Raw genomic sequence first — 57,671 nt, forward strand, 5'->3', positions numbered from 1 at the left:
TTATGTCGCTTTCATTCTCGCAACGCCGTTGCTGGTGCAAATCTACCTCATTTATTACGGATTGCCGATCCTGGTTCCCGCCACCGCCCGGTGGAGCGAACTCGCGCTCGGCATCATTGCGCTCTCGTTGCACAATGCAGCCTATATGAGCGAGATCGTGCGTGGCGGCATTGCATCGGTGCCTCGGGGACAGATCGAGGGCGGCAAGGCGGTCGGCATGTCTTATCCGCAGCGGCTGCGCTACATCGTTCTGCCGCAGGCTTTCGCCAACACGTTGCCGCCACTGCTCGGCCAGACGGCGGTGCTCATCAAGGACACCTCGCTTCTTTCAATCATTGCGGTCTTTGATTTCCTGAGCGCTGGACTTCTGCTCAACAGCGAGAGGGTACGGCCCAACGAAAGCTTCCTTACCATCGCTGCCGGCTACCTGGCGATCTACGTCGTGATGCTCGCCTTGTCCTCGGTGGTCAAGCGCTGGCTTGCCGGTCCGGCATGGAACGCGGGGGCATAGCGATGCAACACTATCTCGATGTCTTCATCGCGATCCTGCCGTTTCTCTGGACGGGTTTCGTCCAGACTTTCTGGGTATCGCTGGTGGCCATCGCCGCCGGCTCCGTGCTCGGCTTTTTGATCGGTGTCGTGCGTAGCCAGCGCATACCATTTTTTCATCGGCTGTTCGGTCTTTACATCCACATCCTGCGGGGAACACCGTTTCTGGTGCAGCTCTATGTGTTCTATTTCGTCCTGCCCAACACCGGGATCGAAGCACTCCAATGGAGTTCCGAGATGGCGGCGTTCGTATCGCTCTCGGTCTACACTTCGAGCTATGTCGCCGAGATTATAATGGCGGCGATAGATGCGGTGCCGAAGGGCCAGTGGGAGGCCGCCACCGCGCTCGGTTTCAAGCGCCTTTCGATACTTGCTCTTGTCGTATTGCCACAGGCTCTGAAGCTCGCGGTTCCGCCGATGAGCGGCGTCTACGTCAACATTATCAAGAACACCGCCATATTGTCGGTCATCGGAATTTCTGAACTGACGCGCCAGGGTGAAATCTCGATCATGCGCTTCCCGCGTGACGTGCTTTTCATCTATGGCGTCATCGCGCTGGTCTATTTCGTCTACTGCTATCCGGTCCTGCGCTTCACGCGCTGGGCCGAGCGTAAGGTCGGCGGCACGCGTGTCGTCAACCTCGATTGAGCACTGCGCAAAAGCCGAAAACTCATGACCTCCTACATCGATACATATTACAAGCGAACGCTAACTTCGGATGTGGTCTATCCCGGTTTGTCGGGCATACACGATGCGCAGATATGCATCGTCGGTGGCGGACTTGCCGGACTGACGGCCGGCCTCGAACTCGGCCGCCGCGGCCGGAAGGTGACCGTGCTCGAAGCGCGACAGGTTGGCTGGGGCGCGTCCGGCCGTAACGGCGGCTTCGTATCGCCGGGCTGGGCAGCCCGGGCAGGCCAGGTCCTGGAGCGGGTCGGACCCGATCATGCCAGGATGTTGTTCCGCCTGTCGATGGAGGGCGTCGCCATGGTCGAGGACGCAATCCGCGATCTCGACATATCAGACGCGAACGTCACGCAGGGGATCCTGCGCGTGTCACGCTTTGAAAACACCAGGGCGCTCGAGCAGCAGCGCGACGAGCAGGAGGCAGAGTTCGGGCGCCATCTGCGGTTGCTGACGCGCGAAGAAGTGCGAGGCCTGCTGCTCTCGAAAAAGTATCATCAGGCATTGTTCGACGAGGCGTCATTCCATTTTCACCCGCTGAATTACGCGCGCGCTCTGGCGCGTGAGATAGTCAGGCTGGGCGGCTCCGTCCACGAAGACGCTCCGGTGCTGCAAGCCGATCTCGAAGGAGCGCAAAAGAGGTTGCGCACCCCTTCGGGCGAGGTGCGGGCCGAGACCGTCGTGTTCGCCGGTGGCGGCTATACCGACAATGTGATACCGGCCTTGCGCCGCTCTTTTCTGCCGATCGCCACTTATGTCGTGCTGAGCGAACTGGCGCCAGACCTTATCGCCAAGGCGATCCGGACCGAGGCAGGCATCAGCGACGGGCGCCGGGCAGGCGACTACTATCGGGTGGTGGGTGGCCGGCTCCTGTGGGGCGGCCGCATCACCACCCGCACGACCGATCCCCGCGACATTGCCGCTCTGATCCGCCGCGAGATCGTCGCAACTTTTCCGCAACTGGAAACTCTCAAAATCGAGACGGCGTGGTCTGGACTTATGGCGTACGCCCGGCATTTGATGCCTTTGATCGGGCCCTTGGCGCCGAATGTCTGGTCTTGCACGGGATTCGGAGGTCATGGTCTCAACACGACGGCGATCGGCGCAAGGGTGGTGGCGGAGGCGATTGCGGGGGAAAGCGATCGCTATCGCCTGTTCGCGCCTTTCGGCTTTGTCTGGAATGGTGGACCGTTCGGCACAGCGGCCGCACAGCTGACCTATTGGGCCTACCAGGGCATGGATTTCCTTCGTGAGCGCCGTTCGGCGCGGGCCAGTTAATCCGGATCGCTTTGCAGCACTGCCCAGAAGGGCGCGGCGGCGGTGGTTAGAAACGAGCCGGCGAATAAGGCGCCGGGTCGATATGGGGCTGGCTGCCGGTGACGAGCTCTGCGAGCAAGCGTCCGGTCGAGCCGCCGCCGATCATGCCAGTATGCCCATGGCCGGTGGCAATGTACAAAGAGCGATGTCTCTCGGCCTGGCCGATGGCGGGCACGCTGTCGGGCAGGGACGGGCGGTAGCCCATCCACATCGTCGGTTCCCCACCCTTGAGATCAGGGAAAAGCGCTCGGGCGTGACTGAGCAGGATCTCCGAGCGCCGCTCATCGGGTGCCGCCTCGAGGCCGGCGATCTCGACAGTACCGGCGAGCCGCAAGCCGTGTTCCATTGGCGACAGCGCGAAGCCGCGGTTCTTCATCTGCAGGGGCATTGGCAATTCGATCGAGGGTGAAGGCAACATCAGGTGGTAGCCGCGCTCGGTCTCCAAGGGCAGGGTGGCGCCAAGCGGCTCAAGCAGCCGGTTCGACCAAGCGCCGGCGGCGACAACCACCTTGTCGGCCGAGCGGTTGGCGGTGTTCGTGATTAACGTATAGCCGCCACCCTCGCGAGGGATGATCTTGAGCACGCGCTCACTGGCAAACGACCCGCCAGCCTGGCGCACCCTGTCGGCAATAGCCGTGACCAGCCGATGCGGGTTGATGGTATGGGCGTTGTTTGGATAGAGCAGGCCGCGCTTCGCGATGGGTGAAATGCCCGGCAGCAGGCGCTCGAGATCGCGTCGCGACAAAGGTTCGGTGACAACGCCTTGCCGTCTGTTGATCTCAGCCGTGATCCGGTCCGAGAGACCGGTCCCCTCGCTCTCCCAAATCTGGATCCCGCCCACTTCACGCACGAGAGCTTCGAAAGTGTCATTGCCGATCAGATCGCGGTAGCAGGCAAGATTGCTCTCATGGAGCTTCCACAGGGCGTCGGCCGCGATGTTGACGCGGTCCATTCTGCCGGCGCGTATCCATCGCAACAGCCAGGGTGCGGCCTTCAGCGCGTAGCTCGGCCTCAGCACAAGCGGTCCGAGCGGATTTAGCAACCAGCCCGGCACCTGGCGCAACATTCCCGGTATGGCTACCGGGACATTGCAATCATGCCTCACCATACCAGCGTTGCCGAACGATGTCGCGCTGCCGGGAGGCAGTGGATCAACCACAGTCACATTCAGACCGGCCCGGGCCAGATAAAGCGCCGAACTGACGCCGACAATGCCGGCGCCGATGACAATCACGTTCCCATCCGGACCCGGCATGGCGACCCTTATCCAATTCAGCTATTGCAAGCACACAGACATTCGCCCGGTGCCAGCGCCAGGACAATCGCCAGCGGCCGACAGCTCCTTGCACCAGGCATCGGTCCGGCAGTCCGGTCAGGCCGGCGCCGTCTCGCGCACGAAGTGCGTGGGCGACACCGCGTTCATAGGCAGATGGAGCGGGACGAAATCAACACTGCGTAGGGCGCTGGGGATTTCGTCCGACATCGGTTCGCGTCCGACCGGACGTTGCGCCGGATCGGCGACGGGAACCGTCGACAGCAGCTTGCGCGTGTAGGGATGCTGAGGATTGCCGAAGACTGATCGGCGGTCGCCGATTTCGACGATCTCGCCCAGATACATGACGGCGACGCGATGCGCGATGCGTTCGACCACGGCCATGTCGTGGCTTATGAACAAAATGGCGATGCCCATTTCGCGCTGCAGGTCCATCAACAGATTGATGACCTGTGCCTGGATCGTGACGTCGAGCGAGGCGACCGCCTCATCTGCGATCAGCAGGCGCGGCTCCAGCGCCAGTGCCCTGGCGATACAGATGCGCTGACGTTGGCCGCCAGAAAAGGCATGCGGATATCGTTCGAGATGTTCGCGCGGCAGATGCACTTTGGCCAGCAGATCCGCTGTCCGCTCGCGCAAGGCACTTCCTCGCGCGATGCGATGGACGCGCATGGGATCCGCCAGCGCCTGGCCGATCGTCATGCGCGGATTGAGCGAGGAGAAGGGATCCTGGAAGACCATCTGCACCTCGCGTCGGAAGCCCGCCAGAGTCGCTCGTCTGGCGCCGATGATCTCCTTGCCGTCATAGCGGATGGAACCCGACAGCGGTTTGTCCAACTGCATGATGCTGCGCGCCACGGTCGACTTGCCGCATCCCGACTCGCCCACCAAAGCAAGGGTTTCGCCGGGGAAGATATCGAAGGAGACGCCCTCCACCGCATGCACCCGCCCGGTGAGGCCGCCGAAGACGCCGCCCTTGAGATCGAAACGCGTAATCAGGTCGCGCACTTCGACCAAGGGATTCTTGTCGGCTGCTGTGGGGCCGCTCATGCGGCAGTCTCCGGCTGCGGGGTTTCGGCATTGTAGACGACGAGCGGAAATTTCTCCGGCGCGTCCTTGTCGGCCATGCTGCCCAGCCGTGGAACCGCCGAAATCAGAGCTCGTGTGTAGCGGTGCTGGGGATCGGCGAAGATCTGGTTCACGGAGCCCGTTTCGACGATCTCGCCTTTCAGCATGACGCAGACACGGTCGGCGATTTCGGCAACGACGCCCATGTCATGCGTGATGAAAAGCACAGACATGCCGATCTCGCGCTGGAGCGCGCGGACAAGATCCAGGATCTGCGCCTGGATGGTGACGTCGAGCGCGGTGGTCGGTTCGTCAAGGATCATCAGGGAAGGGCGGCACGCCAATGCTATGGCGATCATGACGCGTTGGCGCATGCCCCCGGACAATTGGTGCGGATACTGATCGAGCCGTCGGGCGGCGTCCGGCACGCGTACCAGTTTAAGCACGTTCAGCGCGATCTCGCGCGCCTCGCGTGGCGACTTGCCCTGATGCCGCGTCACCACCTCGGCGATTTGGTCGCCGACGGTGAAGACCGGGTTGAGACTGGACATCGGATCCTGGAATACGATGGAAAACTCGAAACCGCGCAGGCCTTCCATGCGCTTCTCTGACAGCGTCGCCAGATCAACCGCGCCGCCATCCTTGAGCCTCATCAGGATGCGCCCGCCTGTGATCCTGGCTCCATCGTATTCGGTCAGGCGCATGATTGTCATGGCGGTCACGGATTTGCCCGAGCCTGATTCGCCCACCAATGCAACCGTCTCGCCACGCTTGATGTGGAACGACACGCCTTGAACCGCCCGCACAGCGTTCGCGGCCCTTGAGCCGAAGCGGACTTCAAGGTTTTCGACCGATAATATGACGTCGTCGGGCAGGCTCGCAGTGGCGGCGGATCTGGCAGTCAACAAAGCACTCCGGGCCGTTCGTTCTCGATATCCGGCATCGAACGCGGTGAGCCTCCGTGCTGTCAATAGGCCCGGACGCGCTGGCGGCTGGGAACCGTGACGCTAGCGATCCCTCTGGAGGTATCCACACACATAGACTACCGGGCGATTATTGGCGTTTACGCCCAATCACTTGAAACTATGCAAAATTTGCATCTCTCCATCGGATTTCGCATGACGTGACGTGGCGGCCGACAGACTAGCGCATTGCCAGGGCCGGGTCGGCCAAATTACGTCCGCTCGCCTGTTCCGCGGTGCGCGAAAGGTATTTCCAGAGCGCCTCGCCGTCTCGGCTGCGCGTTCCCACGCGCCGGAAAATCCTGATCTCGATTTCGAGCGACATCTGATGTCCGCCGATCTGAATCAATTCGCCTTGCGCGATCGATTTTTGGACGCAGATTTGCGGCAGCCAGACGACGCCTTGTCCGGCAATCGCCATCTGCTTCAAGCCCTCGGCCAGCGAAGACTGGTAGACAATGCTGAGATTGAGTGGACGTCGCCAGCGTGACTGGATGAGCGAAATCAGCTTGCCGAGATAGCCGTCGCTCCAGGAATAGGCGAGGTAGGGGATTCTGGTTCCCTCGGGCGCGTCGACATCGAACAACGGTGTTCCCGCCGAGCTGACGCCGGACACAAGAACGAGGCGATCCCTGCCGATTTGAAGCGATTCGAAGGGGCCGGCCTCCAGTACGGGCGGGCCGTCGGGATGATCGTAGGTGATGACGAAGTCGCACTTGCCAGACGACAGGTGTTCGACGCATTCCAGGAAATCGCCGGTATGCATGCTGGAGCGAACAGGCGCGTTCGGCATGTCGGGATGGCTGATCCACTTGGGGAAAAAATAGATGGCCAGCGTATGAAGCGCGGCGAAAGTGAGAAGCCGTGAGCTGGCGCCAGCCGCATTGCGGCAGTCGGTCCGCAACCGGTAAAGGTCACGGACCATTTCCTGGCAGCGTGGAACGAAAAGATTGCCGGCACTGGTCAGGTGCACCGGATAGGTGCTGCGGTCTATGAGTTCTGCGCCGACCCACTCTTCCAGCGCCTTGATGCGGCGGCTGAAGGCCGGCTGAGAAATGTTTCTCGACGCCGCCGCGGTGGAAAAATTCCGCGTCGCGGCGATTTCAAGGAAATCTTCAAACCACGCCAGCTCCATCATCGGCCTCATGCGCAAATCGCATAACCCATCCTATCTACGCATTGGACAGTGGCGCAACCCTCCTCCTAGCTTTCGTGGCAACGATAAAAAGACCTCGCTCAATTGTGGGAACAGATTCATGAAAATCAAACGTGCCTTAGCATTAGCACTATGCGTCGGCATTGGCGCCATCGCGTCGCCGGTGATGGCAGAAACCAAGAATCCCGGGACCTTCGTGTTCCTGTGGACGGATGATGTTCAGTCCTTCGATCCGGCCTATATCGCAAACACGCCGAGTTCGTACGGTGTCTTGAACGTCTACAGCCGGTTGTTGAACTATAACGGCTCGCAGATTTCCGAATTCGTGCCTTCCCTGTCATCGCAGGTGCCCAGCCTGGAGAATGGGCTCATCAAGCAGAACGCCGACGGTTCTGTCAGCTACACATTCCCGATCCGCAAGGGCGTGTACGCCCACAAGGTCGGCATCAAGGGTGACGACGGCAAGATCACCTGGCAATACTATGACGGCCTGACCAGCGAGCAGAAGGCCAAGATCGAGCCTGGCTATGGCGAGATCTCGGCCGATGACGTTCGCTACTCGCTGCTGCGTGCGATCCTCATGGGGCAGTCCTGGATGTCCAACGCCATCACCGAGGTGATGACAGGAAGCCAGTACACCGACGTCGCCAAATGGGTCGAGGCCGAAGGTAAGGTGTCGGATATCAAGGATGCCAGCCCCGAGGCGCTTCGCAAGGTCTACGACGAGCTCGCCTCGCAGATCACCGTCGAAGGCGATAACGTCACGCTGAAGCTGCCGAAGTCCTTCCCTGCCACGCTTGGCGTGCTGGCGCTGCCGTTCGGCGCATCGATCGTCGACAAGGAATGGGTCGCTTCGGTCGGAGGCTGGGACGGCAATGGCGACACCTGGAAGAAGTACTATCGTCCCGAACTCGGCGACGATCCGCTGTTTGCCGAGGAGAACGGCACTGGTCCGTTCATGCTCGATGAATGGGACCGGACGGATCGCCGCATCACGCTGAAGCGTTTCGACAATTATTTCATGGGTCCGGCTTCGCTGGAGCGGGTCGTCATGCGCACCGTTCCGGAGTGGACAACACGTCGCCTGCAGTTGCTTTCCGGCGACGCGGATTTCGTGACGGCACCGGTGGAATTCCTGGATGAACTCGGCAAGACGGAGGGCGTCAAGGTCGTTGACGGTCTGCCTAAGGTGTTCAGCCGCGGCCTGTATTTCGCCTGGCCGCTGGACGATGCCGACAACGCCGCTATCGGCAGCGGCAAGCTGGATGGCAACGGCATCCCGCCGGACTTCTTCTCCGATATCGATGTGCGCATCGGCTTCAACTACGCACAGAACTACGACGCGCTGATAAAACAGGCGCTGCTCGGCAAGACAGTCCAGGCCCATGGGCCGACGGTGCGCGGAATCATGGGCTATCGCGCGGACTCGCCCATCTACAGCTATGATCCGGCGAAAGCCGCGGAGCACTTCAAAAAGGCCTTCGGCGGCAAGCTCTGGGACACGGGCTTTACCTTTACGGCGTTTGTCCAGGAAGGCACGCCGCAGGGCACGGCGGCTCTCTCCGCGCTGCAGCAGGGACTGCAGCGCATCAACCCGAAGTTCAAGATGAAGATCCAGTCGCTGCCATGGGCGTCGATCTCGGACAAGTTGAACAATCGTGAAAAGCCTGCGTCGCCGCTCACCTATATGGGTTGGGGGCCAGACTATTCGGATCCGGGTGGCCCGCTCGGCGCCGCGACCTACTACCTGTCTCCGACCGGTCTCGTCGGTGGTATGCTGGGCCAAGGCTACCGGGACCTGATGACGGAGAAGTTCAAGCCTCTGCTGGACCAGGCCTGGGCGTCGAGCGACCCGGCGGTGCGGGAACCGATCTACGCCAAGCTGCAGGAAATGTCTTACGACTACGCCACGACGCAATTCCTCTGGGAAGACTTTGGCTACATCGTTACCCGCAGCAACATCGACGGCTACGTCCACAATATGATCCTCTACGGTGCGTGGGACTTCTATCCAGTCACCAAGAAGGCTGACTGAGGCGCTTGAAGTTCGGCCGGGCGGAGCCGCCGCCCGGCTAAACCTTCCCTCATTGTGCGGATGCTCATGTGCTGAACTACGCTTTGCGGCGGCTCCTGATGCTGCCCGTCGTCCTCTTTGCCCTGTCGCTGATGCTTTTCGCGCTGCAGATGTCGCTGTCGCCGACGCAGCGCCTGGCCGCCTACGCACCGTCGCCCGACTTCCTCAAGGGTGGCCAGGACAGCATTCGCAGGATGATCGACCAGTACGGATTGAACGATCCCTTCTATATCCAGTACGGACGTTGGATCGGCAACATTCTGACCGGCAATCTCGGTTGGTCGGAGACGGCGCGCCAGCCCGTCGCCCATGCGCTTGCGTCTCTGCTGCCGGCGACACTGGAACTCGTGGTGCTGGCCTTCATTCCCGGCTTTCTGCTGGCCATATATCTGGGCTCGCGGGCTGGCATCCATCTCAACCGCTGGCCGGATCATCTGATCCGCATCTTCACCATCCTCGGATGGTCCTTTCCCGTCTATGTGTTCGGATTGCTGATGCTGCTGATCTTTTACTCGGCACTGGACTGGTTCCCGCCCGGGCGGCTCAGCCAGTGGGCGCAGTCGGCCGTCACGTCTCCCGGTTTCACCCGCTACACCGGCGCGAACACGATCGACGCGCTGCTCAACGGTAATCTCGCCATCTTCTGGGATTCGCTTCGGCATCTCGCGGCTCCGGTCATCACGCTGACTTATGTCAATCTTGCCAACATGACGCGCGTCATGCGCACCTCGATGCTGGAAACGCTGCGCCAGGATTATGTACGCACCGCGCGTGCAAAGGGCATGCCGAGGCGCGTGGTGGAACTGCATCACGCGCGGCGCAACGCGCTTTTGCCTGTTACGACGATTGCAGGGATGGAGCTTGCCGCCATGATGGGCGGCGTCGTCATTACCGAAACAATCTTCGACTATGCCGGACTGGGTCAGTTCGCGGCCAAGACCGCCGCCAATCTCGACTTTCCCGCCGTGCTCGGCTTCGGGCTCTATTTCGCGGTCGTCCTCGTCGTGCTCAACCTCGCTGTCGATCTGGTCTATCCGCTGCTCGATCCAAGGGTGAAGACGCGATGAGGGCGCTCGGCTATCTGAAGCGTAATCCGATATCGCTGGTCGGCGTGCTCCTGCTGCTGGCTTTCGTTCTGGTTGCCATCTTCGCGCCGGTGCTTGCACCACCGCAAGAGTTCCAGATGTCGGTCTACGACACGCCGCGAGCCGGGTTCCTGGCGACGCCGCAGCCGCCGTCGCCCGAAGCGATCTTCGGGACAACCGAAGGGCAGTATGATATATATTACGCCGTCGTCTGGGGGACTCGTACGGCCTTCAAGATCGGCCTCGGCGTCGTTGCCATCTCGGTTCTGATCGGGACCATCATCGGTTCGCTCGCGGCCTATTATGGCGGCGTCGTGGACGAGGTCCTGATGCGAATCGTCGACGTGTTCATGGCGGTTCCCTTCCTCATCGCGGCAATGGTCCTGACCGCGCTGCTCGGCAAGGGACTCGGACCGATAACCGTCGCGCTGACGACCTTCGGATGGATGGGGTATGCGCGTGTCGTGCGAAGCGAGATCCTGCGCATCCGCGAGATGGATTTCGTCAACGCGGCACGAAGCTACGGCGCCGGCGACTTCCGGCTGATCGTCCTGCACATTCTGCCCAACGCATTCTTTCCTGTGCTCGTGCTGGCCACGATGGCGACGGGTTCAATGGTGCTGACAGCCTCGGCCCTGAGCTTCCTGGGCGTCGGCACCGAGGAGGGATACGCCGACTGGGGGCAGTTCATCGCCTATGCGCGCAACTGGATCGTCGGCCAACCCGGAAATCCTTTCCAGTACTGGTACACGCTCGCTTTCCCCGGCGCCGCGATCTTCCTCTTCGTGCTGGCGTGGAACCTGGTTGGCGACGCGCTGCGCGACATTCTCGATCCACGCCATACCGATTGAAATAAGGGAGTAACCTCCGTGTCTTCGCTTTCCAGCAGCGCCATCGAGCTTTTCGAAGATCTTATCCGCCACGAGGTAGAGGACAAGGCGATCCCGTCGATCTCCTATGCCCTCGTGGACCGGGACGGCCTTCTGGCGCATGGCCATGTCCAGCGGCACGATCGTCATTTCGACATGAAGGACGATACCTGTTTCCGCATAGGCTCGATCACAAAGACCTTCACCTCGGTCGCCATCATGCAACTCGTCGAACAGGGGCTGGTCGACCTGGATGTCGATGTCTCGGAATATTTGCCGGGGTTCCGCCCGGTCAATCCGTTCGCCGGTCGCGAAAGCGGCCCGCACGGGTCCCAGATCAGCCTGAGCAAGCTGATGAGCCACACCGCCGGCATCGTGCGTGAGCCCAAGAGCGGACACTATCTGGACTCGCACAAGCCACCGCTAGCCGACACGGTGGCGGAGCTCGCCACATCCACCCTCAAGCAGGATCCGAGCGCCGGCATCATGCATTATTCGAACGCCGGCATCGCCGTGGTCGGGATGGTGATCGAGCGAGTGACGCGCAAGAGCTATTCCGATTATATCACCCAGAACATCCTGAAGCCGCTAGGCATGAACGACACGTCGTCGGGGATGGCTCCTGGCATTCGCGAAAGACTGGCGCCGGCCGACATGTGGACACTCGACGGCGACAGCCCGGCGCCGGTGTTCAATCTTGGTGGCTCGCCTGCCGGCAATATCTTCTCCACCACGTCCGACATGGCAAACTACACGCAATGCCTGTTGCGCGGTGGCTTCGCGCCCGATGGTCACCCCATCGTCAGTCCGGCATCGCTGCGCAAGATGTGGACGCCGATCGGCAAACGCCCGGAAGGCCACAACAAGGATTTGAACGGCTATGGCCTGTGCTTCGGCGTCGGCGACATGGATGGATGGACGTCCGTCGGGCATGGCGGCGCGGTCTATGGATATGCGTCGCAGATGATGATCCTGCCCAGGGCAGGTCTGGGCGTGCTGATTTTCGCGACGCTCGATTTCGCCAATCAGATAGCCTCGCGACTGGCCGGCGACGGCCTCCGCATCGCCCTTGCCAGTCGCGGTATGGGACGCATGCCGGAGCGCAGCCAGACCGCCCCGGCCATCACGCAGGATCAGTTTGCGCGGCTGCCGGGTCTCTACCGCCATGAGACGAGCGGCGAGGTCGTCGAAGTCAAGAACAAGGACGGCAAGCTCTATCTGATGGGGGAGGGCGTGCCGCTTCAGATCCGCCCTGTCTCGGGAGATGATTTTGTCATCGACGGCCGCATCTATGGCCGTGGAGCCGAATATGCGCATATGAACCTTTCTTTCTCGCAGGCCAACCAGTTGACCTGGAAAGGGGCGGACTGGTCGCGGGTCGATACCCTGCCTGTCGAGAAAGTTCCCCCGGAGATCGCACCGCATCTGGGCGAGTACGGGCCGGACTTCAACATCACCTACCTGACCTACAGCCATGGCGAGCTGAAATGCCTGATCGAGTATTTCTGCACCCATTCATGTGAGCCGGTGGACGCCGGTCGGTTTCGCATGCACGGGCTGCTTTATGAGGAAGAAATCCTCGAACTGGACGCCGTCGACGACAATGGGCGCCGCGGCATTCGCGTCGGACCCATGTTTCTTGTGCGCCGCCAGGCCGAAATGGCGGCCTGAAACGCAAGCGGCAGGCCGGGCACGGCTCTCGGGCCGGCGGCGACACGAGCTGCCGCCCGGCGATTCCTCTGACAGCGAAAGGCAAGGATATGAAAGTCTTCATCAGCGCCGACATCGAAGGCACGGCGGGCATCACCAACTGGGACGAGGCCCGCAAGGGCAATCCCGATTATGCCGAGTTCCGCGAATACATGACCGAAGAGCTCGTTGCGGCTTGCGAAGGCGCCAAGGCGGCGGGCGCGACGGAGGTCGTCGTCAAGGATGCCCATTCGACGGCACGCAATCTCATCCTGTCGAAGCTGCCGGCCTATGTGCGCGTCGTGCGGGGTTGGAGCGGCCATCCGGACGCCATGATGTTCGGCATCGACGACAGCTTCGACGCCGCTCTCTACACGGGCTATCACAATAAGGCCGGCACAGACACGAATCCACTGGCGCACACGCTGACCGGGACCGTGTCCCGGATGCTTATCAACGGCGAAGTGGCGTCCGAATACACGCTCAACGCGCATTGCGCCGCGCGCTACGGCGTGCCCTCCGTGTTCTTGTCGGGCGATGCCGGCATGTGCGGCGAGGCAAAGGCGCTGGTGCCGGAAATAGCCACCGTCGCCACGAGCGAAGGTTTCGGGCCGGCCACGTCTTCCCTTTCGCCGCAAGCCGCCGTGAAAGCGATCCGCGAGACAGTCGAAGCGGCGCTATCGCGCGATCTGTCGAAGTGCCTGCCTAAACTGGCGAAGAAATTCGAACTTATCGTTGAATACACCACCCCGATCGAGGCTTACAGGGGCAGCTGGTATCCTGGCATCCAGCATCCGGCTCCGCGCACGCTTCGCTTCGAGGCGGACGATTTCTTCGAAATTCAGCGCGCCATCCGCTTCATCGTCCTGAGTTGAACAGGTAGTGCCGATACAGCCCGGCCGATTTCTAGCGGGCTGTATCGTCGGTCCTGTTCTACAGCTGCCCTGCGGCGGTTCGCTTCCGGTGGCCGTCAGAAAAACGTCTTCAGCGCGCCGACGATGTCATAGGCGTCATCGACCAGGAACAGAATCTGCCATTTGTCGAAGGTTGTGCAGGGGTGCGATACGCCAAGTCCGATACGATCACCGACCTTGACCGGAACCGTTTCGGGGACGCGCATATAGGCGTGCTGGTCGTTGCTGGCGAAGATCTCGCAACCGCTCAGCTTTTGAGGCGCGGCGCCGTCGCGCGAGACGAGCAGGGGCACCGGCAGTCCGGAATCGGTTCCGAAGTCCCGCTTGCCGGCCGTCAGGATCGCCAGGCCGGGCTCCGGGCAAGACTGCACATGGGTCCAGACCTCCAGCGCGTTGATCAGACCTTCGTTCTCGCCCGTCGCGGCAAGGATGCGCTTTTGCTCGGCCTCGTAGACGCCGCTGTCATGACTGACATAGCAACCGCTGCGCGTCATTACCTGGGCGTCGGTGCCGGCGAGCCGGTCGAGAACGATGTCATAGAACGACGAGCCGCCCGCTGTCACGATCGGCGGCGCCCGCTCAAACAAGCCTTTGCTGGCGCATGTCTCGTAGAGGACGCCGATCTCCTCGACGAAGTCGGCCACCGCCTTCGCCGGGCCGCCATCCTTCGCCTTGATCAGCCCCTCGAACGCCTCGACGCCGCAGAGCAGCAATTGCGGGGCGGCGTGAGCGGCGCGGGCCACCTCGAGTGCGGTTTCGTTGTCGCGGCATCCGGTCCGGCCTCCGCGATAACCGCGCTCGACCAGCACTTGTATGGGCCGCGAGTTTGCTCCGGCGCGTCGGACCGCCTCGCTCGCCAGGCGCACGGCATCGAGGCTGTCGACCAGCATGTAGAAGTCAAGCTCTGGCGAGGCATTCAGCTCGGCGACGAGAGCGTCCAGCTCCAACCGTCCGACAAGTTGGTTGGCAAGAACGATGCGGTCGATGCCGAACCGGCGGCAAACCTTGATTTGGTGCAGCGTTGCGACCGTGACGCCCCACGCGCCATCACGCAACTGCCGCTGCATGATCTGCGGGCACATCGTCGTCTTGACGTGCGGCGCGATGACCGCGTTTCGCTTGGCCAAGAAGCGTTGCATCCAGCGCGAATTGTGGTCGAGCGCCGCCTCCTTGATGACCGCCGCCGGCAGCGGCACGTCGCCGCGCAGCACGTTCCAGCCCATCGATGCTACCTGATCGAGGCGGACGGTGACACTTGGAGGAATACCCTTCGTCGTGTCGTCCAGGACCAGGCCGTCAAGCTCGTGAAGGTTCATGTGATTTCCCGATTCCTTGCCATCCGCCAAGGCCGCTTCAACGCGGCCGGCCTCGCTCTTACAGGGTGAGGACACCTTGCAGAAATCATATAATAGTTTGATGATCAGAAAAGATTTTTCTTAAACGAAAGACAGGTTGGAGCCACGAAATGCGCATCTTCATCGCGGGCATGGATACCGAGACCAACACGTTCGCGCCCATCCCTACCGGCTACCATAGTTTCGAGGAGATGGGCATCGCCCGGGGCGACGCCACGTCGAAGGCTCTTAACGAACCCTCCTGTCAGCTCTTCGTGTGGCGCCAGCGCGGCGAGGCCGACGGTCACGAGATCGTGGAAAGCCTCTGCGTGTGCGCTGAACCGGGAGGTATCACCATCCGCCATGTCTATGAGCAGTTTCGGGACGAGATCCTGGCCGAACTCAAGGCGGCCATGCCTGTCGACTGCGTGCTGCTCGCCCTGCATGGCGCCTTCGTAGCTGAAGGCTATGACGATACGGAGGGCGATCTGCTTGCCCATGTCAGGGCGGTCGTCGGCCCGGACATTCCCGTCGGCGCCGAGCTCGATCTGCACTGCCATACGACCCGCAAGATGGTCGACAACGCCACCGCGATCGTCGCCTACAAGGAATACCCGCACACCGACATCATGGACCGCGCGGGCGAGCTCTACCGCATCATCGTTGATACTGTGGAAGGCAAGGTTCGCCCGGTGATGGCGCTCTACGATTGTCGCATGATCAGCACCTTCCGCGTGCAGGAGCAGCCGATGCGCGGCTTCGTCGACGGCATGATCGCCGCCGAGGCAGAACCCGGCGTTCTGTCCGTTTCCCTGGGGCACGGGTTCCCGCATGGCGACGTCGAGGATGTCGGCGCGCGCATGCTTGTCGTCACCGACAATGACAGGCCACTCGCTGAACGGACCGCCGAAAAGTTCGGCAAACAGCTTTTCGCATTGCGCAACCAGCTTATCCCGAAGTTCCTTGGCATTGACGAAGCGCTGGATATCGCGCTTGCCGAGCAGGAAGGACCAGTCGTGATAGCCGACGTATCCGACAATGCCGGTGGCGGCGCCCCCGGCGATTCCACCTATATTCTGCGCCGGCTTATCGAGCGCGGCATCGGGAACGTTGCCAGCGCCATGTACTGGGATCCGATCGCCTACCGCTTCTGCGCGGAGGCGGGCGTCGGCGGTACCCTCGCCTTGCGGGTTGGCGGCAAGTGCGGTGTGTTCTCGGGCATGCCGGTCGACCTTCGTGTGACGGTTAAGGGCCTCGGCCGCGGGTTGACGCAGCTTTTCGGCACCATGCCCTGGCCGCTCGGCGATGCGGCATGGGTCACCACCGATAGCGGTATCGACCTGATCATCAACACGGTGCGGACGCAGGTCTTCCATCCCGACTGCATGACCGCGCTGGGCCTCGATCCGGGCAAGCGGCGCATCGTCATCGTCAAGTCCAACTATCATTTCCAGGCCGGGTTCGCGCCGATCGCCAAGCGGATTTTGTTTTGCGCTCCGCCTGGCTCGACGCAGCCCAACTTCGCTTCGATCCCCTATACCAAGCTGAAGCGGCCTTACTGGCCGAAGGTCGAGAACCCCTTCGAGGCCGCCTGACCGCAGGCGGCGAAGGAATGTTGGCTCAACCGGCGGGCTGAAGCGCGCCGGTCACAATGTGACAACGCACCGTGCGGGCGCCATCAACGGCCTTCAGCAGTTGCGGCCGTTCGCAGCCGGCGGTCGCCGAAGAGCAGCGCTCTCGGAAGTAGCAGCCTGTCGGCAGCTTGCGGTTGCTCGGCAGTTCGCCGGCGCGTGGCGCGGTCGTGGTCAGCGGTCGCTCGAAACTCGGCACGGCGTCGAGGAGCGTCCTGGTGTAGGGGTGCTGCGGCCTGTCCAGCACGTCCTGCGTGGGGCCGGCCTCCACGATCTGGCCGAGATACATGACCGTCACGCGATCGGCGACATGGCGAACCAGTGAGACATCGTGCGAGATCAGCGCGTAGGACAGCTTTCGCTCGGTCTGCAGCTTCAGCAACAGGTTGACGATCTGCGCCTGGACGGAGACGTCGAGCGCCGATGTCGGCTCGTCCAGGACCAGAAGCTCGGGCTCGACGGCCAGTGCGCGTGCGATTGCGATGCGCTGGCGCTGGCCACCCGAGAATTCGTGCGCATAGCGGTCGATCTGCTCAGGCCGCAGGCCAACCGAAACGGCCAGCTCGGTCGCGCGTTCGATCAGCTGCGCGCGGGTATAGCCACCGCGTATGTGCAACGGCTCGGTGATCAGTCGCCACACCGGCAGGCGCGGATCGAGGGACGATTGAGGATCCTGGAAGATGATCTGGATATGGGCGTTGGATTGCGCGCGGTCGGTCCCCTTCAGCTGGATCGATCCGGCAGTGATCGGTGTCAGGCCGACGATGGCCTGGCCCAAGGTGGACTTTCCGCAGCCCGACTCTCCGACGATGCCCAGCGTCTCGCCTTCGGCCACCGACAACGAGACCCCGTTGACGGCATATACGTCGGCCCCACCGAACCAGCCGGAGGTGACGCGATAGCGCACCTCGACGTCTTCCAGTGCTAGAAGTGGCACGTCTGGATTCACGCGGCTTCAGCCTCCTCGATCCGGCGCCAGCACGCCGCGCGGCGCGCGGGGTCGATCGGGGACAATGGCGGCACCTCGATGCAACGCTCATCCGCCTCCCGGCAGCGCGCGCGAAACAGGCAGCCTGCGGGTGGATTCAACATGTCGGGCAATGTCCCAGGAATTTGCTCAAGTGGCCGCTTCGGCGCGGCCAGCCCCGGCAGGCAGCGGATTAGCGCCCTCGTGTATGGATGTGCGGGCGCGGCAAGCACGGCAGCCGTTGCTCCGGATTCCGCGACGCGCCCGGCGTAGAGCACATAGAGCCGGTCGCACAGTTGCGAGACCACTGCCATGTCATGCGAAATGAAGACGACGGCGGTACCGGTGCTGACCGCCTTCTGCCTGATGAGCGACAGGATCAGTGCCTGTACGGTGACATCGAGCGCAGTCGTCGGTTCGTCGGCGATGATGAGCTTGGGTTCGCACGAAAACGCCATGGCGATCAGCACGCGTTGACGCATGCCGCCCGACAGTTCGAATGGATAGGCCTGCATGATCCGCTCCGGCTCGCTGATCAGCATGTCGCGCAAGAGGCCGATCGCCTTCTGGCGGGCGGCGGCGCTGCTGAGGCGCTGGTGGCGGCGGATGACCTCGATCACCTGTTCCCCGATGCGTCGCGTCGGGTTGAGCGCGTTCATGGGCTCCTGGAAGATGGTCGATACCTGGCGGCCGCGAACATGCTGCAGTTCGCGTTCGCTGAGCTTCATCGGGTCGCTGCCGAAAAGTCGCACGGCGCCACCGGTGATGTGTGCGCCGCCTTTGGGCAGAAGCCGGGTCGCGGCCATCATGGTGACCGACTTGCCGCAGCCCGACTCGCCGACCACGCCGACGATCTCGCCGGCACGCACGTTGAGGCTGATCCCGTTCAGCGCCTTCACCGGTCCGCGAAAGGTGCGGAATTCCAGAGACAGATCGTCGATGTCGAGGAGGATATCGCCCTGCGCCGCGCTCATCGTCCGCCGAGCCTCGGGTCGAGCATGTCACGCAGGCCATCGCCCAAAAGGTTGAAGCCCATCGCGCTTATCAGGATCGCAAGGCCCGGAAAGGTGATGTACCACCATTGGTCGAGGAAGTAGTTCCGGCCACTCGAGACCATCGAGCCCCACTCCGAGGTCGGCGGCTGTGCGCCGAGCCCGATAAAGCTCAGCGCTGCGGCGGTCAGGATTGTGCCGCCAAGATCGAGCGTCGCCTGCACGATAATGGGTGACAGCGCATTGGGCAGGATGTGCCAGCGCAACAGATAGGCCGGCGAAGCGCCGAAGCTGCGTGAAGCCTTCACATAGGTCCGGTTGCGCAGCGCCAGTGTCTGGCCGCGTGCCAGCCGCACATAGGCCGGCACGCGCACGACGGCCACGGCCAGCATGGCGTTGAACAGGCTGGGGCCGAGCGCGGCGGCCAGCGCCATTGCCAGGATCAGCGCCGGCAGCGCCAGGAATACATCCATCAGCCGCATGATCGCCGTGTCGACGATGCCGCCGATCACTCCCGACAGGCAACCTACGATCGAGCCGACCACGGTCGAGATGATAACGATGGCGAACGCGATGCCGCAGGAGGCGCGCGCGCCATAGAGAACGCGCGAGAACAGGTCGCGGCCTACCTCGTCGGTGCCGAAAAGATGCTGCAGGCTGGGCGCGGCGAGGCGCGCCGACAGCGAGATGCGGTCGGGCGGATAGGGCGCCAGAACCGGCGCGGCGACGATCACGATCAGCACGATCAAGGCAATGGCGGCGCCTACCAGCGTAAGCGGGCTGCCCTTCACGCGATACCAGATGCGATTTAGGCCTTCGCGAGCCGCGGATGGGTGTCTGGCGGCGCCTGTCGCTTGAATGGCCATCAGCCGAGTTCCCGGATCTGTGGGTCGAGCACCATGTAGGTCAGGTCGACCGCCAGGTTTATCAGGACGTAGCCGAGCGACGCGACGACGGTGAAGCCCATGATCGCCGGGAAATCCAGGGTCTGAATCGAGGATACGACATAGCTGCCCATTCCCGGCCAGGCGAAGATCGTCTCGGTCAGCACCGCTCCGTAGAGGAGGTCGCCAAAGGCGAGACCAAGCAAGGTCACCGACGGGATCAGTGCATTGGGCAGCGCGTGGCGCAGGATGATCGTTGAACGCGACAGCCCGTTGGCGCGTGCGGTACGTACATAGTCTTCCTGCAGCACGTCGAGCATCGAGGCCCTTATCTGGCGCGTGATGATGCCGAGGTTGGCGAACGCCAGGACGAAGGCCGGCAGCACGAGATGGTAGAGCGTTGACCGAAATGCCGCGAGGTCGCCGGCAACGAGAGAATCGATCAGGAAAAACCCGGTCATCCGGGGTGGCGCGGTTATGCCGAGATCAAGGCGCGCGCTGCCCGGCAGGATCGGGATCTTCACATAGAACACGATGATCAGCGCAAGGCCGAACCAGAACACGGGCATCGATATGCCCGCCACCGAGACAACGCGCGCCGCCTGGTCGACCGGGCCATCCTTGTATATGGCCGACAGAGCGCCAAGCGGCACGCCGATCAGGATCGCCATTAACAACGCCGTAATGCCAAGCTCGAGCGTGGCGGGCAGGAATAGCGCTATGTCGGTGGCCACCGGCCGCCTTGTTCTCAGGGAATTGCCGAGATCGCCCGAAAGCAACTGCTTGACGTAGATCACAAACTGCTGCGTGACCGGCTTGTCCAGTCCAAGCTCCTGGCGCACATGCGCCAGCGTTTCGGCGGAGGCCTTGTCTCCAGCAATCATCTGTGCCGGATCGCCTGGAATCAGATGCGAAATGGTGAAGGTGACGATGGCAACGCCAGCGACCACGAAGACCAGCAGGACGAGACGCCGAAGGATGGTGGACAGCAATGACATGCCTTCGGCGTCCGTTTCTATTCGGACTTCGACATTTCGGCGATGTTGTACACCTGAATCAACATCGGGTTGTAGACATAGCCCTTTACTGACGACCGCATGGCGAAGATGTCGTTCTTCTGGAACAGAAGGACGTATGGCGCATCCTCGTTGGTGATCTTCTGGGCGTCGATGTAGAGCTTCTCGCGCTCTTTCTGATCGACCGTCTGGAGCGCCTTGTTGATCAGGTCAGTGACCTTCGGGTTCTCGTAGAAAGCACGGTTTCCGGGGGCGCCCATCTTGGTCGGATCGAACCAGATGTTCATGAACATGAAGGGATCGGCAAAATCCGGTGTCCAAGCGCCGGTCGAGATGTCGTAATCGCCCTTGGCGACCAGCTCGCGCTTTGTTGTGTCGGCGACATTCTTCATGTCTAGAGTCACGCCGATCTCGGCGAGCGATGCCTGCAGCGCGAGGCCGACAGGCTCCCAGGCCGAGTCGGCCTGCGAGTAGGTGTAAGTGACATGCAGGTTTGAGACGCCGGCGTCGGCGAGCAACTGCTTGGCCTTGTCCAGATCGTAGGTGTACTGCATGCCTTGCGGGTCATGGCCCCACATGCCGTCCGGCACCGAGCCGCGCATCTGCTCGGCCTGGCCCTGCATGACGCCATCGACAAGCCCCTTGTAGTCGACCGCATAGGAGATCGCCTGACGAACCTTCGGGTTGTCGAACGGCGCCTTCTTGTTGTTCAGATAAAGATAGACGACGTAAAGGCTGGGATTGCTCTCGATCGCCACCCCTGCACTCGATTTCATGGCCTCGGCCTGGTCGACGGGAACCTGGTCAATCAAATCCGCGTCGCCGTTTTCCAGTTGCAACCGGCGCGACGACATTTCGCGCACGATCTTGAAGATAACCTGCTTGAAGGCTGGAGCCTTGCCGGCAAAATGCGGGTTGGGTTCAAGCGTGATCTGCTGGTTGCGCTCCCAACTGGCGATCTTGAAGGCGCCGCTGCCGGCGCTGTGCTCAGCCAGCCAGGCGCGGGCATCGTCGCCGTTGACCGCGTGGTCCTGCGCCTTCGGGTTGACGATTGACCCGGCCGATGTGGCAAGCGCCGAAAGGAAAGGCGCGAACGGGGCTGACAATTCGAACTTGACCGTCTGGGGATCGACGACAACGACGTCCTTGATGGTCGGGAACATGTCGCCGGGGCCGGCTGCCAGTTTCTTGACTCGGTCGAACGAATACTTGACTGCGGCGGCGTCGACCGGCGAGCCATCGTCGAACATATGGCCGGAAGCCAGCTTGAAGGTCCAACTGAGATTGTCCGGTGCAACGGTCCAGCTCTCGGCGAGCTCGGGGATCACCTCTGTTTTCGCACCGTCATACTTCACCAAACGCTCATAGGCGGGGAAGATGAGAGTATAGCCGTTATTGCTGACCTCGACGCCGGGATCGGCAGTAGGCGGATCCTCCGCCTTGTCGATGACCAAAACATCCTTGGTGGTGGCCCAGCCGTGGCCGGTGATGGCGAAAGTAGCGAAGGCGGCGAATGCCGCGACTGTCGGCAGGCGACGGAACATGACAGGCGCTCCCCTAGAGCTTTTCGTTGAACATCCCTGGCGTTTCGCCGGATGCCGTAGCCACACGCTAACATCCGCGACATGGATGGCAAGGCGATTTTTCGGATAGGAAAGCGATTTTTCGAATTAGCCAAGAAGCATTTCGGTGCTCGCGGCCTCGCGCTCGTCGCCTTGGCTGACGGCACTGATCAATATTTGCTCGGACTGCCCGGAAGCGGCGGTGCAGATGCACAGGATACGCGCCGGCGCATCGCCGACGCTGATATAGGCGTGTCCCATGGTGGATTCGAAATAAACGGATTCTCCCGCCTTCAGCCGAAGCGCCTCATAGACATCGGTATGGAGTTCGACCTCTCCTTCGAGCACGTAGGTAAATTCCTGGCCTGGGTGCCGGACCAGCTCACCGAATGCGTCGATGCTTTCGCTCGTCACGGTGCCCAGCATCGGGATCATCTCTTTCCGTGAGAGCTCCGTGCAGAGAAATTTGTAGATGTAGTTCGGCGTCTCGACGATTCGACCGTCGTCGATCTTGCTTACCACCCGCGCACCGTGAGCAACGGGAGGTGCGCCTGCCTTCTTCGCCCCGAACAGTTCGGTGATATCCACCTTCATGCCCTGTGCCAGCTGCAGCAGCTTGTCGTATGTCAGCGACATCTGGTTGTTCTCGACCTTGGACAGGGTCGAAATAGCCAGCCCGGACATCTGGCTGACCTGTGTCAACGTCAAACCACCTTCCCTGCGCAACGCCTTGAGGCATTCGCCGAGACTTGGCTTCGAATCGCTCATGAACCACCTGAAATCGCCATGCACGGCACCTTAGAGACACGGTTCGCGAAAGTCGACGGCGGTGCGATGCCGCTTTACGATGAGCAATAATATTGATCGATTCGAAAAAACGCATTTGCGGACAAGAGTGTGAGAGCCATCCGTGAACGGAAGCACGTTTGACTTGACGGCTACTGCTTTGCGACAGCCGCAATCGCCTCCACTGCTTTCGACACGAAAGCGTCCAGCCGTCCTGTCTCGTCTTCTGTCCTGAGATATCTGCACTGCTCATATGCTTCGGCTGTGGCTTTCGCAGGGTCAATCGAGCCGCTCTGGTGATCGAGAGCCACTGCAGCCGATGCGATCAAGCACGAGGCGTATCGATCCAAAGCGCTCTCCGCCGCTTGGGCCAATTGGGGTGCAAATAGAAGGAGAAACAGGCGGTCAAGCCAACTCGCATTTTGCACCTCCGGACTTGCGACTATTTTGGTCCTGCCGCTGATGAAGGTGGATCGCAAGACTGAAATCCTTGCAACAGAATATGACGGAACCGTCAATCAGGACCGCGGTTCTAAGGCGAGGAGTTACGCCTGTTTACTCCCCAGTTTCCTATGACGTTCCGGGTTTGAAAGCGCGCCAATTTCAGTTTGATTGCAGTCCGGATTAGGCAGCAGCGCGCGATCGTAACAACGAGAATTGGCAGCGGAGGGATGCCGGCTCGCCTGATCGGCCAGGCGTTGGCGTGGGACCCTGTGGGCGCTGGCTGCAACGGCAACGCTTGGCCTGTGTTTTCAGGTGGTGAAGGGCATTGAATACGCCAAGGAAATTCACGAAGGGTTGGCGCCACTGCTCGGCCTGCCGTTCCAGCGGTCGCCGAGTGATTTCAGAGGCCAAGAGCTCACGGACGCCGCAGGTGCATCCGGCGCGGACTTGATAGCTTATGGCCCTCGAAACGACATGGCGGCTTTGCGCCTCGGCCGTTAAAGCGGGCCTTGCTCGTCCTGAAGCGGCCGTTATCAACAACAACGCCAGCGTGTTGCGTACAAGAGCTATCCAGCGGCCTCCTCCTCCATCTCTTTCATGTCCTGAAAGCGGTCCGCAATCCGCGGATGGAGCCGGCCGCCATCCGCCGCGCCGATGGCCACGACGATTTCGTCTGCGGCCGGGCCGTCGGCGATCTGGAAGTTGGCGGTGATGAAATGCGAGCGGCGGCCGTTCTCGCTCTTGTGCATCATCGGTAACGACAGCAGCGCGCCTGGCGCGTTGCGCGTGTTGCAGAATTCGAGGTAGGTGGTGCCGCCCACGGCGTCGCGGAACACATTGCCGAAGCGAAGCGTATGGATCAAGGCGGAGGCGTGCTCGATTTCGCCAGCGGTTCCGACGGCGGCGGCCTTGCCATAGCTCTCTATGCGTTCGGCCGGCATCAGGTCGAGCAGGCGGCGCGTGAGTTCATGCCCGAGGCGGGGCGCGATGGCGACGATTTCAGGCCGCAGATCGTCGACGAAACCTTGCCCGGCCCATGGGTTACGCAGGACGGCGGCAACGACGATCGACGTTACCGGCCTGGCGCCCGCCTTGCCACCTTCGATATGGATTTCCTCGATGAAGGTGCAGACTTTTCGCAATTCCATGATTTTGGGCCCTGTTGGTGGAGGCCCAGCCTAGTAGGGCGCAGGGAACAGGTATTCCTCCGGTTCGTAGGAAGAATCGGCGTGCGCCCCGCTTGGAAGCGGTGTAGCGTTCGTATATCCGCGAGGGCTTAAATCGGCCTTCGTGAGGCGGAACTGGGCGTGAACCACGAGTCGCAAATTCTTTCTTTGCGGGATGCCGCCAGCCTCATCAACTCGGGTGGCGATCTCCAGTCCGTGCTGCGCGACCTCGTGCTGGCAGCCTGCCGCCATGCCAAATGGACGCTGGGCTCGATCATGAGCATCGATGCACCGCATGGCCACGCCTATGTCATCGTGCGCCATGACCCGACACTCATCCAGCGCGCCTTGCCGGACCGCTGGGAACTGGCGACCAGTCCTTCGATCGTCGCGCTCAACCGCAACGAGCCGGTCTATATCAGGGATGCTCGGGCGTCCGAGGAATTCCCGGGCTACCGCCGCGAGGCGTTCGAGCGCGATTACCGCAGCGTACTTGTCATGCCGATGAGCTGCGTCGACGAAGACAGCCGGCCGATGGTGCTGACCGTCGTCTCCCGCGAGATCACCGAAGTGAGTGCGGAGGATATCGCCTTCATCGGCATGATCGTGCATCTGGGCGAAATCGCGGTCGAGAAGCAGCACCGCCTGCGCCAGGAAAAGCAGGCGGGCGAGCGTCTGCAGCGGGCCTTGCAGGCGCACACCTCGCTGCTACAGCAGGCTCTCTCGGAAGGATCGGTGGCCGCGCTCGCCGACAAGGTCGGCGAGTTGTTGCCCAACCCGGTCGTGGTCATCGATTTCCACGCCAACCTCGTTGTCGCAGGCCGCTCGCCGAGCGAAGCGCATTTCGATGCCGCGGCTTGGCGCCAGGCCGTTGGCGGCGTGCTCAACCGACAGATCGTCAAGGTCGCGCGCGGCGCGTCGGAAGCGCGCCAGGACGAGACTTTGTTCGTCGACGACGGCAAGCATCGCCTCAAGCTTTCGGTGCGCGTAGAGCCGCTGACAATCGACGACGAAGTGGTTGGCGCGCTGATGATTTTTCCGACGCCGCAACAATCGGGCCAGCTCGACCAGATGCTGCTCGACAGCGCCAAATTTGCGCTCAGCGTGCAGATGATGCGCAGCTTCGTCCGCTTCCGGTTTGAGACCCGATCGCTGACCGAGCTTTTCCTGGAGGTCGTGGAACGCCGCTGGCGCGATGAAGCCGATATCGTCAATCGGGCACGGCGGCTGGGGCTCGACCTGACCGTGCCGCAACGACTGATTGTTGTCGACTATGCCGATGCGGCAAAGCACGGCGGCAGCCTTGCCGATCCCCATCATGCCCTTGTCCGGCTCCTGGAACAGGCAGGCGTGGCGGGCACGGTTGTCACCGTCGAGGGCGGTCTTGTTTGTCTCGTGGCGGGCGATGCCAGGGAAAGCATGCGCCTGACGAAATTGCCGAACACGATCGCCACCGAGTTCGGCCGCCATCTCGGTCGTGAGCCGGCGGTGCTGGTTTCCGAGGTCTGTGCGTTGCTGGCCGATTATCCCACCGCGTGGGAGCGCTCCCGACGCATGATCCGCATCGGCCGGTCTTTTGGGCGCACCGGCGTCTTCGCCGGCCAGGATTTCGGGCCGCTTCCGATGCTGGTCGCGGCCGCCGATGTGCCTGATGTGCGCAACTTCGTCGACAAGAGCGTCGGCGCCCTGATCGCGCACGATCGCGAGCACGGCACGCCTTACCTGGAAACGCTGTTTGCCTATCTGCGCGAAGGTTGCCGCAGCCAGGCCTGCGCCGACGCCATGGGGCTGCATGTCACGACCTTGCGCTACCGCCTGTCGCGCATGGAAGAGCTGTTCGGCATCAAGCTCGACACGCCCGAACAACGTTTCGCGGCCGAGCTGGCGATCCGCCTCAGCGGCATCATTGACAGCCGGGTGCCCGAAACCCGCTAGAGCCCCTCAACCCGTCATCGTAGTTGCTATGGCGTCCGCCGCCAGGCGCTGACTTGCCAAGCCCCTGCTTGCTCGGGATGGCAGCAGCCAGTCGCCAAGTCTTTCCTACAGATCGGAGGAAGAACCGGCGCCGCGTCCTGCCTAGCCTCCGTCCCGAAATGTGGAGGAAGGCAATGGCGGATACGGTGGCACAAGGGATGATCGACCCGATCGCCTTGCGTCGTGCCTTTGGCACTTTCGTCACCGGAGTCACCGTCATCACCACGCGCGACAGCGACGGCAATCCGCGCGGCATGACGGCCAACTCCTTCACTTCCGTCTCGCTCGACCCGCCGCTGCTTCTGGTCTGCGTCGGCAAGTCGGCAGCGAGTTTTCCGGCTTTCAACGAGACGCAATCCTTCGCGGTGAATTTCCTGCATGAGGGGCAGGCCGATGTCTCGTCGGTGTTCGCCTCGAAGGCGGCGGACAAGTTCCAGTCGGTCAATCACGACCGCGCCCACACCGGCGCGCCTGTCCTGACCGACAGCCTGACCTGGTTCGATTGCGCCGTTTACAATCGCATCGAGGCCGGCGACCACATCATCTTGATCGGACAGGTGCAGGCTTTCGGAACCAGCCCCTCGGCGCCGCTCGGCTTCTGCCGTGGGCGCTACGCCAGCGTGAAGGATCCGCTCCCGGCCGGCTGGCTGGCCTCGCAGGACATGATCATCGGCTATCTTGTCGAGGCCGGCGACCGGATATTGTTGCGAGACGACCGCAAGGGCGGATGGGTGCTGCCGACGGCGCGGCGGCGCAAGGCCGACAGCAAGCTGGTGCTGGACGGCGGCGAGGCGCTGAGCCTCGTTCCGGAAAACACCTTCCTCTATTCGGTGTTCGACGTCGCCGACAGTGATCCCGGCTACCTGATCTATCGCGCCGAGTTGAGCCGAGCGAGCGCGCAAGGCCCGCTGCCGGATGGCCACGCCTTCTTTGCCGTCGACGCGCTGCCCTACGACCAGGTCGCCACGCATGAATTGCGCGCCATGCTGCGCCGCTATGCGCGCGAGCGCCAGGACAAGCGCTTCGGCATCTACATGGATAGCGGCGATGGCGGCCGCGTCGCCATGATCGACGGCCAGTCGCAATCGTGGACGCAGGCCGCTTCCGAATGAAGTCTTACGCAGGACGGACAGCATGAAAACGACGGTCGGATCGCTCGAAGGCTCGCGCCAGGACCTGTTCATCGACGGCGCGTTCGTGGTGCCGAGGAGCGGACAGTATATCGACAGTTTCGATCCTACCACCGGCAAGCCCTGGTACCAGTTCGCCGAGGCCGGCGCCGAGGATGTCGGCGCGGCTGTCGAGGCCGCGCGTGCCGCTTTCGCCAACCCATCCTGGCGGCGCATGACCCAGACCGATCGCGGCAAGCTGGTGCGCCGGCTGGCGGAGCTGGTGCTGGAGCACGCCGACGAACTGGCTCTGATCGAAACGCGCGACAATGGCAAGCTGCTCAAGGAAATGCGCGCGCAGATGCGCGCCATGCCCGACAGCTACACCTACTTCGCCGGCATGGCCGACAAGCTGCTTGGCGACACGATCCCCGTGAACAAGCTCGATATGCTCAACTTCAACCTGCGCGAACCGATCGGCGTCGTCGGCATGATCACGCCGTGGAACTCGCCGCTGATGCTGCTCACCGGCACGCTGGCGCCATGTCTGGCGCTTGGTAATACAGTGGTGGTCAAACCTTCCGAGCACGCTTCGGCTTCGACGCTCGCTCTGGCCGAGCTGATCATCGAGGCGGGCTTTCCGGCCGGCGTCGTCAACGTCGTGACCGGCACGGGCGCTGTCGCGGGCGATGCGCTGACCCGCCACCCAGGCATCGCCAAACTTGTCTTCACCGGCTCGACCGGAACCGGGCGGCGCATTGCCGCCAATGCGGCGCAGAACCTCATTCCCTGCTCGATGGAGCTTGGCGGTAAATCCCCCCACGTGATCTTCGGCGACGTCGATATCGAACATGCCGTGAATGGCGTGGTGTCTGGCGTCTTCGCGGCCGCGGGGCAGAGCTGCGTTGCCGGCTCGCGCTGCTTCGTCGAGGCAAGCGCCTATGAGCCTTTCGTCGAGGCGCTGGTCGAGCGTACAAAGCGGGTGCGGGTCGGGCTGCCGATGCTGGATGACACCGATATCGGCCCATTGGCGCTGTCGGCGCAGCTTGCCAAGGTCGAAGGTTACGTCGCGTCCGGCGTGCGCCAGGGTGCGCGGATCGCAGCCGGCGGCAAGCGTCCGCAGGCGGACGACCTGGCCGGTGGCTGGTATTTCGAGCCGACCGTGATGACCGATGCCGAGAACGGCATGGAGTTCATGCAGGAAGAGCTGTTCGGCCCTGTCGTCGGCGTCATCCCGTTCTCGTCGGAGGACGAGATGATCCGGCTCGCCAACGACACACGCTACGGGCTCGCCTCCGGCATCTGGACCCGCGACATCAACCGCGCCCTGCGCTTCGCCAGGAATGTCGAGGCCGGCACGGTCTGGATCAACACCTATCGCGCCTCCTCCTTCATGTCCGCCAATGGCGGCTTCAAGGAGAGCGGCTACGGGCGGCGTGGCGGCTTCGACGCCATGGAGGAGTTCTCGCGCCTGAAGAATGTCGTCATCGACTATTCGGGCGCCATGCAGGACCCGTTCGTTATCCGCCTTCGCTGACCAGAACCCGACGCAACGGGGGAGACCGACATGAAATTCGCCGTTTCGCTGACCATGGAGCGCTTCTCGCCCGACATCCCGATGGAAAGGGTGAAAAGCAATCTCTTGGAACTGGCGCGCATGGCCGACGAGGGCGGTTTCGAGACGCTGTGGACAGCCGAGCACCATACGATCGAAGCAAACATTTCGCCCAACCCGCTGATGACGCTGACCTGGCTAGCCCAGCATACCGAGCAGATAAGGCTCGGCACCTCGACGCTGGTTGCGCCTTATTGGAGCCCGATCCGGCTGGCGGGCGAAGCAGCGCTTTGCGATCATCTGACCGGCGGCCGGCTGGAGTTCGGCATCGCGCGCGGCTCCTACCAGTATGAATTCGACCGCATGGCTGGCGGCATGCCGCAGCAGGAAGGCGTCGCCTATCTGAAGGAACTGGTGCCGGCGGTTAAGAAGCTCTGGGCGCAGGACTACGCCCATGACGGCCATTACTGGAAGTTCCCTGTCGCTGCGGGCGTGCCGAAGCCGCTGCAAAAGCCGCATCCACCGATCTGGGTGGCCGCGCGAGACCCGGGCACCTTCGACTGGGCCGTGAGCATCGGCGCCTCGATCCTGTCGACACCCTTGTCGGCGCCGGCGGCTGAAATCGCCGTGCTTGGCGAGAAGTTCCGCAAAGCCGTCGCCGATCATCCGGAAGTGCCGCGTCCGCGCCTCATGATGCAGCGGCGCACTTGCGTCTACGAACGGGCGCAGGATTGGGAGGTCGCGGTTGGCCACGCCATCGACTACGGCCGCGCCTTCGAAAACCTGTTCCAGAACATCGGCACGGTGAAAGACGGTTACCCGGAAGCCGTTCCCTATGAAAGCGTCAAGGGCAAGGACAACTACAATCCGGAAAACATCCGCCGCAACCTCATGTTCGGCACGCCCGACGAGGTGATCGAGAAGCTGCTCGACTACGAGGCGGCGGGCGTCGATCAGTATTGCCTCGGCCTGACGTTCAACCTCCCGTTCGAGCTGCAGAAGAAGACGATCAAGCTGTGGGTCGACGAGGTGATGCCGGTTTTCGCCGCGCGCGAGCGCGACAAGGTGCGCCAGACGGCGAGGGCCTGACCATGGCGCGCTCCGGCCAGCTCGACGTCGACGGTGTGCTGCTTAACTGGCGCCTCGAGGGCGAGGGCGGCGTACCGCTTGTCTGCATCCATGGCGTCGGCTCCTATCTCGAAGCCTGGAGTGGCGTCGCCGCCCGGCTGAAGGACCGCTTCGCGGTGCTGACCTTCGACCTGCGCGGCCATGGCCGCTCCAGCCGGGTCAAGGGCCGCTACGAGATCGACGATTTCGTCAACGAGACGCTGACGCTGGCCGATCATGTCGGGTTTGCCACCTTCCATCTGGCCGGATTTTCGCTGGGTGGCCTGATCGCGCAGCGCCTGGCGCTGACGCATGCCGATCGCCTGCAAAGACTGGTGCTGCTGTCGACCGTCGCCGGCCGCACGCCCGAAGAACGGCACGCGGTGCGCGGTCGGTTGGCGGCGCTGGTGGCAAGCGATGCCTCGACGCATCACGCCGCTTCGCTGTCGCGTTGGCTTACGGAGGATTTTCAAGACCGGAACCCTGAGATCATCGCGGAACTGCGCCGGCGCGACGCTGAAAACGACCGTGACTGCTACGCGTCCGCCTATCGGGTTCTGGCCGAAACCGATTTCGGTGGCATTCTCGACCGCATTACGTGCCCGACGCTGATCGTGACCGGCGAGGACGATCAGGGGTCCAGCCCGCGCATGGCACGGCTGATGCACGAACAGGTGCAGGGTTCGCAAATCGCGATCCTGCCTGGGCTTCGCCATTCGATCCTGATCGAGGCGCCGGCCCTTGTTGCCAACGTGATGGCCGATTTCCTGTTGGGGCAAGGCAGCAAGGTGGAGGCCGTCGCCCATGCATAGCAATTCTGGCCACGACACTTCGCCGGCTTCAGGCGGCGGCCTTCCCAGTGTTCGAGGGAATGGCGGCGACAAACATCCTCCGCGACATCGGAAGACCGGAGCGGCCGCGACATCGCTAACTCCATGGGCCTTCGGGAGAGGCCACCGGCCTGGCCGGAACGAAATTGCGACGTGACGATCAGAACGATCGTGGCCGCAAGAGACTGAACAACAACAAGGGGAATACGCAAATGACAATCTGGAACAGACGACAGCTGACGATGGCCGCGGTGGCGCTTGCGCTTGGCGCATATCCTGCCCATGCGGGTGCGGTGCTCGACCGCGTGACGTCCGCGGGAACTCTCAAGGTGGCGACTGACGCCAACTGGGCGCCGCAGTCCTTCGTGAACGCCAACAACGAACTGGACGGCTTCGATGTCGACGTCGCCAAGGAGATCGGCAAGCATCTCGGCGTCAAGGTCGAATTCATCACGCCCGGCTGGGATATCATCACCGCCGGCAACTGGGCGGGTCGCTGGGACATGCATGTCGGCTCGATGACTCCGACCAAGAAGCGCGCCGAGATCTTCGATTTCCCGGCCGTCTACTACTACACGCCGGCGGCGGTTGCCGTGCACAAGGACAGCAAGGCCAAGACCTTGGCCGATCTCGACGGCAAGGTCGTCGGCGCCACCAGTACCTCGACCTTCGAAGCCTATGCCAAGAAGGATCTGACGCTCGATGCCGCCGGCGCGCCGCCCTTCGAATACAAGCTCAACCCGAAAGAAGTGCACTCTTACGAGAATTCGACGACGGCCTTCGACGACCTGCGCCTCGGCGACGGCGTGCGCCTCGACGCGGTGGTGTCCTCGCTGCCCTCGATTCTCGACGCCGTGAAGGCCGGCTACCCGATCAGGCAGGTCGGCGATCCGGTGTTCTACGAGCCGCTGGCGATCGCCATCGAGCATGGCGATCCGGAACTCTCAGCCAAGATCGCAGACGCCGTGAAAGCGATGAAGGCCGACGGCACGATGAGCAAGCTCTCGGAAAAGTGGTACGGCCAGGATTATTCGAAGACGAACTAGTCTCTTCACAGGCGGCCTGCACCGGCAGGCCGCCGAACCGCCGGTGCTCAAAGATGCTCTATCCGGATACAGTCGAGGCCGAGATCCTCGTTCACAAGCCCTGGTTCGTGGCGACGATGTTCGCCATCGTCCTGCTGATCTTCATGGCTTTGAACATGTCGGGCACCAGCTTCGCCGAACTGATGCGCCCGGTTATTGGCGAGCCGTCGACGAGTGGCCTTTATGGGCGCTTCGCCATTGGTTTTGCCATTGCCGTGATCTTCACGCTGAACGTGGTGCTGATCGGCTTTGCGCCGCTGCGGCTGCAGATCGGCATCGTATGGCTTGAACTGCTGCTCCTGTTCATCGCGTTCTTCGAGACGTTCCACCTCAGCCTGCCTTTCATCCGCGAGAAGCTTCCTTTCCTGATCAGCCAGGGCGTTGTCACCACGCTCTACGTCTCGGCGATTTCCATCGTCATTGCTTCTGTGATCGCAGTGGCGGGCGCGGTCGCCAAGCTTTCCAGCAATGGCTTTGCCTATGCCATTGCCAGCTTCTACACCTCCTTTTTTCGCGGCCTGCCGCTCTTGATGCAGGTCTACCTGATCTATCTCGGGCTGCCGCAGCTCGGCTTCGTCATCAATGCCGTGCCCGCCGGCATCCTGGCGCTGTCGCTCTGCTACGGCGCCTATATGACCGAGATCTTCCGCTCCGGCATTCAGAGCATCGATCGCGGTCAGTGGGAGGCGTCGCGCTCCATGGGCTTCGGTTTCGCGCTGACCATGCGCCGCATCATCCTGCCGCAGGCCTTGCCGGTCATCATTCCGCCGACCGGCAACCAGTTCATCTCGATGCTGAAGGATTCCTCGTTGGTCTCGGTCATCGGCGTCTGGGAGCTTATGTTCCTGGCACGCACGCTCGGCCAGAAGACCTTCCAGCACATGGAGATGCTGATTTCGGCCGCCATGATCTACTGGATGCTTTCGATCTGCCTCGAACTGATCCAGTCCCGCATCGAACGGCACTATGCCAGGAGCAAGGTGCGATGAGCGCTGAAGCCATCATCGAAGCCAAGGCCGTGTCCAAATGGTACGGCCAGTTCCATGCCTTGAAGGACATCAACCTCACGGTCCACAAGGGCGAGCGCATCGTCATCTGCGGGCCGTCCGGCTCGGGCAAGTCGACATTGATCCGCTGCTTCAACCGTCTCGAAGCGCATCAGGAGGGCGACATCGTCGTCAACGGCGTCGCCTTGCACGGCAAGATGGAGAACGTCGCCGCCGTCCGCTCCAACGTCGGCATGGTCTTCCAGCACTTCAATTTGTTTCCGCACATGACGGTGCTGATGAACTGCATGGCCGGGCCCATGTGGGTCAAAGGTGTCTCGGCGGCGGAGGCGCGCAAGACCGCTCTCCAGTTCCTGGAACGGGTCCGCATTCCCGAGCAGGCGAACAAGTTCCCCGTCCAGCTTTCCGGCGGCCAGCAGCAGCGCGTGGCGATCGCCCGCAGCCTGTGCATGAAACCTGATGTCATGCTCTTCGACGAGCCAACCTCCGCCCTCGACCCGGAGATGGTCTCGGAGGTGCTCGAGACGATGACCGGCTTGGCCCGCGACGGCATGACCATGGTGTGCGTGACGCATGAGATGGGCTTTGCCCGCGCGGTGGCCGACCGGGTGATTTTCATGGATGCCGGACAGATCGTCGAGGAGGCAACTCCCGACGAGTTTTTCAGTCGCCCGCGACATGATCGCACGAAGCTTTTCCTCAGCCAGATATTGAAGCACTAGCCTTCCTGGGGAAGGCCGAGATGGGCAAGAACAATCTGGGCAGCAAGGCTGCGATCCGTCATTGGGAGGACGTCGCGGCGCTCAGGCGCCTCGGCGCGCCGGAAGACATCATCGGTCCGGCCTGTTCTCGCCTCGGACCTCTCGGCCTTCGTCACCGGCCAGGCGCTCAACGTCGATGGCGGTATCTATTACCACTGAGGCTTGCAGGGCTTGGCCTATTTGATCGCCATGTTGGCCTCGGCCTCAGCGTGCCGTGAACGAGACCATGAAGACGTGAGGTCGGCTTCATGCCCAGATTATTCCAGAAGCTGCCAGTATGGGACTGAACCGACCGCCAAACAATTGCGGCCGCGGAGCAACTTCAGACTATTTTTGCTAGGGCATCAAATAGCGCCATGTTGGCATCCTTTGCATCATCGATGATGGCATTTGGTTGCGACGATAGTTTTGCGATGACCAACTCGGCAGCCGGGTCGACATAGAGCCACTGGCCATGGATGCCGAGAGCGAAGAAGGCGCCGCTACCGGTCTGGTACCATTTGTTGTGGTAGCGGCCATTGGGCAGCCATGACGCGGAGGTGCTTGTCGCCCAGGCTTCGCGCGATCCGCCGGTGACGGTCTCGTGCACCCATTCGCGCGAGACGATCCGTTTGCCGTTGGCGACGCCGCCATTGCGCATCATCTCGCCGATGCGGGCGAGGTCGCGCGGCGTCATGTTGATGCCGCCGCCGGTGCGCGGCGTGCCGGCGCGGTCGACCGTGACATAGGCGTCTTGCCTCACGCCGAGCGGCTGGAACAGACGCTCCGACACCAGGTCGGGAAAGCGCCGACCCGAGGCGCCTTGGATGATCAGCCCCAGCACATCGGAGTTGGGCGAGGCATAGTTGTAAGGCCCGCCGTGATCGGCCTTGCCTTTCTTCAGCCCGGCAATGAATTCGACCACGGTCTCCACTTTCTCGCTGGGTTCAGAAGGATCGAGCAAACCGGCGCGGCGGTAGCGGGCATAGGGGCCGTGCGGGTCGTGGTAGACCTCTTCGAAGTCGAGGCTCACCTGCATGTCGAGGATATCGCGCACGCGTGCGTCGCCATAGGCGCAGTTTTTCAGTTCCGGCACATAGCGCGGCACCATTTCGTCGAAATCGAGCAGCCCGTCGTCATGCAGGATGCCGGCGATGACCGATGTCACCGACTTGCTCACCGAAAACAGGATGTGCCGGCTCTGCAAGGTGAAGTTCGGCGCGTGAAAATCGGCGACGATGCGGCCGGACTTCATCACCACCATGGCGTCGGCGAAGGTTTCCCTGAGAGCGTCGGCGACGCTGATGCGGCGGTCGTCGAGCGAGAACGTCTCGCGCAGCAGCGCACCGGCATCGACCACCGGATCTTCCGCCAGACCCGGCGTCGCCGCGATGCGCGCGGTCGGAATGAATTCACTGACATTGCGGAACGCCCAGACGTTCCACGGCGCCGCGCGCCAGTTGCCGAGCCGCACCGCGTCGCGCTCGAAGCCATAGGCAGCCTTGAAGGCCGATTGGTCTGTCATGGTCGGCACTCTCTCAGTCGACATGCGTGAGGAAATCGCGAAAGCGCTCGCTCGGCGGATTGGACAGCAGCTCCACCGGTTTGCCGTCATGCACAAGCTGGCCGCCGTCCATGAACAGAAGACGCGATCCGACGCGTTTGGCAAAGCCCATTTCATGCGTCACGACGATCATCGTCATGCCTTCGGTGGCCAAAGTCTGCATGACCTTCAGCACCTCCTGCCGCAGTTCCGGATCGAGCGCCGAAGTCGGCTCGTCGAACAGCATCAGCTTGGGTCCGACCGCGAGCGAGCGGGCAATCGCGACGCGCTGCTGCTGGCCGCCCGAAAGTTGTGACGGATAGTGGTTCATCCGCTCGCCGAGCCCGACTTTCTGCAGCAGCGCGGCGGCGATCTCGCGCGCCTCGACCTTGCTTTTGCCGCGAGAACGGATCGGCCCGAACATCACGTTCTGAAGCGCCGTCAGATGCGGAAAAAGGTTGAATTGCTGGAAGACCATGCCGGCCTCCAGTCGGATGCGCCGCACGTCGTGTGCGCTGCCGCGCACGCTCAAGCCGTCGACCAAAAGGTCGCCGCCGCTCACGCGCTCCAGCACATTGATGCAGCGCAGCATGGTCGACTTGCCGGAGCCGGACGGGCCGATGACCACCGCCACTTCGCCTGGATCGACAGCGAGATCGATCGACTGCAGCACGAGATGGCTGCCGAATTGCTTCGAGACCTTCTTGAATTCGACCATGCTCATGGCAGACGCGCCGCCCGTTCGACGAAGCGCAGGCTGACCGCCAGGATACTGATGACGATCAGGTAGATGACCGCGACAGCGGTCCAGATTTCCACCGCGCGGAAATTCGCCGACATGATCTCCTGTCCGCGCCTGGTCAATTCGCCGACACCGATGACGAGGAAGATCGAGGTGTCCTTGACCACCGAGACGAGCTGGTTGCCCATGGCTGGCAGCGCGCGCCGGACAGCGATCGGCGCGATGACGTAGGCCAGCACCTTGCGGAAGCTCAGGCCCATGGACAGGCCGGCCTCCTTCAGCCCGGTGGGCACGCTTTCCAGCGCCCCGCGCACGATCTCGGCGTTATAGGCGCCGGAATTGATGATCAACGTCAGGATGCCGGCATTGGTGGCGCTGATGCGGACGTTGAGCAGGATGGGCAGCGCGAAATAGATGAACATCACCTGGACAGTGATCGGTGTACCGCGGATCAGCGCGACATAGACCTGGGCCGGAGCTTGCGCCAGCCAGCCGCCATAGGTAAGCAGGGCGCCGGTCAAGGCGCCTACCACGATGCCGCCAGCCAGTCCGGCAAGTGCGATCAGCATCGTCAGTTCGAGGCCCTGCATCAGGTCCGGCAGGGCATCGACGATAGCAGTCCAGTCGAAAGTCATCGCAACTCCAGTGGAGCGTTGGCCGTGAGAACCGGGAGGCCCTCACGGCGTTCAATGTGTGCTTATGCCTGGTCGGGGCCGAACCATTTCTCGCGGATGGTTTTCAGGCGCCCGTCGGCCTGCATCGCCGCCAGCGCGGCATTCGCCGGCGCGACGAGCGGGCTGCCCTTCTGGAAGCCGATGCCGACATCCAGTCCCTCGAGCGTCGGGCGGATGACGCGGACTTTACCCTTGCCGGTGTTGTTGGCGTAGTACATCAGCGACGGCGTATCGTAGACGACAGCGTCGGTACGCCCCGCCTCGAGCGCCAGCAGCGCGTTGTTGATGCTGGGCAGTTGGTCGAGCGTCGCGTTCTTGAAGTGACTCTGAATATAGTCGACTGCGGCGGTTCCGGTCTCTGTGCCGATCGTCTTGCCGTCGAGATCGTTGGGTGAGTTGATGGTGGTGTTGCCGGCGCCCACCACCGCCACCAGGCCGCTCTGGTAGTATGGGCTGGAGAAGTCGATCACCTTCTGCCGCGCCGGCTTGATGAAGAGTTGCGAGACGATGGCGTCGATGTTGCCGGTCTGCAGCGCGGGTATAAGCGCGCCGAAGTCCATAGGCTGCACACGCCACTTGCGGTTCAGGCCCTTGGCGATTTCGCCGAACACCTCCATGTCGAAGCCGGAATAATGGTCGCCGTCCTTGTAGGCGAAGGGCGGGCTGCCGACATTCGAGCCGACCACGAGCTCGGCGTCTTCGGCTCTGACTTTGCGCGCAAGAATCATCGCCGGCGCCGCCAGCAGGCCGAGTTGAAGAAGCTGTCTGCGATCCATGTCATTCCCCTTTGTTATGGCCGGCGGCAGGTTCGCGTTCCTGACCGGCGTTGACGATCAAGGCTCTGCTGTCCCCTGTGCTTCCAGGCGGACCGCACCGCCCAGCCAGCAGCCAGTCGGCCGTTCGCCGTCGAGGCGGAAGCGCACGAGGATTTCCGAGGGGCGCTGCATGGCGCGCCCCTGGCGAATGGTGATCTGGCGTTCGGTTGCTTCCACCATGCCGTTGGCGAGCAGGCCGAAGGCCAGCGCCGCGGCGGCGATGCCGGTGGCCGCGTCTTCCGGATAGCCAGACGATTTCGGGAACTGACGCGCATCGACGATCTGCGCGACCCTGTCGAGCACCGCGTAGGGATAGAGACCAGTCGAGCCGATCCGCTCGCAAAGGCCCTCGATCCTGGAGAAATCGGGGCTCAGCCTGTCTAGAATCGCCAGGCTTCGCAACGGAACGAGCGTCTTGACCCGGCTGGTCGCGGCGTTCTGGATGGGTTGCGGCGCGCGGTCGTCAACCCGGATGCCGAGGACATCGATGATCTCGGTGCTCTCGGCATCGCCAAGTGACTCGACCCTGCCGGCAGGCTGCGAAATCTCGACCGTCGCGCCGTCATTGGTCCGCCCGCGAATTCTGGCGTCGACGCGACCGCTCCTGGTCCAGATCGCAAGATTGTCATCCGGCAGTTTGCCCAGCCGGTCGAGCAGCCACAGCGCGCCGACGGTCGCATGTCCGCACATCGACATTTCGTGGTTGGGCACCCAGAAGCGGAATTCGAAATCGCAATCCGAGCCGGGCGGCGGCGGCAGCACGAAACCGCTTTCGTAGCCGTATGAACGCGCCACATCCTGCATGTCGGCGTCGGACATTCCGGCGGCATCGACAACGATCGGCGCCGGGTTGCCGCCGCGGAGGCCCGCTGGAAACACGCTGACAAGTTGGACGTCCGGATGCATGCAGCCACCGCGCAATTCACTCTGCGCGCAGGCTATCGCGGCGAGGGCTGTGCCCGCGCCTTCGAACGGGCCTTAGATTTTGATCGAACGGGCCAGGTTCTTGCGGATGTCGGAAGGCGATCGGCCATCGGCCCGCCGCATCGCATGCGCGAGGGCGGCACCGCTTTCGAAACCGACCCGGAAGGCGATCTCGCCGACTGGAAGGTCGGTCCCGCTCAGGAGTTCGCGCGCCGTCTGGAGACGGATCCGCAGTTGAAACTCGCCGACGGAGGCGCCGGTGCCTTCCCGGAACAGGCGGGTGATGTGCCGTCGGGAGATGCCGAAGCGGTCGGCTAGCGCGTTGAGCGGGATCTCCTCGTCGGCATGAGCCGTCAGATATTCCTTCAGATCTTCGACCAGCGCCATGCCGTGCTCGCGATGCGAGGCGCCAGAGACCATCTCGCCGGCCATGATCTCGGCTATGCATTGCACGAGCAACGCCGATGTCAGCGCATGTTTGATTCCTGCATTGCCGTAGCCACCGCGGCTGTTGCGCAGCGACAGCGTCTGTAAGGCCCGCAAGGTGGCGGTGCAGCGTGCCAGCACCGTGGTGCGCGTCCGCCGGTGGAACTCGCTGAGCGAGCCAACTTGCCGATCGAGGCGGCGCAACGTTGCACCGGTCACATAAAGGGCGATATGGCGATGCGCGCCGATCGCCGCGCGCGTCTCATGCGCACGGTTGGCGGGCACCACGGCAAAGCGGTCCTGCGACAGCCAGGCGCCTTCGCGCCGGTCTTCATGCTTGATCTCGACCGCGCCTTGGCTTGGCAGGATGAACATCAGGCAGTCGTGCCAGTGCCACGGCATGGCATAGGCGCCGCTGCCCGCCACTGCCGCATGCTCCTCGTCGGCGGCAATGAGCAGGTCGGCTCTTGCCGTGTCGCGCAGTTGCTCGAATGACCGCAGCATCGTTGCGTACTAACGCCTTTGGTGAACCAGTCTCGTGCATAGAGCAAATGACAATCGACTACCTTTGCCACTCGTGTCAAATTGCGAAGCGAAGCAGGCGCGCCATCCTCACGGACACGTCAGACAACGAGGAAGACCAAGTAGAATCTGATCCCATCCATTGATAGTAGGGCTCTGCGCCGCGTTGCCTTATCTGAAACCCCACTCGGTTCGCAATTCCGCCGCCGTCGAAGGCCGGTATCCCAAGCGTCGAATACCTTCTCGGGCGACTCCGACCAGTTCCTCGTTTCCATCAGCTATTTGTCCGTTGGGCAGCAGCAGATTGTTCTCGAAGCCGACCCGGATGTTCCCGCCAAGCAACGCTCCGACAAGTACGCATGCCGCCTCCTGGTCGCCGAAAGCGCAAGTCGACCAATGTTCAAAACGCGGCATGGCTTCGCTAAGGAAGGGCAGCAGGTCCGCGGGATTGGAGGTGTGACCCGTCGCATAGCGCCCCAGCACGTAGAGCACCGAAAGCTTTTCAAAAGGAACAACCCCACGCGCTTGCAATTCGACAAGCCGGACCGCTTCGTTCGGCGAATAGAGGATGAATTGGGGCATGACATTTTCCCGGCGCAGCCACTCCAGGAAGGCACTGAATTCAATCTCGCCGCGCGCGTCCGGCAACAGCTCGCGCAAAGCTAGGGAGACCGCTTCGGGGCGGACCTCGCGTATCACCTGCATCTGCCGAGGTGGCGCGTAGATCCCCAGCGATTCGCTGGTGATCTGAACAACGAGACTATCGCCGACGGTTTCGGCTATGGCGCCGAGGGCGGCGCGATAGGCATCCGCGTCGAGCAGATGCCTGCCGTCAGGATCACGCACATGGACGTGGATCATGCACGCGCCTGCATTCAAGCAAAGGCTGGCGACATGAGCAAGCTCAGTGGGCGTCATCGGCAAAGCAGGATGATCGGCGTGGTTTTTCCTGCCGCCATTTGGTGCAACGGCGATCGAGACAGGACGGGATGTCGTCATAATAATTCCGATCGATCCAGCCGTTCCATCAACCCTTGTGCGAAGAGTAGCAAGGCGGCTCGCCGATGCGATCGTAGACGCTCCAATCGATCGATTTTTTTCCGACGTGGAAAACGGCCGTGGCAAGCGTGTCCGTCGTGTGTATCGGCAAATCTGGATCGCTTTTGTCCCACAGCACCGCCAACGGATCGATGTTCGCGGTTCCCTCGACCAAGTCGCCTGCCCGTTTCTGCCGCGCTCGCGACGAATTCGTGATGTCCTGCCGCTCATCGGAAATGCCCTGGTGGATCAGGTGATTGGCATGACATTGAGGGTAGTCGATCTTGCGCACCGAACAATTCAAGTGGGTGAACTCGACGCCGAATATACGGTTGTCGCCGGCCTGCGCCAGCGTCACGTGATAGGCGCCTGAACGCGGTGAAGTCTGGAGCAGGTCAATCGCGTCATCGAGCGTGTCGCAGTCCAGCAACGCTCGCCCCAGCAATGTGCGCGGTAGACCGATGCCGCTGACCTTGGCGCCGATGTGATTGATCGTGGCGACCAGCCCCGCATCGCTGACGGCAAAGGCGTGGCCCGGAATCGTTCCCGGATAGATAAAGGATGTGAAACCTTTGCTGCCTGTCGGCTGCACCTTGGCCATCGCGCAGCGGCTGATCTGCGCCGGGCTTCCATCCTCGTTATGCGCGACGATCGGCTCATCGCCGGGGATCTGCACGGTCGTGCAGCCCTCGGGCGGCATTTCCCAGACGTCGCCGCGAAAGTGCCACAGCACCATGTCGTCGAACGGCACGCCGACGCCGTCGGCCATGCCGCGCATCTCTTCCCAATAGGTGGGGAACCGCTCCTCGACCATGCGGCGCATGATCTGGACACGCGAATCGTCGCGATATTCCATCACCTTACGCCACACATCGCTGGGCAAAGTGTAGCTGTGCACCAGATCGGCGGCGAAGCGGCCGAGCTGCAAACCGACTTCGTAATGCGTGCCACTTACCTCGATGTTGGCAAGGCGATTGGTTTCATTTGCAGACATGCGTATGCGCTCCTCCGAAGCGGGTTCGTATCGGAATGGTTCCGATTGTCGGGCGCCGGCATCGCCAGGCGATGCGGGCTATGAAGTTCAATCCTCGACGAAGGTGTCGAAGGCTTTGTAGAACGCTTCGTTGCGTTTCATCCTGTCGAAGACGTCATCGCCGATCCTGCTGACGATCACGGTGATCAGGGCCTGCACCACCGCAAGCGTCGAGACCACAGAAGACAGCACCGAGGATTGGCTGGCGGCGAGCACCAGCTTGACATCGGAGATGGCAATTGTGGGTGCCAGCGAACTGTCGACGATCGAGACGATCCTTGCGCCGGCGCTCTCGGCGTAACGCGCGATCTTGAGCGCGTCGCTTGAATAGCTTCGATGCGACAGCACGACGACGACATCGTCAGGCCCGGCATCGCGCACCTCGTCGCCCAGCACGCCGCCGCGCCCGTCGATCAGCACGGTCTTGTCGGAGAACATGCGGCAATTGTAGTCGAGGAAGAACGCCGCCGAATAAAGGCTGCGGAAGCCGACGATGAAGACGCGTCTTGCCGCGATGAAGGCATCGGCGGCGGCAACGAGGTCTTCGATCCCGATCTGACTTGCGGTCGATTGCAGGTCGGACATGTCGCGGGCAAACACCTCGGCGACGGCTTCGCTCATCTGGCCGAGCTTGCCCTTGGTGCGCAGGCCCTCGACGCGGCCGCGCATGGTCGAGCCTTCGCCGCCGAGCCAGCTCCGGAACGGGTCCCTGAACTCGTTGTAACGTTCGAAGCCGAGCTCGCGCACCAGCCGCATCAGGCTCGAGGGATGGACATTCGCCAAATCCGAGACCTGGCGAAGCGAATGCATCGCGATCTTTTCGGGGTTCTCGCGCACGTAACGCGCGGCGACGCGCAGCTGCTTCGGATAGGTCTCGAACGTGTCGTCGATCCTGCTGTTGATCTCGTCCAGATTCATGTTGCGCTCGCTCCCGTTGCCGCCAGCCTATCAACAGCATGACCGCGCGCGCTAGCTTTCCCCCTCATGATGGCTTCCGTTCCAAGGTGCGATCGAGCGCCCTGCCAAACTTGTCCACAAGCTCCTCGATATGGCGCGGCTCGACGATATAGGGCGGCATCAACAGGACATGGTCGCCAACCTGGCTTTCCGGCGACGAAGCCGAGACGTAGCAGATCAGGCCGAGGTCGAGCGCGTGTTCCGTCAACCTGGTGTCGATCTGCAGCGAGGCGTCGAAATTCTGCTTGGTCGAACGGTCGGCGACGATCTCGATGCCCTGCATCAGCCCCCTTCCCCTGATGTCGCCGACATGGGGATCCTCGGCGAACCGCTCGTGCAGCAACTGATCGAGCAGGTGCCCGGATCTGCGCACGTTGGAAGCAAGGTCGCGCTGTTCGATCTCGCGCTGCACGGCAAGTGCCGCGGCGCAAGCCAGTGTGTGGCCGTGAAAACTGTGGCCATGTCGGAAGAAGCCCGTCTTGTCGCGGATCGCATCATGGATCGCCGAGCTGACCAGCACGGCGCCCAACGGCGCATAGCCGCCGGCCAGCGCCTTGCCGATCATCACCAGGTCGGGGCAAATCTCTTCCTGGGTGAAGGCGTATTTCGTGCCGACACGGCCCATGCCGCACATCACCTCGTCGAGGATAAGCAAGATGCCGTAGCGGTCGCAGATGCGGCGGATTTCGCGAAAGTAGCCTTCCGGTGCGGTTACCGCACCCAGAATGCTGCCGACGACTGTTTCGCAGATGAAGGCTGACACGCGTGACGGGCCGACCCGCTCGATTGTTGCTTCCAGCTCACGCGCTGTGCGTAGCGCAAAATCCTCCGACGTCTCGCCTTCGCGCAGGCCGCGATAGGCGTAGGCGGGACCGATATGGGCGGTGTTGGTGGGAAGCAGCGGTTTGAACGGTCCGCGCCGACGCTCGCTGCCGCCGGCTGCCAGGCCTGCCAGTGTACTGCCGACATAGCCTCCGTGGCGGCCGATTACGATGTGGCGGTCGGGCTGGCCCCTGTCGATGAAATACTGCCGTGCCAGTTTGAGCGCGGCGTCCGCAGCCTCGGCGCCGCTGTTGGTGAACCAGACATGCGAGAGTTCGTCGGGTGCATCGGCGCACAGGTTTTCGGCCAGTTCCTCCATCGGCCCGCTGGTGAAAAATGCGGTGTGTGCATAGGCGATCTGGTCGAGCTGCGCATGCATGGCCGCGCGCACCGCGGCATTGCTGTGCCCCAGGCATGACGGCCCCGAGCCGGAGCTGCCGTCGAGATAGCGCTTGCCGCCCCTGTCGACGATATAGACGCCGTCGCCCTTGACGGCCTCGCGGATGGTCGGCGCCAGCAGGTCGCGATGAAACGCCGCGCTGGCGCTCACCACGACCGGCGAGGATCGATCGCCTTGGCGCCTGGCCGAGCCGAGCCCGCTCATCGGTCAGCCGATCCGCCGATCGCGGCGACGCATTCGATCTCGACCAGCCCATCGGCCGCGGCAAGGCCGGCAATCACTGTCGAGCTTGCATAGTCGATGCCCGCGAGCCTGGCCTTGCGTGCCCGGTTCATCGCCTCATAGTCCGTAACGTCGCGAAGGAAGACCGTCATCTTGACGATGTCCTGCAACGTGCCGCCCTCGGCCTCCAGGATTTTTTCGATCTTGTCGAAGCACACGAGGCTCTGCTTTTCCGCGTCGCCCTTATGCAGGATCGTGCCTGTCTGCGAATCGCGCGCCAGAAATCCAGACGTGTAGACGGTTCTGCCGCCTTCGACGGCAATGGCGCTTGCGAATGGCGCGCCGGGAACGGCGACACCTTCAGCGGTAATCTTTCGTTTCATGAGTTCAGCCAGCTCAGATGTTGTTGGACGAAGTCGCAGCCGACCATGTCGATATAGGCTGCGGTGAGATGCGCGGTGACCGGGCCCGACACCGTCAACTTGCGGCCGTTGAAGGACGACACGGGGCAGAGGCAGAGGCTCGTCGAAGCGATGAACATCTCGTCTGCAATCGCCGCGTCGTAGAGGTCGAGATCGGTCTCGCGCACTTCGATGCCGAGGTCTTTGGCGATCTCGATCACCGTCGCGCGGCTGATGCCGGGCAGGATGTTGTTGGCGCGCGGCGTCATCAGCAGGCCGTCGCAGACGAGGAAGACATTGTTGCCTTCGCCCTCCGCGAGATTACCGTTCTCATCCAGCAGCAACGCCCAGGCCTGCGGGTCGAGCCGCTTCACGTCGTTACCGGCCAGGATCATGTTGAGATACTGGTTCATCTTGGCGCGCGGGCTGAGCGCCCTGGCCGCTGTCCTTGGCGTTGCCGGCGTCACCACCTTGATGCCCTCGCGAAACAGCCGCGCCCGCTTGGCGATCGGCAGCGGGCAGCATTCGATGATGACGTTGGGCCCGGTATGCTCCCAGCCCTCATCGCCAATCGCCTGCACACCGGCACTGATGCGCTGGCCGACCCAATAGTCTTCCCGTTCGGTGAGCAGATGGCGATTGCGCTCCAGCGTCTCCTCACTCAGCGCTATCATCTCGTCGAAGCCGATGCCGCAATCGATGTCGAGATATTTGAGCGAGCGGTAGAGTCGCTGCACGTGCTCCTTCAGCCGGAACGGGCGTCCGTGAAAGGTTCGGGTGAGATCGAAAGCCCCATAGCCGCGCAGCGAACTCAGATCGCGGAACGGCACGCACACCTCGCGCTCGGGCATGAACCGCCCGTTGAAATAGGCAACGCGTTGCATGGCCGCCATCGTCTCCTCCGCTAATAGGCATTTCCGCAACAGACGTACCAACGGTCGCGCCAAAAAGAAACATATTTTTCTTCTTGATCGAAAATAGATACGTTTGTATTGTCGCCTGATCTGCCGAGCCAATGGGAACTGGGATCAGCAGGATCCGGCTCTATCGGCGGCGCAAAATCTCGAACAACGAGTCCGACCAAGGGGAGAAGAATCCGTGTCCGGTGAAAAAGACCACACCTACCTTTCACGCCTGCGCGCCCAACTGGCCGACCGCCAGATCGACCGCCGAGAATTCCTGCGCACGGCGACCCTGCTTGGCGTATCGGCTTCCGCCGCGCTGACGATGGCAGGCCAGGTCCGCCCGGCACGCGCTGAGGAGACGCCGAAGGCCGGCGGCAAAATCCGCATCGAGAACAAGAACTCGTCGGCCGATCCGGCAACGATGACCAGCATCGATGAGTCCAATGCGACGCGGCAGGCGCTCGAATATTTGACCGAAACCGGGGCGGACAACATCACCCGGCCCTATCTGCTCGACTCCTGGAAGCCGAGCGACGACCTGCGCAGTTGGACCCTCAATTTGCGTAAGGGCGTGAAATGGCAGGACGGCCGCGATTTCACCGCCGATGATGTCACCTGGAACATCAAGCGCCTGCTCACCGATGAAACCGGATCGTCGGTGCTCGGCTTGATGAAGGGCTACATGCTCAACGAAACGAAGGGCGCCGACGGCAACGCGACCCATTCGCTATGGGATGCCAATGCCATCGAGAAAGTCGACGACCACACGGTCCGGCTCAACCTGAAAGTCGCCCAGATCGCCGTGCCGGAGCATCTGTTCCACTATTCCTTCGCCATGGTCGACCCGACGTCGTCGCCGAAATTCAGGGTCGGCATCAACGGCACCGGTCCGTTCCGGGTGGCGGAGCTCAATCCGGGCCGCAACGTGATCTATGAGGCCAACAAGAATTACTGGGGCCAGAAGCCCTACCTGGATAGGCTGGAATTCGTCGATTACGGCGACGAACGTGCGGCTGTGCCGGCAGCGCTGATTTCAGGCCAGATCCAGGGTATCCTGAACGCGGAACCGCAGCAAATGCCGCTGTTGCGCAACCAGCCCACTCTGCAGCTCTACGAAGTGCTGACCGGCGACGGCCCGGCATTGCGCTTCAGGGTCGACCACAAGCCGTTCGACAATCCGAAAGTGCGCCTGGCGCTGCGGCTCGGCGTCGACAACGCGGCGGTTGCCAAGCTCGCGCTTGGCGATATGGGTAGCGCCGGCGAAGATCATATGGTGGCGCCGGTCCATCCCGAATATTTCAAGCTGCCGGACTTCAAGCAGGATGTCGCGCGCGCCAAGCAATTGCTTGCCGAGGCCGGTTATCCCAACGGCCTGCAATTCGAAGTCGCGGTCACCAAGACGCCCGCCTATCATATCCTGGTCGTCCAGGCGATCGTCGAGCAGTGGAAGCAGATCGGCGTCAACGCCACCATCAATCTGATGCCGACCTCGGCCTATTACGATGTGTGGACGAAGGTGCCGGTCGGTCTGACGTCATGGGCGCATCGACCGCTCGGCATCATGAACATCGGCCTCGCCTACAGGTCGGGTGCGCCGTGGAATGAATCCGGCTACAACAATCCCGAGTTCGACAAATTGCTGACGCAGGCGGAATCGGTTGCCGACCCTGTCGAACGCCGCAAGGTCATGGAGCCGATCGAGAAGATCCTGCAGGAAGACGGCCCGATGATCCAGGCGACGTGGCGCAAACAGGCGACCTTCTATGCGAAGGCCGTCGGCGGTTTCTCGATGCACCCCAGCCAGTACATCTTCGCCAGAAATCTCTGGCTCAAAGCCTAGATATGCTGGCTTTTGCCCTGCGCCGGCTGACGCAACTTCTGGTGACGGCGATCATTTCCAGCTTTCTGCTGTTCGTCGTCACCGAGTTCTCGCCTGGAACCGTATCGCGGCAGATCCTGGGCCCCTACGCCTTGCCGAACCAGGTGGCGCTGCTCGACCAGAAGCTCGGCCTCTCGCAGTCGCTGCCGCAGCGCTACGTCAACTGGCTTTCGGTCCTGGTCGGATTGAAGGCCAACCCTCTCGGAGATCCCTCGCTTAAGCTCGATCTGAGCGATAGCCGGGGCGACCGTTATTTCGGCAATTTCGGCTATTCGCTGATGTTCAAGCAGCCCGTACGCGATGTGCTGGCCGGACCGTTGGAAAACTCGGCGCTGCTCGGTGCGGTGGCGATGGCATTCATCGTTCCGCTGTCGCTGCTGATCGGCATCCTGGCGGGAGCGAATGCCGGCACCCAACTCGACCGATTGCTGAGCACCGGCTGCCTGATCGTCACCTCGATCCCCGAATATGCTGCGGGCGTGATCCTTCTCACCATATTCGTTTCGTATCTCAACTGGCTGCCCGGAACGAGCCCGCTGCTGGCGACCGAGCAATGGTCAATAGCCAGCCAGTTGGTCCTCCCCGCGGCAGTGCTGACGCTTGCGACCGTCGGCTATGTCGCCCGCATCGTGCGCGCCTCGATGGCCGACACGATGACCAAACCTTATGTGCGAACCGCCTTGCTCAAGGGGCTGACCAAGCGCCGGATCGTCACCCGTCACGTCATCCGCAACGGCATGATCCCGCCAATGACGGTGCTTCTCCTGCAGATCAACTGGCTGGTCGGTGGCGTGGTGGTCTGTGAGTCGATCTTTGCCTATCCGGGCGTCGGACGCCTGCTCTTGCAGGCGGGGCTGTTCGGCGACCTGGCGCTGGTGCAGACCATCACCTTGCTCAGCCTCGCCATCGCAGCGGTCACGCAGTTGCTGGCCGACATTTCCTATGTAGCGCTCAATCCGCGCGTGCGCCTGACATGATGCACACCCGCGATCCCCACAAATCGGCGGCCGCGGCGAACCGCAGGCTGTGGCGCCATTTCTGGCCGAAAACCGTCAGTGCCCGCTTCGGCATTTCCTTGATCCTGTTCTGGATCGCGGTCGCGATGCTGGCACCGTGGATTTCGCCCTATCCGCCCAACGCGCAGGATATGGATGCGCTGTCAAATCTCGGCCCCAGCGCGACGCATTGGCTCGGAACCGACCTGCTCGGGCGCGATATCCTTTCCCGCATCCTGTGGGGCGCGCGCACCACCCTGATCGTGGTTCCGATCGCAACCGCGTCGGCGTTCGGCGCTGGAACGGCGATCGGACTCGCTTCCGGTTATTTCGGCGGCATCATCGACCGCGCCATATCCGGCCTTTCCGACATTATCCTGTCGTTCCCGACGCTGATCCTCTACATCGTGCTGATCACCTCGATTGGTCCGTCGCTAGTCAATATCGTCATTGCGATCACGCTCGCTTCGGCGCCAAGCATCGGCCGCATCGTACGCGGTCTGACCCTCGAACTCAGAACGCACGGTTATGTCGCGGCGGCCGAGATGCGCGGCGAGAGCGTGCTGTTCACGCTGTTCCTCGAAATCCTGCCCAATGCGCGTGGACCGCTGCTCGCCGACCTATCGATGCGCGCCGGCCTTGCCGTGGTCACAGTTGGCACGCTGGGCTTTCTCGGCCTCGGCCTGCCGCCGCCCGATCCGGACTGGGGCTCGATGGTCGCCGAGAACGTCACGATGATCCCGGTCTATCCGTATATGGCGCTGTTTCCCGGGCTTGCCATGTGTTCGCTGGTCATCGGCTTCTCGATGCTGGCCGACGGACTGGAGGAGGACCAATGAGCCCGCTTCTCCAGATCGAGAACCTGTCGCTCGTCTACGGCGCGGATCAGGTGGTGCGCGATCTTTCCTTCACCATCGGCCGCGGCGAGAGCTTTGGCCTGGTGGGCGAATCCGGCAGTGGCAAGAGCAGCGTCGCCAATGTCATCATCGGCGATCTGCCCAGGATCGCCAGCGCGCGCGGCAGCATCAGCTACGACGGCATCGACCTGCTCGGCGCCAGCCGCGAGCAGTTGCGCGCCTTGCGCGGCCGGCGCATCGGATTCGTCCAACAAGATCCGGGCGCCAGCCTCAATCCCACCATGCGCATCGGCCGCCAGTTGCTCGAGGCGCTGGAGCAAAGCGATGCCCCCGTTGCCGGCCGCAAGGAGCGAGCGGCTGAAATGCTGTCGCGCGTCGGTTTCGACAATCCCGGTACAATCATGGCGCGCTACCCGCATCAGATTTCAGGTGGACAGCAGCAGCGCGTAATGATTGCCATGGCGCTGCTGCCGCAGCCCGACCTGATCCTGCTCGACGAGCCGACTTCCGGGCTCGACGTCACCGTCGAAGCAGCGGTGATCAAGCTGATCGCAGAACTCAGAACGCAATTCGGCACCTCGCTCCTCTTCATCTCGCACAACCTCAACCTGGTGGCGAAGGCCTGCGACCGGGTCGGCGTTCTCTATGCCGGCGACCTGGTCGAGGAGGCTCCGGCGGGCAGTGTGTTCGAAAATCCCCGGCACCCTTACACGCAAGGCCTAGTGAAGTGCCTGCCCGGCCAGAGCGCCGTCCTGCTGCCGATACGCGGGCATGTGCCCTCGCCGGATGAACGCGGCCCGGGTTGCCTGTTCGCGTCGCGTTGCGAACACCATCTCGCTGGCCTGTGCGACGCGCCGTTCGACGCAGTGACGCTCGACCGCGCGCACCGCGTGCGCTGCACGAGGCTTGCAGACATACCTCCTTTCGCCAGGCAGGCAGGGGCTCCCGAAGCAAGATCGCTCGATGGCGCGCCGCCGGCCATAACAATCCGGCAGTTGCGCAAAAGCTACCCGGCTTCGGGCGGGGACCTCTTCGTCGCCAATGACGATATCGATCTCGACATCCGGCAAGGCGAGATCCTCGGGCTGGTCGGCGAGTCCGGGTCAGGCAAGTCGACGCTGGCCAAGATCATCGCCGGCTTTGACGTCGCGACATCCGGAACCATCATGGTCGGCGGCACCGACATTGCCAAACTGCCGGTGCGCAAGCGCAACCGCGCGTTGCTGCGCCAAGTGCAGATGGTGTTCCAAAATCCTGATTCTACTTTGAACCCCACCCATACGATCGGCTGGGCGCTCGGCCGCGCGATAAGAAAGCTCGAGGTGGGTTCGGGTGACCTTTCGCCGCTTGGAACACGCGTGCGTGAGTTGCTTGGCCTTGTCGCGTTGTTGCCCGCTCTCGGCAGCCGCAAGCCGAAGGCGCTCTCCGGCGGTCAACGCCAGCGCGTCGCCATTGCCCGCGCGCTCGCGGGCCAACCACGCCTGTTGCTCGCCGACGAATGTGTATCGGCGCTGGACGTCTCGGTCCAGGCGGCGATCATAGAGTTGTTGCAGGACATCCGGACGCGGACCGGAACGGCAATCCTGTTCATTGGTCACGATCTGCCTTTGGTGCGGCAAATCAGCGATCGCATTGTCGTGCTTTTTCGGGGCAAGCCGATGGAAGTCGGCTCGGCGTCCCAGGTCTACTCTCTGCCGCTGCATCCCTATACCGAAGCGTTATTGTCAGGCCAAAATGACTCTGAAGAGCCTAAAAAGACGACGGCAGTTTCGTCTACACAAGCGGTGGGTGGTTGTCCTTATGTGCAGCGATGCGGGAGAGTAATCGGCGATATCTGCCGGACCCATGCCCCAGAATATCAGCAAGCTGCTTCCGGGCATCAAATTTACTGCCATATCAGGCCGGAGGAATTGTTGCGAATGCAGAGTCAGCTCGGGCCTAAAAACGTAGCCTAAAGATGCATGCACGGAACTGGTCTGCCGACCAGGGCGATGTGATTTTTGAAACGGAATTCTGCGTCCGATTCCATCCAGAATGACACGAAAACGGCCAGTCCGCTGACGGCCCCGCTGCGGATGACGAGCTCTCGTTTCCAAACGGGCCAGCCCCTCCGGCCAAGCAGGCCGAGCCTGGCGATGTGGTGTCGGAGCGCGGCTTGGCGGTTTCCTGGCCGCACGCTGGTCTATCCCCTCTGCGGTCCCCTGCCGCCTTTCAACATCAGGGCCGCTTCGGTTTCGACGAAGCAATGGGCAGAAAAAGACTTCTTTTTGCGATCCGGCCCGGATGCTCTCTTGCGGTCCTTAGAACACGCAAGGCTCGCTGGGAGGCGACGCCCAAACAAGAGCGGCTGCCGAAACACAGCCCGGTATATCTGCTTCGAAGCGGCCGATGCCGGCAACAGCCATAGGGGAATCACGACAATGAAGACATTCCGAAATTGCCTGATGAGCGCGGTCGGCGCAGGCCTGCTGGGCCTGGGGCTTGCCGCGCCTGCCGATGCCGGCGCCATCCGTCTTGGCATGACGACCTGGGTCGGCTACGGGCCGCTCTTTCTTGCCCGCGACCTCGGCTACTTCAAGGAGGCCGGTGTCGATGTCGACCTGAAGGTCATCGAGGAATCGGCGCTTTACATGGCAGCGGTCGCCGGCGGCGACCTCGATGGCGCCGCCTCCACCGTCGACGAACTGATGAAGTACCGTTCGGACGATCTCTGTTTCAAATATATCCTGGCGCTGGACGACAGCCATGGCGGCGATGGCGTCATCACCCAACCCGAAGTCAAGTCGCTCAAGGATCTGAAGGGCCAGCAGGTGGCCTTGAACGAGGGCTCGGTTTCCGAATTCTGGTTCAACGTGCTCCTGAAAAAGGAAGGCATGACCGAGGACGACGTCACCGTCACCAACATGACCGCCGACGATGCGGCGACCGCTTTCATCGCCGGCCAGGTTCCCGCCGCCGTGACCTGGGAGCCGCACCTCACCGAAGTCCGCAAGGGCGGCAAGGGCAAGGTGCTGATCGATTCCACGACCACCCCTGGCCTCATCGTGGACGTCATCGCTCTCAAATGCGATCTGATCGAAAAACACCCCGAGGATGTGAAAGCCCTGATCAAGGGCTACTACAAGGCAGTCGAATACATCAAGACCAACCCGGAAAAGGCCTATGAGATCATGGCCAAGGGCATTGGCGGCTATCTCGAAAAGCCCGAGGACTTCGCCGCCGGCGCCAAGGGCGTGCGCTATTACGACCGCAACCGCAACCTTGAATTCTTCGGCACGCCGCAAAAGAGCGAGGCGTCCGACCTGGTGAACTTCGCGCAGGACATCTGGGGCAAGGCCGGCAAGCTCAAGATGACGATCGACGCGAAAACCATCCTCGACACCGATTTCATCAGGGAACAGTGAGTCTTCGAAAAACGGGTCGGTCCTTTCCGGGCCGACCCGGTTTGCCGACTGGGCAGAATTTCGCGTTTCAGAAGACTAACGGAGGCCATTCCATGGCACAGAGGCGGACGGCGTGGACGCGCCTGACGACCCCATTCGCCAACATTCCCGCCAGCACGGCGACCGCACTCGCGTTGGCGATGTGGGTGGCCGTGATCGGCGGATGGGCGCTGCTGTCCTACGGTCGCGTCGTGCCGAACATGTTTCTGCCGACGCCCGGAACCGTGCTGCAGACCACCTATCGCATGTCCCTGGACGGCAGCCTTCTCTACCATACCTTCACCAGCGCCAAGGTGGTGATCCTGGGCTTCATCGTCTCCTCGCTGATTTCGGTGCCGCTGGGGCTATGGATGGGAACTTACCGGGTCGTACAGGCGCCGCTGGAGCCCTTGGTGAACTTCATCCGCTACCTGCCCGTGACCTCTTTCGTGCCCCTGTTCATCCTTTGGATCGGCATCGGTATCGAGCAGCGCATAGCGGTCATCTTCTTCGGCACCTTCTTCCAGCAGCTGGTGATGATTTCGGACTGCGCGCGCAGCGTCTCCAGAGATCTGGTCAACGCCTCCTACACCTTGGGCACCAAGCGCAGCGAAGCCGTGTGGCATGTCATTTTCCCGGCAGCACTTCCAGCGATCCTCGACACGCTTCGCGTCACGATGGGCTGGGCCTGGACTTATCTGGTGGTGGCCGAGCTCGTCGCCGCGTCGAGCGGGCTCGGCTATATCAGCCTCAAGGCGATGCGCGGCTTCCAGGTCGATGTGATCTTCATGGCCATCGCCGCGATCGGGCTTCTGGGCCTCATCACCGACACGGCGTTCCGCATTGTCCGGTCGAGGGTCGCGCCATGGGCACCCTGATTTTGAACGCAAGCTCGCAAACCGCAGTCGAATCAAGGATGGCAATGACCGAAACCATCAAGGCGAAAAATCTGGCCGGCACCGCCTCGGCGGCCGGCGATCCGCATTCGACCGGCACGACGATGGCCATCCAGGACGTGACATTGCGTTACGGCGACGCCAACGGCGTGCTGGCACTGGACGATGTCTCGCTCAAGGTGGCCAGGAACGAATTCTGCGTCATCGTCGGCCCTTCGGGATGCGGCAAATCGAGCCTGCTCTACCTTGCGGCCGGCCTCAATGACGCGACGTCGGGCAGCATCAAGGTCGACGGCAGGGAAGTGATCGAACCCGGCCCCGACAGGGGCATGGTGTTCCAGAGCTACACCTTGTTTCCGTGGCTGACGGTGCGCGCCAACGTCGAATATGGCCCCAGGCGTAAGGGCCTGCCCGCCGCGCAGCGCAAGCAGATCGTCGACCAGTATCTCGACGAGGTCGGTCTCGCTCCCTTCGCCGACCATTATCCGGCCCAGCTCTCGGGCGGCATGAAGCAGCGCGTGGCGATCGCGCGCGCCCTTGCCAATGACCCGGCCGTTCTATTGATGGACGAGCCCTTCGGCGCTCTCGACAGCCAGACGCGCGGCACCATGCAGAAGCTGCTTCTGCGTGTCTGGGAGCGGCAGCAAAAGACGGTGCTGTTCGTCACCCACGATATCGACGAGGCGCTGGTGCTGGGAGATCGCGTCCTGGTGATGACGGCCCGGCCCGGCAAGATCAAGGCCGAGATCAAGGTCGACATCCCGCGGCCGCGCTCGATGGACGTGATTCTCGAACCCGAATTCATCGCGCTCAAGCGCCGCATCCTCGGGCTCCTGCACGACGAGATCGACGAGGATCACTGAGCGCAATTCCGCAATGGGGTCGCGTTGACGCGGTTCAGCGATACCAAACGCTGAACCGCGAGAGCGTCGAAGGCCGGCGATCTCTATCCATGGCCGCCATGCGCCGAGCCCAGGATCATCTCCGCGGCCCTCTGTCCGATCATCATGCTCGGCGCGTTGGTGTTGCCGCCGATCAGCTTCGGCATGATCGAGGCATCCGCGACCCGCAGCCCATCCACGCCACGCACTTTCAGCGTTGCCGGATCGACGACGGCCATCGCGTCGGTTCCCATCTTGCAGGTGCCGACAGGGTGGTAGACGGTCAGCGCTTCGGCGCGCAGATAGGCGAGGATCTCGTCGTCGGTGCGGACGTCCTTGCCCGGAAGCATCTCCTTGCCACGCACCGCGTCGAACTCGGATGCGGCGAAAATCTTGCGCGCGATCTTGATGCCTTCGACCAGCACCATGGCGTCGTCTTCGTCCGTGAAGAAGCGATGGTCGATGAGCACGTCGCGACTGGAACTGTCGCGTGACAGCCTGATCTCGCCGACGCTTTTCGGTCTGAGCACACAGGTGTGAATGGCGTAGCCGTGGCCATATTCGATGAGCTTGCCGCGATGGCTGCGATAACCCGGCACGAAGTGGAACTGAATGTCGGGCAGGCCGTTCGCGTGCCTGGTTTTGGCAAAGCCGCCGGCCTCGACATAATTGGTGGTGAGCATACCCTTGCGGCGGGCGAAATACTGGAATGGTGATGCCGCGATACGGGGCAAGTTGGCAAGCGACAAGCCGAGCGTCCTGGTGCTGCTGGAGCGCACGGTGATCATGCCGTCGACGTGGTCCTGCAGGTTTTTGCCGACGCCAGGCAGGTCGAGAACAGGCGTGATGCCGATCTGCCTGAGTTCGCCTGCCGGGCCGATGCCGGACGCCATCAGGATCCTGGGCGAGTTGATGGCCCCGGCCGAGAGCACGATCTCGCGCTTGGCCGACAGCATTTTCTGCTGGCCGCCATGGCGTACGCGCAGTCCAGTGACGCGGCCTTCGGCGATGACAAGGTCGATCACCTCGCATGCGCTGAGCACTGTCAGGTTCTCGCGCCCGAGCACCGGGCGCATGAAGGCGGTGAAGCTGCTGAAGCGCTGGCCCCGGTCCTGGGTGACGTTGTAGATGCCGAGGCCGAACTGGCTTGCGGCGTTGAAGTCGCTATTGGCGGGCAGGCCGGCATTTTTCCCTGCCTTGACGAACATGCTGGAAAGCACGTTCGGATCGCGCGGATTGTCGACCAGCAGCTCGCCGTCTGTGCCGTGGTAGCGTGGATCCTGGGCGACCAGATTGCGCTCCAGCTTCCTGAACACGGGCAGCACGTCGCTATAGGCCCAGCCGGCGCAGCCGAGTTCGGCCCATTCATCATAATCCTCCGCGGCGCCGCGAATATAGACCATCGAGTTGATCGAACTCGATCCGCCCAGTGCCTTGCCGCGGTTGACCGGAATGCTGCGGTTGTTGAGATGGGGCTGCGGCACGCCGACGAAACAATAGTCGTAGTTCGGGTTGCCATAGAGCGACAGAATGCCTGCCGGCACCTTCACCCGCAGGCTGTCGTCGCTGCCGCCCGCCTCCACCAGGCAGACCCTGGCCGATGGATCGGCGCTCAGCCGATTGGCCACCACGCAGCCGGCCGAACCCGCGCCGACGATGATGTAGTCATAGCTGTCGATCTTCATGCCAACCCCTCGAGGATGCCGCGCTCAAGGTCCTGAGGAATGGCCGCCGCCGAAGCGCATCCTGTTCCAGAACCAATCCGTGCCGACACGTGCCCGGCTCGCTTGCCGTCACATGCGGCGCCGCGGACCCGACCTCTGAAACTGTAGAAGCGTCCACCGGCGCGAGAAATTCGGAAATGGTTACGCGTGACTTCGGAGATTCGTTATGGGCGCCCCCCGGCACGTGCTGTTACTTGTGAGCCCATAACAAGACGAGCGGATGGCGCAACTGCTTATCTGGAACACGGCGAAATGGATCACTCCCGGCAGCATCTGCCAGCCGTTGGAGATCAGTTTCATCCCGTGCGGCGGGCGCTGTCGGATGGTCAGAAAAGGACTGGGCATGTCGGTTGAGACGATAGACACGCTTGTCGTTGGCGGTGGCCAGGCAGGGGTGGCCATGAGCGAGCACCTGAGCAAGTGCGGCGTGCCTCATCTCGTTCTCGAACGCGGCCGCATCGCCGAACGCTGGCGCTCGCAGCGCTGGGACTCCCTGGTTGCCAATGGCCCGGCCTGGCACGATCGCTTCCCGGGCATGGAGTTTCCGCTTACCGGTCCCGATGGCTTTCCCTCCAAGGAGGAGGTTGCCGACTATTTTGTCGCCTACGCCAAACAGATCAATGCGCCGATCCGCAGCGGCGTCGAGGTCAGGTCCGTGCAAAGAAATACCGGCAGGCCCGGATTCCGCGTCGAGACATCCGATGGCGCGATCGAGGCCAACAGCGTTGTCGCGGCGACCGGGCCTTTCCAGGTGCCGGTCATCCCGACCGTCGTTCCTGCCGATGCCGGCATCCTGCAAATCCACTCCAGCGCCTACCGCAACCCGGCGCAATTGCCGAAAGGCGCGGTGCTGGTGGTCGGCGCGGGATCCTCGGGCGTCCAGATCGCGGACGAACTTCAGCGTGCGGGCAGACGCGTCTATCTCTCGGTCGGCGCGCACGACCGCCCGCCGCGCGCCTATCGCGGCCGCGACTTCTGCTGGTGGCTGGGCGTGCTCGGCAAATGGGACCTCGAAACCCCGGGACCGGGCACTGAGCACGTAACGATCGCGGTGAGCGGCGCGCGCGGCGGCGAAACGATCGATTTCCGCCGCCTGGCCGCGCAGGGGCTTACGCTCGTCGGCATGACAAAGACCTGTCAGGACGGGCTGATGACCTTCGCGCCTGATCTTGGCAAAAACATCGCCCGTGGCGACGCCAATCTGATGTCGCTGCTGGACGAAGCCGACGCCTATGTCGCGCGCAACGGTCTCGACCTTCCCGAAGAACCCGCTGCCCGCCGGATCGGCCCCGACCCGGACTGCGTGACCAATCCGATCCTCGAACTCGATCTGAACGAGGCCGGGATAGGTTCCATCATCTGGGCGACAGGCTTTGCCGTCGACTACAGCTGGCTCAAGGTCGATGCCTTCGATGAGAAGGGCCGGCCGAAGCATCAGCGCGGTGTCTCGACCGAGCCGGGGATCTATTTCCTGGGACTGCCCTGGCAGTCGCGCCGGGGGTCGAGCTTCATCTGGGGTGTGTGGCACGATGCCAAGCACGTGGCCGACCGCATTTCGACGCAGCGCAAATATCTCGCTTATCACGCCGCGGCAAAGCGCGAGACCGTGGACGCTTGAGCGCCGCCGACGGCTGCCGCGAGCCTGACCTGATGGAGACCAAGATGAAGCATACCCGAATTCGTACCTTCAATACGAAGGACACCTATCCCGAGCAGAAGCTCGACAATGATCTGTGCCAGGCGGTCGTCACGCGGGGTGGCCGC

51 protein-coding genes (2 of these 51 cut by a window edge) are annotated in these 57,671 nt (G+C 62.4%); 26 read left to right on the top strand and 25 right to left on the bottom strand.

The features are described from left to right. The 3 genes in view from FJ967_RS03965 to FJ967_RS03975 are tightly spaced (at most 24 nt apart) and all read left to right on the top strand, a layout consistent with a single transcriptional unit that may run on beyond the window. Positions 1–511 carry the 3' portion of an amino acid ABC transporter permease gene (locus FJ967_RS03965; protein ID WP_140730398.1) on the top strand. The gene continues 185 nt to the left of window position 1, outside the view, so 511 of the gene's 696 nt are visible here — the last part of the coding sequence; its start codon lies off the left edge, out of view; the stop codon is at positions 509–511. A gap of 2 nt (positions 512–513) precedes the next feature. Beyond that, on the top strand, positions 514–1,197 hold the full coding sequence (locus FJ967_RS03970; protein ID WP_140730399.1) for an amino acid ABC transporter permease: 684 nt from the start codon (positions 514–516) through the stop codon (positions 1,195–1,197). 24 nt (positions 1,198–1,221) lie between these two features. Beyond that, positions 1,222–2,511, top strand: coding sequence for an FAD-binding oxidoreductase (locus tag FJ967_RS03975; RefSeq protein ID WP_140730400.1), 1,290 nt, complete (start codon positions 1,222–1,224; stop codon positions 2,509–2,511). Positions 2,512–2,557: 46 nt separating this feature from the next. On the opposite strand, the gene FJ967_RS03980 is transcribed toward FJ967_RS03975, so the two are convergent. The 4 genes from FJ967_RS03980 to FJ967_RS03995 all read right to left on the bottom strand — a co-directional run bounded on the left by FJ967_RS03980 (position 2,558) and on the right by FJ967_RS03995 (position 7,000). Continuing rightward, positions 2,558–3,784: an FAD-binding oxidoreductase gene (locus FJ967_RS03980; RefSeq protein ID WP_181175664.1), complete on the bottom strand. Its 1,227-nt coding sequence runs from the start codon at positions 3,782–3,784 to the stop codon at positions 2,558–2,560. Positions 3,785–3,922: 138 nt separating this feature from the next. Then, a complete protein-coding gene (locus tag FJ967_RS03985) occupies positions 3,923–4,873 on the bottom strand; it encodes an ATP-binding cassette domain-containing protein (protein WP_140730402.1) in 951 nt (316 codons plus the stop codon). Further along, positions 4,870–5,796, bottom strand: a complete 927-nt coding sequence (locus FJ967_RS03990; protein ID WP_140730403.1) for an ABC transporter ATP-binding protein — start codon at positions 5,794–5,796, stop codon at positions 4,870–4,872. The genes FJ967_RS03985 and FJ967_RS03990 overlap by 4 nt, the downstream gene beginning before the upstream one ends. Positions 5,797–6,034: 238 nt before the next feature. Further along, positions 6,035–7,000 (bottom strand): LysR family transcriptional regulator, encoded by a 966-nt coding sequence (locus FJ967_RS03995; RefSeq protein ID WP_246675160.1) that lies wholly within the window; start codon positions 6,998–7,000, stop codon positions 6,035–6,037. A 109-nt stretch (positions 7,001–7,109) separates the two neighbouring features. On the opposite strand from FJ967_RS03995, the gene FJ967_RS04000 reads away from it, so the two are divergent. The 5 genes from FJ967_RS04000 to FJ967_RS04020 all read left to right on the top strand — a co-directional run bounded on the left by FJ967_RS04000 (position 7,110) and on the right by FJ967_RS04020 (position 13,601). Beyond that, positions 7,110–9,044: an ABC transporter substrate-binding protein gene (locus FJ967_RS04000; RefSeq protein WP_246675161.1), complete on the top strand. Its 1,935-nt coding sequence runs from the start codon at positions 7,110–7,112 to the stop codon at positions 9,042–9,044. A 98-nt stretch (positions 9,045–9,142) separates the two neighbouring features. Continuing rightward, on the top strand, positions 9,143–10,150 hold the full coding sequence (locus FJ967_RS04005) for an ABC transporter permease (protein ID WP_246675162.1): 1,008 nt from the start codon (positions 9,143–9,145) through the stop codon (positions 10,148–10,150). Beyond that, positions 10,147–11,019, top strand: coding sequence for an ABC transporter permease (locus tag FJ967_RS04010; RefSeq protein WP_140730404.1), 873 nt, complete (start codon positions 10,147–10,149; stop codon positions 11,017–11,019). The genes FJ967_RS04005 and FJ967_RS04010 overlap by 4 nt, the downstream gene beginning before the upstream one ends. Positions 11,020–11,037: 18 nt before the next feature. Then, the gene (locus tag FJ967_RS04015; RefSeq protein WP_140730405.1) at positions 11,038–12,708 is read left to right on the top strand and encodes a serine hydrolase domain-containing protein; all 1,671 of its coding nucleotides are present in this window, start codon (positions 11,038–11,040) and stop codon (positions 12,706–12,708) included. 89 nt (positions 12,709–12,797) lie between these two features. Then, complete coding sequence (locus FJ967_RS04020) at positions 12,798–13,601, top strand: M55 family metallopeptidase (RefSeq protein ID WP_140730406.1); 804 nt, start codon at positions 12,798–12,800, stop codon at positions 13,599–13,601. Positions 13,602–13,696: 95 nt separating this feature from the next. On the opposite strand, the gene FJ967_RS04025 is transcribed toward FJ967_RS04020, so the two are convergent. Continuing rightward, positions 13,697–14,851, bottom strand: coding sequence for an amino acid deaminase (locus FJ967_RS04025; RefSeq protein WP_210243548.1), 1,155 nt, complete (start codon positions 14,849–14,851; stop codon positions 13,697–13,699). A gap of 254 nt (positions 14,852–15,105) precedes the next feature. On the opposite strand from FJ967_RS04025, the gene FJ967_RS04030 reads away from it, so the two are divergent. Further along, on the top strand, positions 15,106–16,569 hold the full coding sequence (locus FJ967_RS04030) for a M81 family metallopeptidase (protein ID WP_140730408.1): 1,464 nt from the start codon (positions 15,106–15,108) through the stop codon (positions 16,567–16,569). A 25-nt stretch (positions 16,570–16,594) separates the two neighbouring features. On the opposite strand, the gene FJ967_RS04035 is transcribed toward FJ967_RS04030, so the two are convergent. The 7 genes from FJ967_RS04035 to FJ967_RS04065 all read right to left on the bottom strand — a co-directional run bounded on the left by FJ967_RS04035 (position 16,595) and on the right by FJ967_RS04065 (position 24,404). After that, positions 16,595–17,542 (bottom strand): ABC transporter ATP-binding protein, encoded by a 948-nt coding sequence (locus tag FJ967_RS04035; protein ID WP_210243549.1) that lies wholly within the window; start codon positions 17,540–17,542, stop codon positions 16,595–16,597. Positions 17,543–17,550: 8 nt separating this feature from the next. Continuing rightward, positions 17,551–18,546, bottom strand: a complete 996-nt coding sequence (locus tag FJ967_RS04040) for an ABC transporter ATP-binding protein (protein WP_140730410.1) — start codon at positions 18,544–18,546, stop codon at positions 17,551–17,553. Then, on the bottom strand, positions 18,543–19,430 hold the full coding sequence (gene ddpC / locus FJ967_RS04045; protein ID WP_140730411.1) for a D,D-dipeptide ABC transporter permease: 888 nt from the start codon (positions 19,428–19,430) through the stop codon (positions 18,543–18,545). Before ddpC ends, FJ967_RS04040 begins: the two co-directional genes overlap by 4 nt. Next, a complete protein-coding gene (locus tag FJ967_RS04050) occupies positions 19,430–20,446 on the bottom strand; it encodes an ABC transporter permease (protein WP_140730412.1) in 1,017 nt (338 codons plus the stop codon). Before FJ967_RS04050 ends, ddpC begins: the two co-directional genes overlap by 1 nt. A gap of 17 nt (positions 20,447–20,463) precedes the next feature. Beyond that, positions 20,464–22,008 carry an ABC transporter substrate-binding protein gene (locus tag FJ967_RS04055; protein WP_140730413.1) on the bottom strand — a complete coding sequence of 515 codons (1,545 nt, stop codon included), beginning with the start codon at positions 22,006–22,008 and terminating at the stop codon, positions 20,464–20,466. A gap of 126 nt (positions 22,009–22,134) precedes the next feature. Further along, positions 22,135–22,794, bottom strand: a complete 660-nt coding sequence (locus FJ967_RS04060) for an XRE family transcriptional regulator (RefSeq protein WP_140730414.1) — start codon at positions 22,792–22,794, stop codon at positions 22,135–22,137. Between the two features lie 1,028 nt (positions 22,795–23,822). Then, a complete protein-coding gene (locus FJ967_RS04065; protein WP_140730415.1) occupies positions 23,823–24,404 on the bottom strand; it encodes an amino acid synthesis family protein in 582 nt (193 codons plus the stop codon). 159 nt (positions 24,405–24,563) lie between these two features. On the opposite strand from FJ967_RS04065, the gene FJ967_RS04070 reads away from it, so the two are divergent. From FJ967_RS04070 to FJ967_RS04105, 8 genes are all read left to right on the top strand, one after another. Then, positions 24,564–26,357 carry a helix-turn-helix domain-containing protein gene (locus tag FJ967_RS04070; RefSeq protein ID WP_140730416.1) on the top strand — a complete coding sequence of 598 codons (1,794 nt, stop codon included), beginning with the start codon at positions 24,564–24,566 and terminating at the stop codon, positions 26,355–26,357. A 173-nt stretch (positions 26,358–26,530) separates the two neighbouring features. Continuing rightward, a complete protein-coding gene (locus FJ967_RS04075; protein WP_140730417.1) occupies positions 26,531–27,508 on the top strand; it encodes a flavin reductase family protein in 978 nt (325 codons plus the stop codon). 22 nt (positions 27,509–27,530) lie between these two features. Beyond that, entirely contained in the window at positions 27,531–29,042 is a 1,512-nt protein-coding gene (locus tag FJ967_RS04080; RefSeq protein WP_140730418.1) for an aldehyde dehydrogenase, read from the top strand. Between the two features lie 30 nt (positions 29,043–29,072). Then, on the top strand, positions 29,073–30,149 hold the full coding sequence (locus FJ967_RS04085; protein ID WP_140730419.1) for an LLM class flavin-dependent oxidoreductase: 1,077 nt from the start codon (positions 29,073–29,075) through the stop codon (positions 30,147–30,149). Positions 30,150–30,151: 2 nt separating this feature from the next. Continuing rightward, positions 30,152–30,979, top strand: coding sequence for an alpha/beta hydrolase (locus tag FJ967_RS04090; RefSeq protein WP_140730420.1), 828 nt, complete (start codon positions 30,152–30,154; stop codon positions 30,977–30,979). A 230-nt stretch (positions 30,980–31,209) separates the two neighbouring features. Next, positions 31,210–32,043 (top strand): transporter substrate-binding domain-containing protein, encoded by an 834-nt coding sequence (locus FJ967_RS04095; protein WP_140730421.1) that lies wholly within the window; start codon positions 31,210–31,212, stop codon positions 32,041–32,043. A 53-nt stretch (positions 32,044–32,096) separates the two neighbouring features. Beyond that, on the top strand, positions 32,097–33,071 hold the full coding sequence (locus tag FJ967_RS04100) for an amino acid ABC transporter permease (protein ID WP_140730422.1): 975 nt from the start codon (positions 32,097–32,099) through the stop codon (positions 33,069–33,071). Beyond that, entirely contained in the window at positions 33,068–33,811 is a 744-nt protein-coding gene (locus tag FJ967_RS04105) for an amino acid ABC transporter ATP-binding protein (RefSeq protein WP_140730423.1), read from the top strand. Before FJ967_RS04100 ends, FJ967_RS04105 begins: the two co-directional genes overlap by 4 nt. A gap of 361 nt (positions 33,812–34,172) precedes the next feature. Here FJ967_RS04105 and FJ967_RS04115 read toward each other — a convergent pair whose 3' ends face one another. From FJ967_RS04115 to FJ967_RS04170, 12 genes are all read right to left on the bottom strand, one after another. Next, positions 34,173–35,354: a serine hydrolase gene (locus FJ967_RS04115; protein ID WP_140730424.1), complete on the bottom strand. Its 1,182-nt coding sequence runs from the start codon at positions 35,352–35,354 to the stop codon at positions 34,173–34,175. A 13-nt stretch (positions 35,355–35,367) separates the two neighbouring features. After that, a complete protein-coding gene (gene glnQ / locus FJ967_RS04120) occupies positions 35,368–36,096 on the bottom strand; it encodes a glutamine ABC transporter ATP-binding protein GlnQ (protein ID WP_140730425.1) in 729 nt (242 codons plus the stop codon). Beyond that, positions 36,093–36,749, bottom strand: a complete 657-nt coding sequence (gene glnP, locus FJ967_RS04125) for a glutamine ABC transporter permease GlnP (RefSeq protein ID WP_140730426.1) — start codon at positions 36,747–36,749, stop codon at positions 36,093–36,095. The genes glnQ and glnP overlap by 4 nt, the downstream gene beginning before the upstream one ends. A gap of 62 nt (positions 36,750–36,811) precedes the next feature. Continuing rightward, entirely contained in the window at positions 36,812–37,564 is a 753-nt protein-coding gene (locus FJ967_RS04130) for a transporter substrate-binding domain-containing protein (protein WP_140730427.1), read from the bottom strand. Between the two features lie 57 nt (positions 37,565–37,621). Further along, positions 37,622–38,509 (bottom strand): PhzF family phenazine biosynthesis isomerase, encoded by an 888-nt coding sequence (locus FJ967_RS04135; RefSeq protein ID WP_140730428.1) that lies wholly within the window; start codon positions 38,507–38,509, stop codon positions 37,622–37,624. A gap of 72 nt (positions 38,510–38,581) precedes the next feature. Continuing rightward, positions 38,582–39,457 carry a helix-turn-helix domain-containing protein gene (locus FJ967_RS04140; protein ID WP_140730429.1) on the bottom strand — a complete coding sequence of 292 codons (876 nt, stop codon included), beginning with the start codon at positions 39,455–39,457 and terminating at the stop codon, positions 38,582–38,584. Positions 39,458–39,646: 189 nt separating this feature from the next. After that, the gene (locus FJ967_RS04145; RefSeq protein ID WP_140730430.1) at positions 39,647–40,474 is read right to left on the bottom strand and encodes a 3-keto-5-aminohexanoate cleavage protein; all 828 of its coding nucleotides are present in this window, start codon (positions 40,472–40,474) and stop codon (positions 39,647–39,649) included. A gap of 28 nt (positions 40,475–40,502) precedes the next feature. Further along, on the bottom strand, positions 40,503–41,507 hold the full coding sequence (locus FJ967_RS04150; RefSeq protein WP_140730431.1) for a C45 family peptidase: 1,005 nt from the start codon (positions 41,505–41,507) through the stop codon (positions 40,503–40,505). Between the two features lie 87 nt (positions 41,508–41,594). Continuing rightward, complete coding sequence (locus FJ967_RS04155) at positions 41,595–42,464, bottom strand: MurR/RpiR family transcriptional regulator (protein ID WP_140730432.1); 870 nt, start codon at positions 42,462–42,464, stop codon at positions 41,595–41,597. A 64-nt stretch (positions 42,465–42,528) separates the two neighbouring features. Then, a complete protein-coding gene (locus FJ967_RS04160; RefSeq protein ID WP_140730433.1) occupies positions 42,529–43,929 on the bottom strand; it encodes an aspartate aminotransferase family protein in 1,401 nt (466 codons plus the stop codon). Beyond that, positions 43,926–44,330, bottom strand: a complete 405-nt coding sequence (locus FJ967_RS04165; protein ID WP_140730434.1) for a RidA family protein — start codon at positions 44,328–44,330, stop codon at positions 43,926–43,928. The genes FJ967_RS04160 and FJ967_RS04165 overlap by 4 nt, the downstream gene beginning before the upstream one ends. After that, positions 44,327–45,241 (bottom strand): aminotransferase class IV, encoded by a 915-nt coding sequence (locus FJ967_RS04170; protein ID WP_140730435.1) that lies wholly within the window; start codon positions 45,239–45,241, stop codon positions 44,327–44,329. The genes FJ967_RS04165 and FJ967_RS04170 overlap by 4 nt, the downstream gene beginning before the upstream one ends. Positions 45,242–45,446: 205 nt before the next feature. Here FJ967_RS04170 and FJ967_RS04175 point away from each other — a divergent pair, with 205 nt between their 5' ends. The 7 genes from FJ967_RS04175 (at position 45,447) to FJ967_RS04205 (ending at position 54,165) form a co-directional block, all read left to right on the top strand. Beyond that, a complete protein-coding gene (locus FJ967_RS04175; RefSeq protein WP_140730436.1) occupies positions 45,447–47,093 on the top strand; it encodes an ABC transporter substrate-binding protein in 1,647 nt (548 codons plus the stop codon). A 2-nt stretch (positions 47,094–47,095) separates the two neighbouring features. Next, a complete protein-coding gene (locus FJ967_RS04180) occupies positions 47,096–48,109 on the top strand; it encodes an ABC transporter permease (protein WP_140730437.1) in 1,014 nt (337 codons plus the stop codon). After that, the gene (locus FJ967_RS04185) at positions 48,106–48,966 is read left to right on the top strand and encodes an ABC transporter permease (protein ID WP_140730438.1); all 861 of its coding nucleotides are present in this window, start codon (positions 48,106–48,108) and stop codon (positions 48,964–48,966) included. The genes FJ967_RS04180 and FJ967_RS04185 overlap by 4 nt, the downstream gene beginning before the upstream one ends. 50 nt (positions 48,967–49,016) lie before the next feature. Beyond that, complete coding sequence (locus tag FJ967_RS04190; protein ID WP_210243551.1) at positions 49,017–50,939, top strand: dipeptide ABC transporter ATP-binding protein; 1,923 nt, start codon at positions 49,017–49,019, stop codon at positions 50,937–50,939. A 465-nt stretch (positions 50,940–51,404) separates the two neighbouring features. Continuing rightward, positions 51,405–52,388: an ABC transporter substrate-binding protein gene (locus FJ967_RS04195; RefSeq protein WP_140730440.1), complete on the top strand. Its 984-nt coding sequence runs from the start codon at positions 51,405–51,407 to the stop codon at positions 52,386–52,388. Between the two features lie 92 nt (positions 52,389–52,480). Beyond that, a complete protein-coding gene (locus FJ967_RS04200) occupies positions 52,481–53,284 on the top strand; it encodes an ABC transporter permease (RefSeq protein ID WP_140730441.1) in 804 nt (267 codons plus the stop codon). A 122-nt stretch (positions 53,285–53,406) separates the two neighbouring features. Then, a complete protein-coding gene (locus FJ967_RS04205) occupies positions 53,407–54,165 on the top strand; it encodes an ABC transporter ATP-binding protein (RefSeq protein WP_210243558.1) in 759 nt (252 codons plus the stop codon). Between the two features lie 83 nt (positions 54,166–54,248). Here the strand turns inward: FJ967_RS04205 and FJ967_RS04210 are convergent, their stop codons facing one another. After that, complete coding sequence (locus FJ967_RS04210) at positions 54,249–55,868, bottom strand: GMC family oxidoreductase N-terminal domain-containing protein (RefSeq protein ID WP_140730443.1); 1,620 nt, start codon at positions 55,866–55,868, stop codon at positions 54,249–54,251. 382 nt (positions 55,869–56,250) lie between these two features. On the opposite strand from FJ967_RS04210, the gene FJ967_RS04215 reads away from it, so the two are divergent. Then, the gene (locus tag FJ967_RS04215; protein WP_140730444.1) at positions 56,251–57,525 is read left to right on the top strand and encodes an NAD(P)/FAD-dependent oxidoreductase; all 1,275 of its coding nucleotides are present in this window, start codon (positions 56,251–56,253) and stop codon (positions 57,523–57,525) included. Between the two features lie 44 nt (positions 57,526–57,569). Next, positions 57,570–57,671: the beginning of a RidA family protein gene (locus tag FJ967_RS04220; RefSeq protein ID WP_140730445.1), read on the top strand. The gene runs 339 nt beyond the window's last position; 102 of the gene's 441 nt are visible here — the first part of the coding sequence; it begins with the start codon at positions 57,570–57,572; its stop codon lies off the right edge, out of view.

Origin of the sequence: Mesorhizobium sp. B2-3-4, from assembly GCF_006442315.1 — a bacterium.
Classification (GTDB): Bacteria; Pseudomonadota; Alphaproteobacteria; order Rhizobiales; family Rhizobiaceae; genus Mesorhizobium.

Excerpts from the sequence above, each read along its gene's own strand:
- FJ967_RS04140 (WP_140730429.1), bottom strand. The coding sequence starts at position 39,457 with ATGCTGCGGTCATTCGAGCAACTGCGCGACACGGCAAGAGCCGACCTG.
- FJ967_RS04155 (WP_140730432.1), bottom strand. The coding sequence starts at position 42,464 with ATGAATCTGGACGAGATCAACAGCAGGATCGACGACACGTTCGAGACC.
- FJ967_RS03995 (WP_246675160.1), bottom strand. The coding sequence starts at position 7,000 with ATGAGGCCGATGATGGAGCTGGCGTGGTTTGAAGATTTCCTTGAAATC.
- FJ967_RS04115 (WP_140730424.1), bottom strand. The coding sequence starts at position 35,354 with ATGACAGACCAATCGGCCTTCAAGGCTGCCTATGGCTTCGAGCGCGAC.
- FJ967_RS04215 (WP_140730444.1), top strand. The coding sequence starts at position 56,251 with ATGTCGGTTGAGACGATAGACACGCTTGTCGTTGGCGGTGGCCAGGCA.
- FJ967_RS04210 (WP_140730443.1), bottom strand. The coding sequence starts at position 55,868 with ATGAAGATCGACAGCTATGACTACATCATCGTCGGCGCGGGTTCGGCC.
- FJ967_RS04065 (WP_140730415.1), bottom strand. The coding sequence starts at position 24,404 with ATGGAATTGCGAAAAGTCTGCACCTTCATCGAGGAAATCCATATCGAA.
- FJ967_RS04010 (WP_140730404.1), top strand. The coding sequence starts at position 10,147 with ATGAGGGCGCTCGGCTATCTGAAGCGTAATCCGATATCGCTGGTCGGC.
- FJ967_RS04060 (WP_140730414.1), bottom strand. The coding sequence starts at position 22,794 with ATGAGCGATTCGAAGCCAAGTCTCGGCGAATGCCTCAAGGCGTTGCGC.
- FJ967_RS04135 (WP_140730428.1), bottom strand. The coding sequence starts at position 38,509 with ATGCATCCGGACGTCCAACTTGTCAGCGTGTTTCCAGCGGGCCTCCGC.
- FJ967_RS04000 (WP_246675161.1), top strand. The coding sequence starts at position 7,110 with ATGAAAATCAAACGTGCCTTAGCATTAGCACTATGCGTCGGCATTGGC.
- FJ967_RS04050 (WP_140730412.1), bottom strand. The coding sequence starts at position 20,446 with ATGTCATTGCTGTCCACCATCCTTCGGCGTCTCGTCCTGCTGGTCTTC.
- FJ967_RS04040 (WP_140730410.1), bottom strand. The coding sequence starts at position 18,546 with ATGAGCGCGGCGCAGGGCGATATCCTCCTCGACATCGACGATCTGTCT.
- FJ967_RS04100 (WP_140730422.1), top strand. The coding sequence starts at position 32,097 with ATGCTCTATCCGGATACAGTCGAGGCCGAGATCCTCGTTCACAAGCCC.
- FJ967_RS04180 (WP_140730437.1), top strand. The coding sequence starts at position 47,096 with ATGCTGGCTTTTGCCCTGCGCCGGCTGACGCAACTTCTGGTGACGGCG.
- glnP (WP_140730426.1), bottom strand. The coding sequence starts at position 36,749 with ATGACTTTCGACTGGACTGCTATCGTCGATGCCCTGCCGGACCTGATG.
- FJ967_RS04145 (WP_140730430.1), bottom strand. The coding sequence starts at position 40,474 with ATGACGACATCCCGTCCTGTCTCGATCGCCGTTGCACCAAATGGCGGC.
- FJ967_RS04195 (WP_140730440.1), top strand. The coding sequence starts at position 51,405 with ATGAAGACATTCCGAAATTGCCTGATGAGCGCGGTCGGCGCAGGCCTG.
- FJ967_RS03970 (WP_140730399.1), top strand. The coding sequence starts at position 514 with ATGCAACACTATCTCGATGTCTTCATCGCGATCCTGCCGTTTCTCTGG.
- FJ967_RS04165 (WP_140730434.1), bottom strand. The coding sequence starts at position 44,330 with ATGAAACGAAAGATTACCGCTGAAGGTGTCGCCGTTCCCGGCGCGCCA.
- FJ967_RS04105 (WP_140730423.1), top strand. The coding sequence starts at position 33,068 with ATGAGCGCTGAAGCCATCATCGAAGCCAAGGCCGTGTCCAAATGGTAC.
- FJ967_RS04080 (WP_140730418.1), top strand. The coding sequence starts at position 27,531 with ATGAAAACGACGGTCGGATCGCTCGAAGGCTCGCGCCAGGACCTGTTC.
- FJ967_RS03975 (WP_140730400.1), top strand. The coding sequence starts at position 1,222 with ATGACCTCCTACATCGATACATATTACAAGCGAACGCTAACTTCGGAT.
- FJ967_RS04030 (WP_140730408.1), top strand. The coding sequence starts at position 15,106 with ATGCGCATCTTCATCGCGGGCATGGATACCGAGACCAACACGTTCGCG.
- FJ967_RS04020 (WP_140730406.1), top strand. The coding sequence starts at position 12,798 with ATGAAAGTCTTCATCAGCGCCGACATCGAAGGCACGGCGGGCATCACC.
- FJ967_RS04075 (WP_140730417.1), top strand. The coding sequence starts at position 26,531 with ATGGCGGATACGGTGGCACAAGGGATGATCGACCCGATCGCCTTGCGT.
- FJ967_RS04150 (WP_140730431.1), bottom strand. The coding sequence starts at position 41,507 with ATGTCTGCAAATGAAACCAATCGCCTTGCCAACATCGAGGTAAGTGGC.
- glnQ (WP_140730425.1), bottom strand. The coding sequence starts at position 36,096 with ATGAGCATGGTCGAATTCAAGAAGGTCTCGAAGCAATTCGGCAGCCAT.
- FJ967_RS04205 (WP_210243558.1), top strand. The coding sequence starts at position 53,407 with ATGGCCATCCAGGACGTGACATTGCGTTACGGCGACGCCAACGGCGTG.
- FJ967_RS04130 (WP_140730427.1), bottom strand. The coding sequence starts at position 37,564 with ATGGATCGCAGACAGCTTCTTCAACTCGGCCTGCTGGCGGCGCCGGCG.
- FJ967_RS03985 (WP_140730402.1), bottom strand. The coding sequence starts at position 4,873 with ATGAGCGGCCCCACAGCAGCCGACAAGAATCCCTTGGTCGAAGTGCGC.
- FJ967_RS04185 (WP_140730438.1), top strand. The coding sequence starts at position 48,106 with ATGATGCACACCCGCGATCCCCACAAATCGGCGGCCGCGGCGAACCGC.
- FJ967_RS04085 (WP_140730419.1), top strand. The coding sequence starts at position 29,073 with ATGAAATTCGCCGTTTCGCTGACCATGGAGCGCTTCTCGCCCGACATC.
- FJ967_RS04095 (WP_140730421.1), top strand. The coding sequence starts at position 31,210 with ATGACAATCTGGAACAGACGACAGCTGACGATGGCCGCGGTGGCGCTT.
- FJ967_RS04160 (WP_140730433.1), bottom strand. The coding sequence starts at position 43,929 with ATGAGCGGGCTCGGCTCGGCCAGGCGCCAAGGCGATCGATCCTCGCCG.
- FJ967_RS04055 (WP_140730413.1), bottom strand. The coding sequence starts at position 22,008 with ATGTTCCGTCGCCTGCCGACAGTCGCGGCATTCGCCGCCTTCGCTACT.
- FJ967_RS04170 (WP_140730435.1), bottom strand. The coding sequence starts at position 45,241 with ATGGCGGCCATGCAACGCGTTGCCTATTTCAACGGGCGGTTCATGCCC.
- FJ967_RS04200 (WP_140730441.1), top strand. The coding sequence starts at position 52,481 with ATGGCACAGAGGCGGACGGCGTGGACGCGCCTGACGACCCCATTCGCC.
- ddpC (WP_140730411.1), bottom strand. The coding sequence starts at position 19,430 with ATGGCCATTCAAGCGACAGGCGCCGCCAGACACCCATCCGCGGCTCGC.
- FJ967_RS04090 (WP_140730420.1), top strand. The coding sequence starts at position 30,152 with ATGGCGCGCTCCGGCCAGCTCGACGTCGACGGTGTGCTGCTTAACTGG.
- FJ967_RS04005 (WP_246675162.1), top strand. The coding sequence starts at position 9,143 with ATGCTGCCCGTCGTCCTCTTTGCCCTGTCGCTGATGCTTTTCGCGCTG.